Here is a 45,432-nt window from a genome sequence, read left to right on the forward strand (position 1 = left end):
ATGACTAAACTTATCATTTTTAACACCGAATCGCCTAAAAAATAGTCGCTGTCAGTGCCATGGTCGAATGTTCAACACGCCCTAGTCCAGTATAAAGCGTTAGTCATTTCTTGCTCTAAATTCGGTATGGCATGATTTACAGCTTGCACCCACTTCACCAAAGGCAGGCTGAACGTCTTCGACACTAGTGGCAGTCTGCGCAGCGGCATTTAGCTCTGCGGTGACTCTTTGAAAGTTATCTGCTTCGGCACTGAAACCATCAGCATTTGACCATACGGCTTCAGTCGCGTTGCCCATGGCTTCTTGGTTTTCAAAGTGACTCCAAGGGTTTGCCGCATCTTCTGCCAAGAATGATGCCTGCTCTTTGAAAACTGCCGCATCAAAGGTATCAGGGGCTTTGACCATATCACCCATGACGCCCATCGCATCGCCCCAGCTTTTCATGCTGTCTTGGCGCGCTTTGATATCAGGGTCGTCGGCTGGACCACTACAAGCGCTCATGCCGAGCGCTGCTGCCAGCAGGGCAGCACCAAAAACAGATTTCAAAGATTTTGTGGTACAAAGCTGTGCCATATGACTTACTCCTTTAAACGTGGCTAATAGTAGGCATCGCTATCACGCTTGCCTTACCTCAAATATTATTATAAAAATATTTCTTAAGATTCTTTTGCGCACAGTGGCTGCTAAAGAGTCTCTACTATTGTAGCGTTTATCGGCAGAATGGGAGCAATATAATGTTATGTCCTCGTAATCATTCAGGTAATTAAAAAGAGCTTATAGTGTCAGTAACACGATTATTGTTCATTTTATTCAAATGTCTTATCAGTAATGTCATATCAATGCAGTGAAATTCAGTATCAGTCATGATATGAATGCGAAAAGGCCAGCGATAATCGCTGACCTACACTCTCAAACCTAACATTCTTGAGCTTTAAAAAGCTTAGAGAGCCAACCAATCACGCGGCTTGAGATAATAATCAGTTAACTCAAATTCAGGCGTGCCCTCAGCCGGCTCAAACCGATAATGCCAGCTGGCAAGAGGTGGCATACTGACTAAGATCGACTCAATACGGCCGTTACTTTGTAGACCAAATAATGTGCCACGATCGTAGACCAGATTGTACTCTACATAACGGCCACGGCGATAGAGCTGGAACTCACGCTGTGCTTCGGTATAAGGCATATCTTTACGCTGCTCAAAAATCGGCAGAATACCATCAAGGTAACCATTGCCAACGGCTTTCATAAAGTCAAAACATGTCTCAAAATCCCAACCGCGACTCTCCGTACTGACATCATCATAAAACAAACCGCCGATGCCCCGCTGCTCATCGCGATGGCGCAGATGAAAATACTCATCGCACCACTGTTTAAAGTCAGCATAAATATGGTCACCGAAAGGCGCGCACAAATCGTGGCAAACCTGATGCCAGTGTACACAATCGGCGAGCACTGGGTAGAAAGGCGTCAAATCAAAGCCGCCGCCAAACCACCAAATAGGCGCTTCGCCTTCTGCCTCTGCTACGAACAAACGTACGTTGGCGTGGCTGGTCGGCACGTTAGGGTTTTTGGGGTGTACCACTAAGGACACGCCCATGGCTTGCGCTTTGCGACCAGCGATATTGGGGTGGCGTGCAGTGGCAGAAGCAGGCAAATTGTGGACATGGATATGACTGAACATCACGCCTGCTTTTTCGATGACCGTGCCATCTGTCAATACGCACGAACGACCGCCGCCGCCCTCTTTGCGCTCCCAATCGTCAGGGACGAAAGTTGCATTGCCGCCGCCATCGCGTTCTTGTGCTTCTAAGGCGTTGCAGATACGAGCCTGCAGGTCCACCAAGAACGCCCGCACACGTAGGATGTCTTGATTGGTTGGCGTAGTCTCTGACGCTACGGTTGATAGGTCTGCTTGGTTATCTATATTTGAAATACTCATAAGACATCTATTTATTTAGGTGTATGGCTGTATTAAAATCTTTATCGAGCATGTGCCCCATACGATCGCGTTTGGTCGCTAGGTACTCAGCATTCATATCGTTGACCCCTACCAATAAAGGCACCCGTTCAACAACGTCAATACCATGCTCAGTCAAATAAGCGACTTTGTCTGGATTATTGGTAATAAGTCGTACCGCGTCAACACCGATATGGGCGAGCATGGGGCCGCACATATCATATATCCGTGCATCAGCAGGTAAACCTAGCATAAGATTTGCGTCCAGCGTATCGTGTCCCTGATCTTGGAGCGCATAAGCGCGAATCTTGTTGGTCAGACCGATACCGCGACCTTCTTGACGCAAATACAAAATCGCACCGCATCCTGCCTCTTGGATGGCTTGCATGGCAGTATTGAGCTGTGGTCCGCAGTCACACTTCAATGAGCTAAACGCATCGCCTGTTAGGCACTCAGAATGAATCCGAACCAGCGGAATGGGTCTTTGCGACGACGTGTCATCTGAGCTAGGTGCTGTCGTTTGATCGACCACAGGCAGACCAACGGTCAGCATCACATGCTCTTGACCTTCATCGTTTTCAAAGATATGAATATCAAACTCGCCATGACGAGTGGGTAGTTTGGCACTAGTGATAAGTTGATATGACATTACTGTCCTGCATAAGCCTATAATCGTGGCGGTGAAAGGGAGGCTATCTCTGTGTTGAAAAAGCGGCGACATCCTAGCCTCAATAAAAAGGCTAAGATGATAGCAGTTTCATAAAGAGCGTGTGCTTAGCGTGTGCTTATTGTATTTATTATAAAAACACACAAAGTTCACAGACGACGCACGATGATTAAAGCGACGATTAAAAAAAAATGCTATTATGCCATACTATTTTGATGGATACAGTGACAAGTCTTTATCCTTACATTACTATGTCGTCACTAACATTCCATATCGATATAAAATAATAGGGCATAATACCAGGCTTTGGTATCTTTGCATCCTGCATGGAAGCATGGTCTACTATGATGAACGTGCTTAGGATAAATAGTAAAACGATAGAAATGCAACAGTTGCATGAATAATTATATGGTCGATTACATCAATAATGATGTAGATATTATTGACGTCTCTTAGTGATAGCCAAAGCTATATCAAAGGCACGTCTTGTCAGTAGATTGGTAGGTATCGTACGGTTTATGCAGCAGTCACCTCATTCCCCAAAGTCTCAGTCCTTATCTGCATCAGCACCTGGCTCTGCTGCTCAGCTATCAAGCTTACAGCAGACCTATACCGTGATTCCACGCGTGCGTCCGCATACGCCACTGCTTGATGCAATCAATACCCCCTCTGATATGAACGCGCTATCAACCGCGCAGCTGATTACATTGGCTGATGAGCTTCGCCTTTTTTTGCTGTATTCAGCAGGACAAAGCGGTGGGCATTTTGGTGCCAATTTGGGCGTGATTGAGCTGACGATTGTATTGCATTATCTATTTGATGCTCCGCAGGATCAGATAGTGTGGGACGTAGGCCACCAAGCTTACGCGCACAAAGTCCTGACAGGTCGCCGTGAGCAGCTGGCCTCGATCAGATCGAAAGATGGTTTGACCGCATTCCCAGAGCGTGCAGAATCTGTCTATGATACTTTTGGTGTGGGACACTCATCGACCTCGATCTCAGCGGGCCTAGGCATGAGCTTAGCGTTACGCTATCAAGGCTACGCGCAGACCGTTGCCTGTATCATTGGTGACGGGGCGATGACTGGCGGTATGGCTTTTGAGGCGATGAACGACGCGGTACAGCAAGATGCTGATCTGCTTGTCATTTTAAATGACAATGATATGTCCATCTCTTGCGCTATCGGTGGCTTTTCGCGTCACTTGGCAATGCTTTGGGAATCGGGCTATCAGGTCGACATCTCTGAGTCAGGCAAGCCGGTACTTTGTCAGCGTCCTGATATGCAAGGCTTTGATCGCCGCAAACGTCACAAAGCAATGCGTGATGTACCGCAGCTAGAGGACAATTTATTTAAGGCGATTGGCTTTACTTATTTTGGGCCGTTTGACGGTCATGATGTCCCTGAGCTCTTGCGTGTCTTGTCATTAGCAAAGCAGCTCAAAGGCCCTGTTTTGGTCCATATTTATACGACAAAGGGCAAAGGTTTTGCGCCAGCAGAGCTAGACCCAGTTGGTTATCATGCGATTAGCAAGCTACCAGCAGAACGTGAGAATGACTCTCAAAGCAAATCCACAGAACAACCCAAACAAAATATACCGCCTGCGCTGAAGTACTCGCAAGTATTTGGTCAGTTCTTATGCGACAAAGCTGCCACAGATGATAAGTTACTGGCTATCACACCTGCGATGGAAGAAGGCTCGGGCATGATCGACTTTGCTCGTCATTTTCCAGAGCGGTTTTTTGATGTGGCTATTGCCGAGCAGCATGCCGTCACTTTGGCTGCGGGTATGGCAACTCAAGGCGTCAAACCTATCGTTGCGATTTATTCGACATTTTTGCAGCGAGGTTATGATCAACTGATTCATGATGTGGCATTACAAAACCTCGATGTGATGTTTGCGATTGACCGTGCAGGCCTCGTTGGTGAAGATGGTGCCACACATGCAGGCGTGTTTGATTTTAGCTTCTTACGCTGCATTCCCAACATGGTGATTGCTGCGCCAAAAGATGAAAACGAATGCTACCATCTGCTCAATACTTGCTATGAGTATCAAGGTTGTACGGCGGTGCGTTATCCGCGTGGTACCGGTACAGGCGCCGCTATCGAGCAGCCAGCACAGACTTATAAAATCGGTGAAGCCGTTATTGAGTCAGTATTGGGCAGCAATGATGCGCCTTATAAGCTAGCGATATTGGCTTTTGGTACAATGGTAGCGACAGCGCAGGACGCCGCAGAGCATATAATCAACGATATAACGCTAGCGTGTCAGGTGCATGTGGTCAATATGCGCTGGGTCAAGCCTCTAGATACAGAGATGCTGGATACGTTGCTTGCACAGGGCATGACTCATATTGCAACTTTAGAAGAGCATATGGTTATGGGCGGCGCTGGTAGTGCGGTCAATGAGTATTTGCTCAATGAATCAGCCGCTTTTAAGCGTTATCGTCCGATCATTAGTAACATCGGTATTCCTGATCGCTTTATCGCGCACGGAACGCAAGCTGAGCAGTGGGCGGATTGTGGTTTGGATGTGACAGGGGTGATCAAGCAACTCAAGCAACTGTTGTCATCGGTTTGATTTTTAGATTGACAAGATTGGTTAAAAATTATTGTTTTAAAAGCTATTACTGTAAACAGATATGAGCTCCCTAATTTGAGCAAACGCCTACTAGCCGTAGGTGCCAACTTTTTTACAACTTGCGCAGTGTATGTGATCACCAAAATACTGGCTTGGTCAGCGTAACGGTTTTTTCGTTTTTATCGAACAATTTTAGTATAATGCGGTTGCCTGTTATCAATTATCATGGATAACAGGCAGGTGTTTAATCGCATAGATGTGGTGTGATGCGGCGGCTGTTTGGCATGTTGTGGGCACAGAGTTGGTCTTATTTTTTATTCATTCATCAAGCAAATAGGTTATTTATGGAACCCATGGTCGTCATCGCAGCGCGTACTGCCGAAAAAGTCGGTAAAGAGATTTTATATGCGCATCAAAACCGTCACAAAATCGAGTTAGATATCGAGTCTAAAGGACTGGATGGTCTGGTGACGCGCATTGATCGCTTTAGTGAAGAGCTCACGATTGAGACGCTAAAAGCCAGCTATCCGAATCATTCATTTTTGGGCGAAGAGTTTGGTATGCAAGAAGGTCAGGGCGAAGACGCTGACTGGTGCTGGATTATCGATCCATTGGACGGTACCAAAAACTTTGTGCACGGCGTACCGCAGTTTTGTGTGTCTATTGCAGTGCAGCATAAAGGCGTGACGCAGCATGGTGTGATCTATGATCCAATCCGTGATGAGATGTTCTCTGCTAGCCGCGGTAAAGGCGCTCGTTTGAACCAACGTCGTATCAATGTCAGCGAACGCAAAACCATCGATGGTGGTTTCTTTACTACAGGACATCCGCTTGAGCGTAAGCGCAACGGTGAAGTGATCTCTTATGCCAAGCAGCATTTTGAGAGCTTGCAAAAGATATCGGAAGCCGGTGGTCAAGTACGCCGTCTAGGATCAGCAGCGCTTGATTTATGTTATGTCGCTGCTGGCCGCTTTGATGGGTATTTTGAGATGTCTATCAAGCCTTGGGATATTGCAGCAGGTGAGCTTATCGTCACTGAAGCACGCGGCGTGGTGGTCGATCATACTGGCGCGCACAACTCCATGACATCAGGCTCAATTTTCGCTTGTAATGTTAAGTTGTTAAAGCCACTGATGCAGACTGTTGTGCCAATTTGGGGCGATGTGATTTAAGCACAAAATAAACAGGCATTCACGCCGAGCGATTCAAACATAAAAAAGCTGGTTTCATTACGGAGCCAGCTTTTTTGCTTTTTTAGCGCGTTTGTCTTCGACCGTAATACCTTGAAACGCCAAGTCTTTGCTCACTGTCTCTAACAGTTGTAGCTCTTCTTCTATCAGCACCAGCATGTCTTGGACACGCGGTAGGGCTTTGCTACACGCCGTAATGCCAAACTCAATTCTATCTAAATAACTCGCCAACGTGATATTCATGGCTTGACCGTTGAATACAATAGAAGCCGGATACAGCGATTGTAAGCGCGCGCCATTCCAGTATAGTGGCTTCTCAGAACCAGGAACGTGAGAGATGATGAGGTTGAAGGCTTGTTTTTTGGGAAAGATACCAGTCGCCAAGCTGATACCTTGCCATGCATAAGCGATGACACTGTAATTGATAACTTGCGCTTGGTTCATACGGCGAAAGCGGCGCTTGCCGTTATTCATACTACGATGGATCAGCTCCATTCTGCGCAGTGGGTTGTCCAAATGCGTGCCTAGATTGGCCAATACAAACGACAACTGATTGCCAGAGATACTATCATCAGTGCGTAGCGACATCGGGACAAACGCAATCAGCGGCTTGCTTGGTAGCGCATCCATTGAGATCAAGTAACGACGAATGGCACCAGCGCAGACCGCCAGTACCACATCGTTTTTGCTGATTTTGAGTCTGTCCGCAATGTGCTTAAATCGTTGTATGTCATAAGACTGCGCGGCGATACGACGCGATGCGGAGATGCGCCTGTTCAAAATGCTCATCGGCGCATCAAAGGTACCGACATAGCCTTCATCACCATAGTTCTTCAAATTGTCTATCAATTCTGTAAAGACAGGTTTGATGGTAGAGAGTTGCTCTTTCATGATGCGTCTAATCGAGCGCTCGGCAGGCAAAAACGCATTGACTTGATTGCGATGGCGCGCCATCAGTGACCAAACAGGTAGCGTGACAGGTTCAGTCGGCGATTGTGATAAGGATTTTTTTACCAAACGCATGGCCGCGATACCATCAACAAGAGAGTGATGAATCTTAAAATACCAAGCAAACCGCTCAGGGCCGCCTTCCACTTCAGGCTGAATGCCTTCAATGACATGACATTCCCAGAGAGGCATCGCACGATCCAGCAGTCGACCGTGTTCTCTTGACACGTACATCAACAGCTCACGGATACGCCCAGGACTCGGTAGCGCCACATGATGTAAATGATGCTCTACATCGAAGTTTTTGTCCTTTTTCCAAAATGCCAAGTACTCTAACACTTGATTGAATGGAAAGCTTGGCGGGACATCAGAGTTTTGCATTTGCTTGACCAACTGATAGACAAAGTCGCTATCAGCGCCCTCTGGCAGCTCAAACAAAAACAGTCCACCCACATGCATTGGCTGTTTACGCGACTCAAGAAGTAAGAACAACTGGTCGACTGCTGTGAGAAGTCGCATAATAAATCCTTTTATGACGGAGATGAATAAAAATGATAGCTGACAGGTGGCTGATTAAATCAGATTTCCGTCTTATTATTTTATAATCGGTTTTTTGTTAGGGCTGACCCGAGCAAGCGCTTACTGGAAAAAATAGCCTGTTTGCGGTGAGCTGGCAGTTGCCATTTTTCGCATCGGCATACGGCCGGCCAAAAATGCGGCGCGGCCTGCCCATACGGCATGCTTCATGGCATGGGCCATCATCACAGGGTTTTGCGCATTAGCGATCGCTGAGTTCATCAGAACGCCATCACAGCCAAGCTCCATGGCAATCGCAGCATCAGATGCTGTACCGACACCCGCGTCAACCAACACAGGTACTTTGGCGTTTTCAATGATGAGACTGAGGGTGTGGCGATTGAGCAAACCAAGCCCAGAACCAATCAAGCTCCCAAGTGGCATGATGGCGACACAGCCCATGCTTTCTAGCTCTTGGGCGACGATAGGATCATCTGAGCTATAGACCATGACTTCAAAGCCATCATCAACCAGTACTTGCGCCGCTTTTAAGGTCTCAGTGATATTAGGATAGAGCGTTTTTTCATCACCCAATACCTCAAGCTTAACCAAATTGTGCCCGTCCAATAACTCGCGAGCAAGTTTACATGTACGAATGGCAGTTTCGGCATCAAAGCAGCCAGCCGTATTCGGCAAAATCGTATATTTGTCAGGAGAGATGACATCGAGCAAGTTTGGCTCATCACTGTTTTGACCAATATTGGTACGGCGAATAGCAACGGTCACAATCTCTGCTGCCGACGCGGCGATCGCTTCGCCTGTCTCCGTCATGTCTTTATATTTGCCAGTACCAACCAGCAGACGAGAGGAAAAAGTACGACTACCAACAGTAAAGGTATCTTGTAAAAGTGGTGTCGGGTGAGTAGCAGTGCGAATGTTCTCTGACATAACTAAAAATCCTAATGACAAGCGAGGTAGATATAGTCGGTTCAAGATACTGTGGATACGATGATGGCGAGTGATAGTATCACTGATAGCAGACCAAAGCAGTCTGTCACCGTATCTAATTCAGATAGCATTGACTATAGAAACAATATAATACGCGGTATAAACACTATTAAAAAAAGTGACGCAGACAATCATAGCGCACCATCAGCAGAATAAAAAACTGCATGATAAGGTTAGCTATAAGTACCGTAAAAATAGGCGAGCTGCGATACAAAAGTTACTCGCCATATAAAATAATACGTGTCTAAAACAAAATGCTATTATAACAAACTCATGCGCGCTTACTTACACTCTTTTTAGCGAAGGTGAGTTGCGCGTAGGGCGCTCACTGTGCTCTGACATGGGTGTATTTTTTGACATTATTTTTCTTTATTAGGTCGTCTTTATGATGCAGTTGCCGTACAGTTTTGCAAAACGCCATCAGATTTTGGCCATACTTGCGATTGACCCCGAGTTACCGCCGACTTTGGTGCTCACTAAAGCTACGCCATTGTCTGCAATCAATGAAGCTGTGCGGTTTTTGCAGCAGCAAGGCAGCCGCAGCGTACCCAATTATGACAGCGTCAGCTCTGAGGATTTTGAAAAACGTATGAACGCCGCTTATGCTGGCAATACAGGAGAGTCGCAACATATCGCTGCTGGTCTTGAAGATCATCCTGATCTTGATAGCTTAGCTGATAGCGTCCCTGAAACTGAAGATTTGATGGATCAACAAGATGATGCGCCCATTATCCGTCTGATCAATGCATTATTGTCAGAAGCGATTCGTTTGAATGCGTCGGACATTCATATTGAAACCTTTGAAAAACGTTTGGTCGTCCGCTTCCGCGTTGATGGCGAGCTTAAAGAAATCATCACGCCAAAGCGTCAACTCGCGCCATTACTGGTATCACGTATCAAAGTCATGGCCAAACTGGATATCGCAGAAAAGCGTGTACCGCAAGATGGGCGTATTAGTTTGCGCCTAGCGGGACGTGAGGTCGATGTGCGTGTATCAACACTACCGTCGAGCTTTGGTGAGCGTGTGGTGATGCGTTTACTAGACAAGCAAGCTGGTCGGTTGAACATGACGTATTTGGGACTATCCGACAACGACTATACCGAGCTTAAACGTTTGATTCATCGTCCGCATGGCATTATTTTGGTGACGGGGCCGACAGGCTCGGGTAAAACCACGACGCTATACTCTGCATTGACGGATTTGAATGACCAAACGCGTAACATCTTGACCGCTGAAGATCCGATTGAGTTTCAGCTCGATGGTATCGGACAGACACAGGTCAATAATAAAGTCGATATGACTTTTGCCAAAAGTTTGCGCGCAATGTTGCGTCAAGATCCGGACGTGGTGATGGTCGGTGAGATTCGCGATTTGGAAACGGCAGAAATTGCTGTACAAGCGTCTTTGACAGGGCATTTGGTCCTATCAACGCTGCATACCAATACCGCTATCGGCGCGGTGACTCGTTTGCAAGACATGGGCGTTGAGCCATTTTTATTATCGTCGTCATTGATCGGTGTGGTGGCACAGCGCTTGGTACGCACGCTTTGTCCCCACTGTCATGGCTGGCAAGCTGCTGACCCAGAGCAAGCCAAGCTGTTTACCGAGATTGGTATTGAGCCAATTTTAGAAGGTAAGGCTACAAATATCGCAAACCAGCCTATTCGTCTTCCCAAGCCCGTGGGCTGTGATAAGTGCAATCAGTCAGGGTTCAAAGGACGTACGGCGATATATGAAGTCGTGCCCGTCGATGATACGCTGCGCCGCCTGATTCATAGTAATACCGCTGAGTATGAGTTAGAAGCGTATGCTCGCCAGCAGACACCATCGATTCGTGCGGATGGTCTACGTAAAGTTATAGAAGGGCGCACGACTTTAGAAGAGGTGCTGCGAGTGACCAAAGAAAGCGCATTGACTGACGATACGATATTGGTATAAATGCTTGGATACAAGTGGTGCGCCAAAATAGTGGCAGATCAGTAAACCATCAAGATAAGACAAAGGGTGTGGCGTCCTGATGGTTTGCTAACAGTGTGTCATCAATTTCTTAAATCGTTGTTATTTGGCAGCGACACACTCAATCTCGACACTGGCGCCTGCGGCCAACTCCGATACGCCAAACGCAGAGCGTACAGGGTAAGGTCTAGACAGTTCCATCTTATAGACTTTCCATGACCCATGGTGGGGCAAATAAATAGGTGATAAGTTTGGACATCCCTGTCTCCTTATGGGGGTAACTACAGATATGCTAATCATGTGACAGCTATATAGTAGATAGCGCCTATCAAGCTTATGTCAGTGCCATAGCGTGATCCATTATTTGCTATCAATTGTCTCATGATCTATAGACAGGGCGTCCTCGTTTTTGCTCTTTGCTTGAGCATCGCTGTCATACTCTGCTGCTTTTTCATTTGCTTTGCCTTGGCGGCGCGCCTCTAGTTCAGATTTTGGAATCCAAGCCCATGTCATCTCAACCACGATTGGGTCACGGTCACTATCAGACTCGCGATCATCAATGACACAAGGAATGACCATTTCACCTTTTGGCGTATTCAAGATCTGCAAGCGCTGCTCATCAGACAGACTGGCTATAGCGGCAATTTGACCTTTTTTGATCGGCCGATAAAAGTTAACCGAGTAAGACTTAATCAGTAGGACACGGTCAGAAGGTAGGTTTAAGCCCAAGATAAAGCCCGTTGCCGTCTCAGCCAGTAACGTGATGGCAACAGCATGAATAGAGCCAATGTGGTTCTGTACATTTTTAGTATTATTGAGACTGACGATCACTTGATTGGGTTCGACCATTTCATAATATACGCCCGTTGTTCCTACGTACGGCACCACTTTTCCAAAAGCTTTTGATAAAATGCTCGAGCGTGCACTCGCAGGCAGATACTTGGTGACGGAGAGTAATTTGGTAAACTGATTGCTAATGGGTTTTAGCGTGCTACTGGGTTTTTCGATGGACGCTTTTGTGCTGTCAGATACGATGGCTGATTTTATATTGGTCCGCTTGTTGGGGCGTTTTTTCAATAATCCTGACATACAAAATTCCTTACTGTAGATAGATCGAATGATGGGTTGTGATAGTGGTAAAAATAGAGGTTAGCAAAATCACTATCCATCTTATGGTACCTCAACTCAGGGGTTCCTACTATTATTAGCATGAACTGCTGCGCTTATAAATCTGCTGAGTCAATAGTATCTTACGCGCTGCCCTATAATAGCGTGATAGATATGCGACTTGTCTTATAAATTTTACGATGCTGGATAATACTATGCCTGACATGTCCACCCACGAGCCGACCAATATTATTTATACTGGCGTTGCGGGGACAGGAAAAACCTATCGATTGCTCCAAATCGCGAAGCAATATACTGATTGTCTGCATGAGACAGATAATGAAGCGCTACTTGGGCAGCTGTTGCAAAGCCTAAGCTGGCGTGATGTTGTATGCTTGATATTCTTAGATCTTCAGTCAAAAAAGCAAGATTTGGTAAAAGTACCTGAATTGGTTAATCATATATTCTTTGCTACAAAAGCACTGCAAAACGATCGAGAGAAAAACCTAAGCAATACCGCTTGGTCTGTATTGCAAATGCACAGTCCTACGACGTCAGACACAGTGAGTTATAAAAACCGTGCCAGCCAAGCGTATTTTGATAAAGATAGCAGCGGCGCATGGTATTTATTGCCTGAGAGTAGGGGGCTATTAACAGAGCTATCACAGCAATTGGCGGAGTTTAAGCAAGCGCAGCGCGACCACCAAACCAATCAAAATCAAAGTATGGGTCAGCAGCGTTTTAGTATGGTGAGCTTCCATCAAGCCTATGGCTATGAGGAGTTTGTGGAGGGTATTCGCCCTATGATAGGCCGCTCGACTCACACCCACAACAGTCACTCTAATCAGACCCAGATGAGCTATGGTATTCAAGATGGTGCGTTTTTAACGCTGTGTCAGCGCGCGGCGCGTGATCCTCAGCGTCGTTATGCAATGTTGATTGATGAGATCAACCGTGCCAACGTATCACGAGTATTTGGTGAGCTGCTCAGTTTGATTGAGCCAGACAAGCGAGCTGGCAAGCCAAATGCGATGACGGTCAATTTGGCATACTCTGGTCGTGCGTTTAGTGTGCCTGAGAACGTGGACATTTATGCCACTATGAATACCCAAGATCACTCGCTTGCACCCCTTGATATGGCGCTGCGTCGACGTTTTCGTTTTATTGATTGTCCGCCGCAGCCTGAATTATTGCCCACGATTGGCGAGGACAGCAACACGTCCGATCTTTTGCCAACAAACATAATAGATTTGGGTCAATTACTGACAGGCCTAAACACGCGTATCACACAGACGCTAGGGGCTGAGGCACAGTTGGGTCATGCGTTTTTATTTTCAATTGATGATTTGGCTCAATTACAAACGGCGTTGGTTGAACAAATAATTCCGCAACTGGCGCAATCTGCTGGCGGTCAAGTGGCTATATTGCAATATATTTTTAGAGATGAGCAGCAGCCGTTAAGGACGCAGTTTATTCATGATAGCCAAACGGTGATGAGTCATGATTTGCATCGTTCGCTCAACCATTCAAATGACACGTTGCCCCAGCATCAGTTGTTCGCCGGACAGGGTGCGCTCTTTGGTCAAGCGATGGATGTGGGCGGTTATAGAATTAATGCCGACCTTGTTGCTAAGACTGGTGAGTTTGGCAAGCCCGCTATCTATCAGCGTTTGTATGAGTAAGGTGGCTGTTTAGTGAGAACTCATAATCAATATTATGCGCAAGGAAACTATATTAATGCAGATAATATTAATGCAGATAATATTAATGCAGATAATATTAATGCAGACAGTTTTTATGCTCGTATGCCTAACAGTAAGGCTCTCGTAGCAAATGTTATCACGGTATTTGAGCATCAACGCCTCACACTACGAGATTTTTGCCATATATCGGATTTTCATTGGTTAATGGCGCAAGAGTTTGCTGTGTTTACCATCAAGCGTCAGCAAGGACAATGGCAGCTCAAGGTCGGGCATCATATAGGCATCATCTTACTGCCAAGTGGTATGACACTTGAGCTATTACCAAAACTGAATCAATCCACTCAATATAATAATATTGCTCAGACTCGTCACTGGGTACAAAGCATGTTATCTGATTTAACTCGTCTTGATGCGCGTCAAAGTCGTAAACTGCCTAATATGAAAAATTTGGGTCAGTTTAGTGGTCAGTCGATGGCGTTACCCATAGAGGCGCCGCCTTTGTCCGATTGGTTGGTGACGCAATTTTTAGAACGCTTGGTTCACTATCAGCCCGTCCAGCACTATCAGGCGCATACTCAAAACCAGTCAGCCATACAAGGGCGATTGCTCATTAAAGAGCAGCTTCGCTACAATAGTATGCAGCCGCATAAATTTTTCTGTGAGCGTAGTGTGCTCAGTCAAGACATGTTGGCCAATCGGTTGATTAAAAGTGCGTTACTCTACTTGATGCCGCTATTGTCTCAGTCGATGTGCTCAACTCTTTTGCAGCCATGGCGGCCGTTATCTGGGCTAAGTCGACAGGAAAGGCTGCGACTCTCCTCCATTTATACCCAAGCAAAGCGGCAACTAGATGTTCAGCCACTTCAAAAACAAAAACTGCGCGCCGCTCAGCAATTAGTAGATTTGGCTTATTGGCTATTACAGCAATCGGAGGCGGCGACAGGTTACGGTATTGATCCTGCCAAACTAAACCGATCTCAGCTACGCTTATGTGTATTGATTGATATGAATCAGGCGTTTGAACAATGGGCAAGTCAGCGCATCGCATCGATGTTTCAACAACTCAGTCACAATTGTCGGCCCCTGTATCAAACCCAAAGTGTCTGGCTAAATGATGCTCAGGGACAGGCATGCGTATCTATACGGCCTGATCTACTCATCTATCAAGCAGCTGCTGATAATAGTAACCACGCGATGCACAATACTATGATGCATAAAACAGAGCAAAAAGGCCGTTATAGTCATGTCATCGACATTAAGTGGAAATACCTGTCTCATGCAGCGGCTATTAGCGCAAGCGATGCTTATCAGTTGACCAGCTATGCACAAGCTTATCAAGCGGGGCAAGGTTGGATGGTATATCCGGTACTAGGAGACGCGCGACAACCAGTAGCACTTAGGCCGCAAATTTATCAAGGTGGCGATTGCGATCATAACAGAGGGTGTGATCATCACGATGAAGGCCAAGCGGCGTTGTGGCTGATACCGTTCGATGTACTGAGCGGGACGATCAATCATGACTGTCTCATACATCTGATGTCAGTATCATAATTTTATTACGGTGAAATGTCATGCTGGATAATGGGCTTTTTCAGCGACGTTTTTATCCGATTGCCTCTTTTTAAAAGAATTTTGCATTTATTTTAAATTAATCGAAAATAGGTGTTGACACAATCGCCTTTACCCCTTAATATGTGCACCTCGATAGCGAGGAACATTAACAAGTTAGCGGCATTGCCAACAACGAGTTACTCAACAAACTATCGTGATAATAGAGAATTTCGGAGTGTGGCGCAGTTTGGTAGCGCATCTGGTTTGGGACCAGAGGGTCGTAGGTTCGAATCCTATCACTCCGACCATCTATTTTAAGAGCCTTACAGGCTTTTTTTTATGTATAATGATTTAGTTTCTGATATAGTAAATACTGTATGGAGAGTCTAAATTAAGTATATAAAAGTCCTCTAAGAGCGCCTGTAGCTCAGCTGGATAGAGCATCTCCCTTCTAAGGAGGTGGTCGCAGGTTCGAATCCTGCCAGGCGCGCCATTTAGCCTGCAAATCTTGCCTTCTTCTTGGCAGTAGTTATGGCGGTTGTAGCTCAGTTGGTAGAGCCCCGGGTTGTGATCTCGGTTGTCGTGGGTTCGAGTCCCATCAGTCGCCCCATTCTATACTATCTACGTATAAATTCTATCCTTATAATACACACTATATTAAGTCATCGCATCCGCCATTGTTGGCGTTTTTTTTTTGCCTGTTTGATTTCTATTTTTCTGCACTATCCTATACTATTAATCTGCTAAAATCCCAAGCCTCGTATCGTGACGAGCTTATTATTGCCCCAACCTTGTGATAGGTTTGTTTAAACCTGCGTTGACTGCGTGTGCTCGGCTATTCGTTAGTAGGGCTTATAAGTGAATAGACAAGATATTTTAAATCGTGCATTATGCTTACACTTTTATTTATTTGTTTTATTGATCAAATAGCGAGCTCTTAGAGCAAGTATAGATATAAAAAACGAGTCGAAACACCTTGCTAAGTATACATTGAAGAATTTAAAAGCATTTCGGGTATATAGCTGTCTTTTAAGATTTGTTATTGACTCTGTATTATTAAGGAACTGATTGATGGACGCATTGAGCGTATTGCTACAGAATGTGTACTTATTTGAGACTAAGTATTATCGTTTGAATGGTGCTGGCAATTGGTCTTATTCTATGAGTAGAAAAGACACCATTTTATTTTATTTGGTGATGTCGGGCGGTTTTTGTATTGATGTTGGCAATGATCTGCGTGAGGCTCGTGCAGGTGACATGATTATGATCCCAAACGCGCACAAGCATGTGAGCTATGCGCTTAATCACAATGGTGAGCACGCCCAGTCGCTCGATGAGTTGTTGGTCAGTTGTGAGGATTGTATCCTCAATATCGATGGGGACGGCGATCCTAATTCGTCTTTGATACTCATTGAATGTAAGTATGATAAAGAGATGATCAATCCTTTATTGTCTGTGCTACCACCCATATTGCCTGAGCTTAATGACGCCGCTGATGGTCGCTTTGAGGTGATCGATGTGGAGATTAAGCTGTTAACCTTGGAGTCTGAGCATGAGCGTATGGGTAAGACGGCAGTTATCAATCATTGGGCGAGTATCATGATGATTGAGTGTTTGCGTGTCTATATCGAGAGCCTACCTGAAGCGACTGAGAATTGGCTCAAGGCCATGAAAGATCCGTTTTTGACCAAGGCGCTAGCAGCAATGCATGAGGCACCCAGTCAAAGCTGGACCATCCATCAGCTTGCAGAAGTGGCAGGTATGTCACGCTCAAGCTTCGCTCAGCGTTTCAAAGACACGGTGGGGATGCCGCCGCTTACTTATTTGATTGATTATCGCTTGCGTTTGGCTGCCCGTTATTTGCGTTTGCAACAAAACAGCATCAGCCGTATCAGTGAGATGGTAGGCTATGCGTCAGACTCGACGTTTAGTCAGGCATTCAAGCGGGTGTATGGTGTTTCACCAAAAGCCTATCGTCAGGAGTATCAACAGCAAAAGCTTGCGTAGACCATACCCCTTATATCCATGATTCTCTATCCGAGCGTTAAGGCGATTTATATGTCCTTAGCGCTTTTTTGTTTTTTATTGATCGATGATGCATAGAGACAAAAAACTTGCCAGTCAGCTGGCGCTATTTTCGTTAGGCAAGGCTGACAATGGGCTTGTGTTCAGGTACTATGGGAGAGTGTGTCGTCGAGGTGTGAGCGTTCGTATTTGACGCATAATATGTGACTGTATATCCGTTGCATAAAAGGATCGAGACGATGTTTATTTTTGCTGCTGATGGTATGTTATGACTGAACCGACCGCAAAGCCAAGTACAGAAGCCAATAGCCACCAAGGTACTACTGCAACTGCTAAAAAAGAAAACAATATCGACAAAAAAAACGCAAGAGATGATTTGCCTACTGGCAAAACTGCGCCAAACGATCACTTGGACGAGATACATGACAAAGCGGCACTATTGACGTTGTTTACTCTGTCAGATACCAAAGAAAAACCCCAAGAGCCAAGCGCTACCGAGCAGTCTGATACTCACACCTCAATGCCGCCCACTGCCTCAAACGAATCTAGCGTAGCTACGCAGCGTATCGCGCTTTATCGTGCCCAGCATGAACGCACTCGATTGCTCTATATGGCATCTGCCAATACTCGTCCTACGTACTTGGTACAAACCCTCAAATCACAATTTGCAGAATATCAACAGTACCTGCTCGCTCAGCAGCTTGATAAGCGTGGCCTCATGGATACGGACTTACTTGAGCGACTCTGGCAGCAGTTGCATGTGGTCGATGATATCATTGCAGATATTGTGCGTCATATGCCAGCTCAGCAGCCAGCAGGTTGGCAGCTTACGACGCAAGATGGTCGCAATCCGCTATGCTTTGCCACCGTTGGAAAGCTCAAACATGGCAAACCAGTACGTGATCAAGGCAGCCTCAATAACTACGTGCTCGGACATTTTGGGGTGAGCAGTTTCACCTATGATCGAGGTTATTATATTGGTCATGTGGTTGGCTACTTGTTCAGTTGTTATTTTTGCGCGCATCTGTCCATCAGCTATGGCGTAACAGCGCTCGGTCAGCAAGTGGTCTCGGATTATGAGTATGCCAGTCTTGAGACCCCTCATATGGTCAGGCTGCTACAGGGCCTAGATGGATATTGCAAAAAACGCGTCTATCAGCTCGCGGTTATTTGTGCGCGTTTGAGCGTTTTTGCAAGTGACAAGCGTATCGAGAGAATGCTGATCGCTGAGGTGAATGATTTTGATAAAAAATTACAGCAGCAACATTTAGATGTTTTACTATTACAAGGCTTGATGCCTGATAGCAATGATTCAACGCCGCTTTTGTAAATATAGAGATTTTGTTAGGCCATACATTTAAACACCTACCTATGACTTTTTAGGACATCTGCTGCTATGCCCGCTTATCATTTCAAAGCGCTTGACGATCAAGGTAGTGTCCAAAAAGGCTTGCTAGAGGGGGACTCTGCACGGCAAGTGCGTCAGCAGCTACGTGACAAGCAGTGGACGCCCGTCGAAGTAAGCGCCGTCAATGACAGACAAAGTCAAAGCAAAAGCCGCTACAAAAAACCATCTGCCTATGAGCTGGCCTTACTCACGCGCCAACTATCTGTACTGCTAGCGTCCGGCATTCCGCTTGAAGAAACCTTGGCTGCGGTCGCCAAACAATCCCCCAAGACCCATATCAAATCGTTAATGCTGGCGGTGCGTTCGCATGTTTTGGAGGGATTGAGCTTAGCGCGTGCCTTGCAACAAGCGGCAAGTTTCCCGCCTCTATATATTGCCACGATTGCCGCTGGGGAGAAATCGGGTCATCTAGACCTCATTCTGAATCAGCTAGCGGACTACACCGAAAACCGTTTTGCTCTCCAAAAGAAAATCCAAGGGGCGATGGTGTATCCAATTGTACTGATGATCATGGCGATTGGGGTCATCATGGGACTGATGAGCTTTGTGGTGCCCAAAATTGTCAAAGTTTTTGAGCAGTCTGAACAAGCTTTACCACTGATTACGCAAGTCGTTCTGACATTATCAAATATTATCACGCAGTGGTGGTGGCTCATGCTTCTCGTATTGGGCGGAGCCGCGCTTTTGCTTTATCGCTTCGCCCAAACGCAGGCTGGCAAGCTTGCCATAGACAGTGCGGTACTCAGACTGCCAATACTTGCCAGATTGTCTAAGGGATTGAATGCCGCGCGTTTTGCCAGTACGCTTGCAATACTGGTGCGCTCAGGCGTGCCCTTGATTGAGGCTTTGCATATTGGTGCGGCGGTAACGACCAATCTGCATATCCAGCAAACGATCATGAGCGCTGCTGATAGAGTCACAGAAGGCTCAAGCTTGTCTAGCCAACTCGAAAAATCTATCTACTTTCCACCCATGATGGTACAGATGATTAAAAGTGGGGAGAACTCAGGCGAGCTTGAAAATATGCTCAGCCGTGCCGCCACTATGCAAGAAGCGGAAGCCACCAATTTTATCAGCACTTTATTGTCACTACTTGAGCCTTTGATGCTGGTCTTGATGGGCGTCGTGGTGATGATTATCGTGATGGCAGTGATGCTACCAATCGTTAATATGAATGACTTAGCAGGCTAGTCAATAGTTAACTGACTAGCTGACAAACAGCCGATATGTTCTTCTAAAACTATCAGCTATCTGCATTTTTATCTTCTCTTAATCCCCTATCTTGCTAAACCCTACGTTAGCTTTCTTAAAATTTGCTTACTGTTGTATATTGTTGACTGAACTGCCGTTTTTGCTATGGCAAACTAAGCGACCATGCTATAGTGTAGATGAGTCGATGTCACAACTATAGCACTCAATAATAACGGTCAACTGACTGCGATGACAATCTGAGCGCAGCGCTGGATAAAAATAAAATCATGGTTTATAGTGATAATGCTTTAGTATTTCAGCGATAAGCTTCAAAACTTATGAATGCTGCTAGAACGTTACTTTTACTATTTACACAACCGTGATGACCAAAGCGATGACTATGACTGATAACCTTGAAGTAAATATTAGCCCAAAAAGTGCCAGTGCTAAAAGTGACCACAAAAACCTTTCTTCAACCACATACTGTAACTCGGTAACAAAGCACGCCCAATCAGGATTTACCTTGATTGAGATTATGGTGGTTATCGTGATATTGGCGATTTTGGCTGGCTTGGTCGTTCCAAAAGTGGTGGGACAAAGTGACAAAGCCCGCGTCAAAACCACGGAGACGGCGCTGGCAACGGTCTCGAATGCTTTAGATATGTACAAGGTCGATAACTCGCGTTATCCAACGACAGCACAAGGACTAGAAGCACTGACCACACCGCCAAGTGACGCCAAAAACTATCCTGAAGGCGGCTATATTAAAGGTGGATATCCTACTGATGGTTGGGAGAATGAATTGCAATATGTGTCGCCAGGTAGTGAAGGGCGACCTTATGACTTGTTTTCTTTAGGTGCAGATGGACAGCAAGGCGGCGAGGGACAAGATGCAGATTTATATGCTCAGCTATAAAATTTAGCATTGTCGGTATCTGGCAAGCCTACGCCACCAAAATACTGTCAAACATACTTGTTACCACGCAATTAATGACCTCTGTATATCAACCAATAACGCTTTATTGGTTGATATTTTTTATCGATACGTAAATAAATACCATCTGATATGAACCTTGTATTGAGGGTTAATAGTTTTATCAGCAGGTGTATATTCGTACTGCCAGTCACTGGAAGCTAACGTCAAAGGTAATAACTTATGTCAATAAAAATACTAACACTACAATCAGACGCTATTAGTAAACGTACGGCTAAGTTCTACGCGCTTGCGCTTACTGTTGCAACCACCTCATTGATGACAGCTTTATTCATGACATCAGTCAGCGCACAGGCGGCAGGCTTGAACGACTTATTTAATAGTAGTAGCGCATCCCAATCAAAATTTTTACCAGTAGATGAAGCTTTCCAAGTGACTAGCAGCACCAAAGCCACATCTAAGGGCACGCGTTTATCTCTCACTTTTGATATCACGCCTGAACATTATATTTATAAAAATAAGCTTGCGCTCAGTTTCCCAAAGGGGGTGAAAGCGTCGTCGTTTACATTCAATCAGGCACCAGTGTCAATCAATGATCCGACCTTTGGTCAGGTACCAGTATTTACACAAAGCCGTGTCGTTGCTACGACGATGCTGACGACCAGTAGCGGTAAAGGGGCGAAAAATGCGCCGATTATCATTGGCTGGCAAGGGTGCGCCAAGGCGGGACTGTGCTACCCACCTGAGAAAATTAAAACAAAGGTAGATATTGCGGCGACACGCCGATAAATATTGAGAAGCTTGATTCAAATATTGGTAACCATAGGTAGCTATTCATGCCCATAAAGACATCACAACCATCCGCATCACTGAGTGCGAGTAATCGCCCAAACCAGTCTGCTATTTTAGCCTTTACTATTGCCAGTAGTGTGCTATTTAGTGGGTTGTTGGCGATGTCAACTGCGGCGCAAGCGGCAGGGTTGGGTGATTTGTTTGGTGACAGTCAAAACGATGCGCAATCGAAGTTTTTGCCAGTGGAGCAAGCGTTTCAAGTCAGTAGTAGTAGCGCCGCTACCGCATCAGGTACGCGCCTATCTGTCAATTTTGATATCACGCCTGAGCATTATGTTTATAAAAATCAGATCAAACTGACGCTGCCTGATGGCGTGACAGCGGCGCCTTTTACTTTTAGTCAAACGCCATACGCGATTGATGATCCAACATTTGGTAAAGTGCAAGTGTTCGATCAAGCCAATATGGTCGCGATAACCACATTAACCAGTAACAACGGCAAAAGCATCGATGATGCAGCGATTGTCATTGGCTGGCAAGGCTGTGCCAAAGCGGGATTGTGCTATCCGCCTGAAAAAATCAAAACCACTGTCAATATCGCGCCTGCCTCTATACAGATAGGGGCACGTGAGACTGATGCGGCAGCGTTAGATGCCTCTCTTGATGACGCCGCAACGGATACTCGTGCTGCCACCACAAATAGCGAAATGACATCTGTAGCGGCTGATAATAATGATGCAGAGGTGGCATCCGAACAGGCGTTAACGGATGATGAGGTTATTGATTATGATCTAATTGATGATAGTACTTTGGAGTACGACTCTTTAGATGGTAGCACTGCAACGACCACGATTTCTGGAGCAAATGCTAACGTATCAAATGACGCGACCAATAGCGAGAATGTAAATTCTAACAACCTTATCGATGGTGATCCCTTTGGTTTGGCGTCTCATCCTTGGCTCGCATTGGTCTTACTGTTTTTAGCAGGTCTGGGTTTGGCCTTGACGCCGTGTGTCCTACCGATGCTACCCATCGTTGCCAATATTGTCGCCCGCGAGCAAAACCCAACGGTCAAACGCGGCGTCATTTTAACCACCAGTTACGCGATAGGGGTGGCAACTGCCTATGGTATTTTGGGAGCGATTATTGCCGTTTTTGGTGAGTCACTGGGTATCATTGGTTGGTTACAAAACCCTATTATTTTGATTAGCTTTGCGATTGTTTTCGTCTTGTTAGCGCTATATATGTTAGATGCTTTTACGGTGCGTCTACCACAAGCGCTAAGTAGAAAAATGCAGGGTCTTAGCCAAGCAGGTGACAGTAAGCTTGGTAGTACAGGTGGTAGTTTGATTGCTGGATTTTTATCTGCATTAGTCGTATCTCCTTGCGTCTCTGCGCCATTATTCGGTGCGCTACTGGCAGTCTCTACCATTGGTAGTCCGCTCTTGGGTTTCGCCGCCTTATTTATGCTGGGCTTTGGCCTATCAGCACCGCTTATTTTGATCGGTGCTACTCAAGGCAAGATTATGCCAAAGGCAGGGGAGTGGATGAACTGGGTCAAACAAGGTTTTGCCCTGCTTTTATTTGCCGTAGCACTTTTATTGATTGAGCGTGTGTTTATATCGCCAGCGATGCTGATGGTATGGGCGTTATGGTTTATGGTGGTAGCGACATGGGCATGGAGCTGGATTGGCAAAAGACGTATGCTGACTCAGGCATTGAGCCTGATCGCTGGTATTTGGGCGGCTTGTTTGATAGTGGGTGCGGCATTAGGGAATGATGATAGCCTGCATCCATTAGCCTCGTTAAGTGCCGCGCCGATGATGGTACCATCCACGGCTGGTCAGCCATTGGGTAACGATAATATGGCGACAGATCAGACCATTACTACATTGGCAGAGCTAGACGCCATTGTCGCTGACAACTCTAAAGTGATTGTCGATTTAACAGCAGACTGGTGCGTTGAGTGCCGTATTATGGATAAAAATTTATTCCATAATCGCCCTGCACAAATGCAAGATTGGCAGTTAGTAAGGCTTGATATTACCGAGACCACTGACGACTCCAAAGCCGTTTTGTCACGCTACAAGCTGTTTGGCCCGCCAGCATTACTTTATTATCAAGGTGGTCAATTGGTTAATCAGCAAGTGGGCGAAATCGGTCGCGTGGAGTTCGAACAAACCTTAACGACGCTAAATAACTGATGGCTCACAACCCGTACTTAATAACCTGAGTAAGACTTTTGCTAAGGCTTAATAATGAAAAAAAAGCCAGCGTACGCCAATAATGGTACGCTGGCTTTTTAGTGCCACTAAATTATATGAGTTATACTGCTTTAAGATACTGTTTTTATAGGTTTTTTATGTGTTTGAGTATATTTAATCTAGCAATAACGCTAGTATAGTGTCTATATTTTCATTACAATAAAGCAACAATACTGAAGGGGCTAGGCGAATTGTCAGCACAGCCCTCGATGTCCATTAATGAATGGTTTTTATATTAGCGCTGATGCTAATGGTATATTCATTATCTAAAATACTCTACTGACCTTATTATTGGTCAGATAAAGGACACCTATGTTTGCCCATATCATTACTCAACGTCAATTACCGCAAGCCTGTGCCACAAGCCAGCCATCTGATGGCTTATCACCCAACTGTCGTCAAAGTAGCCATCGCCATCTATGTGTTGCAATCGCGGCGGCTTTGAGCTTGACGGCCTTACAAGCTCACGCTGCGATGGACGAGCAAACCTATCGGGAGCTGCCAGTTCCAGACGCGGCGTTTGAGTATGAGGATTATGAGGTGCCGCACAGCGAGGCCGATACTGAGCAACCAGCGAGCGCAGAGGCAGGTAAGCAAAACCGTAAAGTGGTCAGTAAAGAGTTTATCGCCAAACAAGCAAAACTGTTTGCTGAATGTACCGAGGTACAGCTGGCGACCGCGCGTTTGGCTTGTTTTGATAAAGTGGCAGAGCAAGGCAAAACGCCGAGCTATACCACCACCAAACAGCCTGTGGACTTAGCCAAAACCTTTCAAAGCACACTGTCAGGCAACCCGCAAGTGGTATTTGTAGAAGAAAGCTCTACCATCACAACCGATAGCAGCAGTGCAGTGGCTGCCGAGCTGCCCCAACAAGCGGCGTCCTCGCCTGAGACGCAGAGTCTAGATACAGTGGGGTTGACCCAGCGAGAAGCCAAAGTGCTCGAAAGTGTCGGTGTCAAGCAAACAGACATCGAAAAGTACACCCCGCTGAGCCTATCTTATGATTTGGATAAAAACAGTGAGCGCGGTACTTGGACCGTCAGACCTTATCGTCCAACCTACGTACTGCCGCTGTTTTATACCTTTGACCCTAATCTTAGCCCAACTCCTAGTAATCCAGATGAGCCCGGTGAAACATTCACCTCTAATGACGTCCGTGAGACGGAGCTGAAGTTTCAGCTGTCGTTAAAGACCAAAGTGGCAGAGGACTTGTTTGATAGTAGTGCTGATTTATGGTTTGGCTATACCCAAGAGTCGCACTGGCAGGTATATAACGAAGATAACTCTCGGCCGTTTCGCGCCACCGACTATCAGCCTGAGATATTTTTGACCCAGCCTGTGACTGCTGATTTACCCTTTGGCGGCCGTCTACGTATGTTAGGTGCAGGTGCCATTCACCACTCGAATGGCCAAGATGATCCGTTATCGCGTTCGTGGAACCGCGCGTATCTGATGGCAGGGGCTGAGTGGGGTAAGTTGTCGGTCGTACCGCGGCTCTGGGCGCGCGTCAATAACGAAAGCAGCAGCAGCGAAGACAACCCTGATATCGAAGACTACATGGGCTATGGTGATATCAAGTTTCTATACGATCTGCCAGATCAGCAAAGCCTAAGCGGCACGTTGCGCTATAACCCCAGCACCAACAAAGGCGCGGCGCAGATCGACTACATTTATCCACTGACCGAAAACGTCAATGGCTATGTACAGCTGTTCCAAGGCTATGGCGAGTCTATTATCGACTATAACCACGAAAACACCTCCATCGGCTTTGGTATCGTCTTAAATGATTGGAAGGGGTTTTAAGGCCTTATCGGGGTCGACGGTCTTTGACTGCTAAGGAGTACAAGCAATGCGCCGCTTAGCACCTTATACCACTGGACTGTGGCTGGCAGAGTATGTAGATATACGCTGCCAGCTATGCCGCGTATATCGCAGCACCGCACCATCCCAGCTGCTGTCTTCTCATCTATCCCCAGCCGCTCCTTTTATTGCTGACTCAATGCTTACCGATATTTACCGTGGTAAGGTTGCTCGGTATATCCATCGTCACTTGAGTCGCGGTCTGCTCTGTGCTCATTGTCATAATAGTATCGCATGGCTACCACAGCCTTTTGATGTTGACATTGCTGCTGGTGTGTCCTTATCTATCCAAGTATCTACCTATTATGAATATCCAATCCGTCAAGCGATTCAGGCATTCAAGCATCATGAAGATATGACAAAATTGCCATTATTGTTACATGCGTTACGCCAGCTACCACGCCCACATGGTTGCCATCATAGTAATAGTGTGATTGTCGCTATGCCAACCACCCCTCAACGTCTGGTAAAACGTGGCTTTGATCCGGTCAGTATCTTAGCCGCGCAGCTGTCTAAGCATTGGCAGATACCGCTATGGCAAGGTGTCCGGCGTATCGATCACACCGTCAGCCAGCAAGGCCTAACACGTGCTGAGCGGCTAAGCAACTTAGATAACGCGTTTAGGTTAGCTGATAGACCTCCAGTAAAGCGTTTACTGCTGTTCGATGATGTCGCAACCACAGGCGCGAGCCTACAAGCGCTGGGCCGCGCTTTGTATAAGCCAGCTACCAATACCGCCTCTGCGTCCTCATTGCCGACCAACCGCTACCACCTATCTGCCTATGCACTCGCTCATGGGAGTCAGTATCGTTAGTCATTTATAAAGTATTGACGGCACTTCTATAATGACTAATATGTTGCTAAGATGCTGCCTAACCGCTATATTATTAAATCAATATATATAAATTTGTTAGCTGATATTAATCGAAATCTAGAATTGACTTTTAAGTGTCTGATTTAAAATGTGTTTTTCTATAGCTAGCATGTGGTTTTATGGAATAAAAATTGCATGTCTTATAGTAAACAATAAAAGAAAGTGACCTTTCCCTACTGGTTGGTAGTTAAATGTTTTAGCAGGTAAGAGTTACGAGGTCTTTTAGATTGACTATTGGCAAATGGATCGTTATGAGACAGACGGTAGACGTTATAAATAGGAATGTGATGTGAGAGTCTCTAAGAATAGCTTGTCGCCTACAATACAAATGAGAAGCTCAGGTTTTACCCTAATTGAGCTGATGGTGACGATTGCTGTGCTTGCTATTATTGTCAGTATCGCTGCACCAAATATTAGCACACAGCTTGCTAATCAGCGCGTAAAGGCAACGGCGAATACGTTGGCTAATGCGTTAAAAGAGGCGAAGGTTGAGAGTATACTTCGTCGTCAGAATGTAACAGTCGTATACACGAGTACTAGCACACCTCAAACGATCAAATTACAAGTTGGTGGTGACGATATATCTACCTATAATCTTAACGCTAGAAGTACTGTTACCCAAACGATTACCCCATCTACAGTAAGCAGTATAGTTTTTCAACCCAATAAGAAAATAGCTAATAATGCCACAGTAATATATACCATCTGTGATAGTGGCTCTACTAATGAAACACCTAAACAAGTAAGCCTTACGAGCATTGCTAATATTAATACGACGAATGCTGGGAGCTGCTAATGAAGACCGTAGACACACAGGCAGGCGTAGGACTAATAGAAGTAATGGTGGCACTGCTATTACTAGCTGTCGCCGTGTTAGGTTTTAGTGCAATGCAGATGTCAGCTATAAAAGCGACAGACGAAAGCCTCATGCGTACGCGAGCGTTAACTATCATTCGGGGTGGTGCTGAGACGATAAGAGCCAATCCTACTGGTATCACTGCTTTTAAGGCGGCAATAAACGGATCTTCAGATTCAATAAGTATTGATAGCAAAACAATAACCAAAAACAGCTGTGTTAATAATACCAATACAGTACCTGCAGCAGCAGATATTTGTACTATTAATCAACTAGCAACTCGTGATGGATTGTTAATGAAATCATATGCTAGTGCTAATGATATTAGTATTGGTATGGTTCCAAATGGCTGTCCTGGGACATTAGGTAATCAAGAGCTGCAGTGTTTTGTAGCCAGCTGGGGTGATACGACGGTTGAACTCAGTGACTCTGCCTCGAACGCCTGTGCAAACGCTGATGGTAGTTATAAGAATGGTGCAGAGTGCTTTATCGTGGAGGCGTACTGATGTCATACAATCATGAAGTTAGCTATGGTACTGAGAAGCAGGCAGGCTTTACTTTAATAGAGCTTATGATTTCATTGGTACTTGGTTTAATTGTGTCAGCAGCTGTTATTCAAGTATATCTAATTAATGCAAAGACCAGCAGTATTCAAGCCAGCGGTAGTGAGCTGCAAGATGCAAGTATTTTTGGCTTACAGCAACTGGAGAAAAGTATTCGCTTAGCCAACTTAGGTAATTCAACGACTAGGATTGATGGAGCCACACCCAATGGCGGTATTGTCTTAACAGGTGCTAATATCGTCGTTCCAAATCCGAGTGAACCGAATCCTTATCCGAATACAGGATATTTGACCAGACGAGCAGGGGAAAGTGCTGTTGGTCCAAATGGATGGACGGGAATATCTAATACCAATACTGGTAGCGATCAGCTGACAATTCAATATACCAATATAACGGGTGCACCAATGTCAGACTGTGAAGGTGCGACTGCTGCTATCAATGACATCGTTATTGAACGTTATTTTTTACGCCAAGCAGTAGGCGATAACAGCGCTGGAGCTATCAAAAACTTAGTGTTGGCATGTGATGCAGGTCGGGTTAATCCAGCTGGTGGAATAGACGATACAATGCCAGCAACTGACTCACGTCAATTTGGTCAAGCGGGGCAAGAGTCTATTATTAATGTCGATCAATTTAAGGTGCTATTGGGAGTACAGTATACCACTGGCGCTAATGCAGGACAGATGGTGTATTTACCAAGTAACGCCTATCTTAATATAACATCTGGTAACCCTGTTATCACGGCAGTGAAAATTGGTCTAATCGTACATGGTAGTACACCTATTATCGGTAGCGCAGAACAAACACAATTTGCTTTGTTGGGACAGCCGCCAACAGAAAATAAATTAAAAACAGATACTGGTAGTACAAAAAAAGTTCGCACTACCTATGAAGCTACAACATTGTTGCGAAATGCTCGTGTCGTCAATGTAAGTACTGACCTATAGCATATTGGTAAGGAGACTAGAGGTGATACGTTACCGTGATCTGTCAAGATCGACACAAAAAGATATTCATATGACCTATCGGAGTACCGAGCAAGGTGCAACACTGATAGTGGTACTACTATTCTTAGTACTTATTATTTTGGCTGGTGCAATAGCCGTTAGGCAAAGTACGACAGACCTTAAAATCGCAACTAGTGATCAAATTAATACAGTCTTACTGCAGTCGGCAGATAGTGCTAATCAAAAGCTAGAAATGATGGTAAATGGTAGTGCAGACTCTACAGGATATAAAGATGTGACCAGTGCAACAGGCGCCCTTGGTCATTTTTTACTATTTGAAAATAATAAGACAAATGAGTTTATTTATTGTTTTAATCCTCGCACGCAAAGTTACCTGACAAATAGTGCAACCGTTAGAGCGTCTACTGGTGGATATGTAGATGGATTAAATAATGGAATATGTGATTATGAAAAAGCGGAAGATTATACTAGTGCCCGACAGGCCGTGATGACTCAAATGAGTATTACCATCACCCCACCTGAGCCTAACGCAGAGCGGTTTGGTCATGTGGTTTTGGGTAAAGAAAGTGAAGATCGAACCAGCAAAAAATATAAGTTCGATATTCGACCAACTGCTTCGCTTCCAGCTTATAGTGAGCCGGAGCTAGGGGGTAATAATTGTTATGCGCAAACCAGTATCAAAGCTAATGTAGCAACTGGCGAAAAGTCATTAAATGAATGCTTATTAGCGGCGTCAACCCCTAGCAAGATGTTGTATGAGCAAGCAGATGTAGAAAATGTTTCTTCCTCTACGAAGTGTTATCCATTTGGCCGCGGCTCTCAAGACCCGCAGTGTATACTCTCGTCTTCAGCGACGCCTTAACTTGCTCATTCATCGTGCTGATATAATATAAGGATAGATGTCATGAACCGACTCGGCAATGCCCCAGCCCGAAAAAAAGCATTTCCAGTGCCCCTAAAGTATTTAGTTGTTGCTATGGCATCGATGATGACGCTTCCTGCACAAGCAGATGTTGCAGGTAAAAAAATTGGTGACTTAGAAATCTACAAAGCCGCTGAAGCAGGTAAAACCACGATCACCATGATGCTCGATACTTCAGGTAGTATGGCTGCGAATGTCACGAAAGAAGCCTGTGACTTGCCTCGCGGCGTTTACTACAACCAAGTTAGTGTCGATACTCAACAATCTAATACCACGCCCAGTTACACTAAAAGATACTGTGAGCTAAATAGTAGTAAACGGTACTTTTATCGCCAAGATAGAGACTATTGGGATAGATGGTATCGCTGTGGGCCTAGTAATGGGTCTGGCTCTAACAGTTATGGCTTTAGAGATTGCGGCGATAGAATATACTTCACACCAGATATTAGTGGTCTTAGCTATGTAACCTCTAGTTCTAACAACAGATATTTTTATACCTCTACTAAATACTATGACCGATTAACTCGTCTAAAAGATGCTATTTTTACGTTACTGGATAATAGTCTGTTAGATCCTAAAAGAGTCTCTATAGGAATAGGGCAGTACTCTACCCAAAGTGATGACGACAACGACTATAAAGGTGCTGATGGAAGAACGGGTAAGATACTGGTACCAGCAGCTTTGGTCGATGATACGCAGCGTTACTTAATCAAGACAGAGATTGCCGACTTAATTGGTTATAACGGTACGCCAACGGCCAATGCCTACGCAGAAGTAGGTGCCTATATGCTAGGTACTAACCCCTCACGTTCTTCGTATAGCGGTTATGATGATTCTGTTAAGTCATCTAAAAACAGTCGTGGTTATATCAGTCCTTTGTCATCACCCTCATCTTGTGACGGGCGTGGCATCTACTTTTTAACCGATGGTAACCCAAACAGCTCTCCTAACCCTAACTACATCATGCAATTGGCTCTAGGTGCCAGTTCATTTAACATACCCTCCAAGACACTTCCCAGTGGTAGTGAGCGCAATAATAGCATGCCACAAGTAGGTGTGTTTGCCAAAGCTTTACGTGACCCGACGCTCAATCCGCTAGGTACAGATCGTGAGATTTATACCGCTGTCGTTGGCTTCGGCTCGGTGTTTGATGTAGATGAATCAAATATCGTCAACTTACCTTATACCAACCCTAAAACAGGTGTGACTAAAAATCGAGATTTCTATAATTGTGAAAATATCTTTGATATCGATGCAAGGAATGCCTGTAATTGGGGCGAAAAATCTCATCCGTCTTTACCAGGAGTGGGAGGGTTCGGTGAAGGTGGGTTTTATTCAGCGCAGTCCACAGATGATATCGTCAACAGTATTGTCTCTTTTGTGACGGATTTAGACAATACCTTACCTTCGATACCGTCAGGGACTATTGTCGTCCCCGACGATCCTTATCGTGCCGATAGTCAGCTTGCGGTTGCTTACTATCCAACATTACAACCCAAAGTTGGTGATAATTCAGTCATTTGGGAAGGCAATATGAAAAAGTATCTGCTCAATGAGGGTACTTTGTATGGCAAAAACAACGCCAAGCTATTTAAGAGCATCGCTGGTGATTTAGAGCCAACCACTCAAGATATGTGGTCTGATAAAAACTACGCTGGTGCCAACGATAAGGTAGAAAGTGGTGGGTTTTTTGCGCAATTAAAGACACCAGCGACAGGGGTTGCCTCTGTTAGAACACTGTATGTAGAGGATTGGGATAACGCTACCAACAAAAAACCTGTATTGAGAAAAGTAGGCGTAAATGCTTCGGGCAAAGTCGTGGTAGATGGTGCCGTACTGACCAACAATACATTTAAAGATACAGCTACCTATAACGAAGTGACATTAAGAAAGATATTGAATTTCTTAGGGTTTACCTCTCTTCCAAGCACTGCCACAGCGGTAAAAGACATGACGCTTAGTAGTGCCAATGCGCCTGAAGCAATCAGGGTGCTGGGTGCAACGGTGCACTCCACGCCAGCCGCAGTTTCGTATTCGGCCAACTTAGATACCACCACAGGTAGAGTGACTGGTACACGTGATGATTATGTGTTATTTGGTTCATCCGAAGGTGGTTTGCACTTAGTGGACGCCGATAATTATGGAGTGGGTGATGGCGGTGCAGAAAAATTCGTGATCATTCCAAAAAAGATGCTCATGGATAGTAGCAAGTCTGACGCGCTGATCAAAGGTGCAACGAAACCTGAAATAGGTGCGCCCAACTTTGGTGTAGATGCCCCGTGGCTAGTCACGGCCGACTACAGGTATGATCTGAGCAACGGGCAAGTAAATGTCGAAACAGGAAGCGGCAAAGGTGTATTTGCATACGGTGGTCTGCGTATGGGAGGGGAGGCCTTTTATGGTGTAAACCTTACCAATACTAATGCTCCTAGCATGATGTTTACGATCACGCCTGCAACTTCGGGCTTTAGCCGTATGGGGCAAATATGGTCAAAACCTACTAAAGCCAAAATAAAAACGAGTAAGACTGATGAAGGAACCGAAGTCTTAGTGTTTGGTGGTGGTTATGACATGTGCTATGAAAATGAGGGCTTTCAGGTTGGTATCACAGATACAGAGTTAGGTGCTTGCTCAAACAAATCATCGGTTAAAGGTAATGCGGTCTATATTATCAATGCCAAAACAGGCGCTTTGATATGGTCGGCGTCTGCTGAAGGCTCGCCGACTAAGACGGTCGATAGTATGACCAATAGTATTGTCGCTGGTGTCACTACCTTAGACCGTGATAATGACGGCTTTATGGATCATATCTACTTTGCCGATCTGGGTGGTCAGCTGTTCCGTGCTGACTTTACCAATGCAGGTTTTGTGAAGCCAGTGGCATCCGGCACCGCTTCACCAGAAACTTCTTTTAGCAACACCAGAGTCACACGCGTACTCAAACCTGCCTATTCAGACAGCAACAAAAAATACAATCACCGTTTTTATGAGCGGCCAGTTGTCAGTTTTTATCGTAACGATTTAACCAACTCACTATTTGCACTCGTAAATGTCATCTCAGGGGACCGCAGCTCACCGCTCTCTAAAATACGAGACAATGATAAGGCCGATCGCCTCTACGGCATCATAGACAGTGACGTTACTAAGCCAGATAACGTTTTTTATGCCAGTAACTTTACGTCTGCGGCAGGCGGTGAAACCATTAAAGATTTAGCAGATAGCAGTTTAGCAGCGTTGCCTACTTCTATTGGAAGACTGACAAACCAAGGATATACGTTAAAGCAAAAAAATGATGTTATTGATACGTTAAAAGACGGCACCAAAAAAGGCTGGTACTATCCGCTGACCCGTTTCGACGGCTATGGCAATGTCAGATATACCAAAGGCGTTGGCAAATCTGCAGTGGTAGACAGTTATTTGTATACAACGGTCTACAACCCAGATATGAGCTATAATGCCGTGGACTCTTGTTCTGCCAAAGTGACAGGCGGCTCAGAGAGACAGCTCTACTGCTTACCTTATGGTATCTGTACCGATGAAGCCTCCAAGAACGGGACTGCAGGTTATGTACAGGCAGGTAAGGGTATTCAAGAGCTTACGCTTGGACCACGCAGCTCAACCCTCTCAAATCAGCGACTGCTGATCGGCACGCGAACATTGGCTGAACGCGCCAATGACCGAGTCAATTTTGGTTCTGATAACGGTAAAGGTCTATTTAATGCGCTCACAAACCCCAAAGGGTTAAACCAAGGGAACTTAAGCGTGAATGATAGCATCATAGGCAACGGCACCGCGCCTGAGTTGATATTTAACGAGCGTTATACGCTGCAGCCAAAAGTATGGTATGAAGTAGACTGATAAGGTGGTCGCATGGGCATGAAAGCCTCAAAACAACACTCAGGCTTTACGCTGATTGAGCTAATGATAGTTATCATGATCGTGGCGGTATTGGCAGCGATTGCGGTTCCTTCTTATCGTCAGTATGTAGTCCGAAACGCTGAAGCACAAGCGCAAGCAAGGATGCAAGAACTTGATATTGAGCTTAATCGTTGGCGTGCTAGTGCGTTAACTTACAAAGGCTTTACACCCAAAAAGGTAGCCAGTAATGGCGATATTAGTTATGCATACGATGAGGCTGATAATAAAACCATCTACGTCCCAAAAGGTAGCGATAGCAGCAATTACCATTATAAAATTACCTTAGTGGACGCTGCCACAGGAAATACATTAGCGCCTGCCAGCTCGGGATATTCTACTGCGGGTAGCTCGTGGCGCATGTTCGCTGAGCCTAGTAGTAACTATAGCACTGCCCATAAAATACTGCTCAGTAGTTCTGGTCTACGGTGTAAGACCAAGAATAACGATAGCAGTATTACAGTGGCTTCTGCTAATTGTGGCACTTATTCGGAGGACTGGTAATGCCGAGTCTAGACAGTAATAAAGGCTTTACCCTCGTTGAGCTGATGATCGTCGTCGCCATCATCGGTGTGCTCGCGGCTATCGCTTATCCCAGCTATCAGCGCTATGTCATCAAGACCAAGCGGGTCGATATGATGACAGAGATGCAAAATATCGCCTCAGAGATTGAGAGTCGCAAGCTGGCACAGGGTAGCTACCGTGCTATCAGTGCGCAGATCAAAGCAGACTTTGCGACCGCCTATCCTCAGCAAGGGACAGCGCTATACGATGTCAGTATCGAGCCAACTACCCTGACGCCTCCCGACAACACCTTGACCAATAAATGGGTAATCACGGCAACGCCGAAGTCTGGTACGCAAATGGCAAGTGATGGCGTCTTGAGCCTTAATTATCAAAACATTAAATGCCGTACTATCGGTACTGAAAAAAAATGCGGCACTGGCAGCGAGTGGAATGACTAAAAAATAGTCTGGAAACTGACAATTATTGTCAGTTATCGTGAGCCAGAGTAGCTGCCATTGACATAAACTGACACTTTTAGGTATGCTTAGCGTAACAATTAGTATCAGTAGATAACAGTATGGTAAGTATCTGCACGAAAATACCGATAAATAGTGATAAGAATTGAGTACTTAGCATATAGACCTACTATGACTAATGATATTGGCACGCTATATGCATCTACTAGGGCACGAAAGATCAATACACTATATCCAATACCTAACATAACAAAAGATAGCGAGCGAATATCCGTTATCTTTATCCCCTCTAAAGGAGTTCTTATGAACGCTCAAAAAGGTTTTACCCTAATCGAACTAATGATCGTTGTTGCTATCATCGGTATCCTAGCTGCAATCGCTATTCCTCAGTATCAGAACTATGTCGGTCGTTCAAACGTAGCGGCAGCAGTATCGACATTGTCTGCCAATAAAACTGGTTTAGAGGATTACGTTATGGAATATGGTGAGTTTCCAGATGGAACAACCACAGCACAGGCTGAGTCTGGAGATCCCGACGACGACGACTATGAACAATACAGACGCGGAGAAACTGCAGCTGATTTAGGTATAGTAAACCCCACTTTTGGCACCATAAAACTTAAAGAAGATACAGCAAAACCTGGTGCAGGTACTGCTCAGTTGAAGTTTACGAGTGGTAACCCAGGTATCAATGATAGAGTTGTACAGTTAAAACGTGATGAAAATGGTACATGGTCATGTGTAACTAACGTTGATGAAAAGTTTAGTGGTAAAGGTTGTTCTTTCACTACTACGATAACAGCAATATAATAAGTAAGCGTAGGCTAGGCTCTTAACTTAGCTCATATTATGCAAGGTAAAATGCTGAACGAAATGTCCAGTGTATGCAAAGCCTGATTTAACCAAAAAAGCCAAACGCACTGTTTGGCTTTTTTATGTTTAATAACTGGGTAACCACCCCAAGCCTAACTGGCATACTCTCTGCACCATAGCAATTATCACATTAATTGATAATAATGCTATGAAGTATCAACATAATACTGCCGCAAATCGTCACCTGACACCATCAGGCAGCGCACAATCTGGCTATACCTTGATAGAGCTAATGATCGCCGTCGCTATCATCGGTATCTTGGCAGCGATGGCAATCCCCAGTTATAACCAACATATCGCTAAGACACAGCAGCAAGCGTAGGCTGGGCTTTTAGCCCAGCTCAAATCACGCAAGGTTAATATGCTGGGCAAAATGCCCAGCCTACAAAGAGTCTTGTTTAATATCTAAAAACCAAACATCTCGTTTGGTTTTTTTGTGTTTAAAATTATTCAAAATTTTTTGCATCAAATATTTGTAAAGTTACCATGCTGGGCTAAAGCCACAGCCTACACAGATTAAACGATTCCCAAAGCCTATAAAGTTAAGCCAAGATATTAGCTTACACGTCATATCGAATGTTGATATTTTTATCATTTTCATCCGTTCCCCAATCAGAGGGATACACGCCTTTTTTAATCAATTTATGCAACGTAGAGTACTGCCAATTTTGAGGATTGGTGACGTAGCCATGCTTAACAGGATTATGATGAATATAATCCATATGTTGCCGATAGTCAGCGTCATCACGGATACGATGTTCCCAAAATCGTCGTTGCCAAATACCACGCTCTCTTTTTGCTTGTCGTGAAGGAGTAATGGCTTCGGTTTTAGTGATTTGCCTAGAGAATTGGCTTTTGATACTCGCCACTATGACAGCGTAATTATCAGAATTTGGTGGCAAAGTAATCATGATATGGACGTGGTCAGGAAGGACGACCATAGCGTCTAATTTGAATTGGTGGTGTTGAATGGTTTTAACGTAGGCATCACGAAACTTATCAATATGAGTCAATAAGAGTGACGACTTTCTATCCAGTAGATTAAAGGTCAAAAAATAACAACCGCCTTGGGTTTTGTCACGAATGTAGTTTCTCATAAGGCAATCAGTGTATAGACGAGGTGATGGGCGTAGGTAGGCTGGGCTTTTTAGCCCAGCTCAAATCATGCAAAGTTACCATGCTAGGCTAAAGCCACAGCCTACGCGATACGAATTGGAGTTAGGTTATAAATAAAAAGGCTGAGCCAAAAGCCCAGCCTACATAGTATCCAAAGTATCAGTTGCTGCCTACTTCTCCAAATACTGAATCTTACCTTCCACTCCATCCCACTTTTCAGCTTCTGGCAATTGACCTTTCATCTCAGTGATGTTTGGCCATTTTTGCGCCAGCTCTTCATTTAGCTGAATAAAGACTTCTTGCCCTTTTGGTACTTCGTCTTCCGAAAATATCGCATTGGCAGGGCATTCAGGCTCGCATAGCGCGCAGTCGATGCACTCATCAGGGTCGATAGCGAGGAAGTTTGGGCCTTCATAAAAGCAGTCCACAGGACAGACTTCCACACAGTCGGTGTATTTGCAAAGAATGCAGTTATCTGTAACGACAAAGGTCATAGTGATGTCTACCTGTTATTGATTTGGCTGATATGGTGCCTGTATCGTCAGCGCCTACCGCGGCGAGTATGATGGCGATCGCGATACTCAATCGTCGCGGCAGTCTGCTTAATGATGCACCATAAGGGCTAGAGTAACTAAAAAACTAGATTGACTAAAAACAAGCCACATTTTAGCGCCTTTATGCTGATTTGACAATTCCCTTTAGTGACTAATGATATCCTTAAGATGATAGAGCAGGTCATGCGCTTGTTTGGGTGTTAGGTTGTCAGGGTTGATGGCTGCCAACTCGTCTTGTAAGCTAAATAGCTGATTTTGCTGTGGAATATCTGCTACTGCTTGCTCATGGCTTAGAGGGCTGGTCTCTATGGTGGTCAGTGGTCTTTGATCGTCAAGCTGGCAATTATCCGTTCGCGACTTAGCTAAGTCGCTTTTGTCATCAACGGCTTGAGCGTCATCAACGCTTTGAGTATTTGCCGCCATCGTTGGATGATCGCGCAAGTAGCGTTTGGCGTCACCAATCACCGATGGCGGAATGCCGGCCATCTTGGCGACATGTAGGCCAAAGCTAGAGCTGGCCGCGCCGTCACGGATTTGGTGCAGCAGTAGTAGTTGCCCATCGATTTCACTGGCGGCGACATGGACGTTACGAATACCTTTATTTTGCGCAGCCAATTGTGTCAGCTCAAAGTAGTGGGTGGCAAACAGGGTCAGGCAGCCGATCTCAAGCAGCCTATTGACACAAGCGTGAGCGATGGCCAGCCCGTCGGTGGTGGCGGTACCGCGGCCGACTTCATCCATGAGCACCAGTGATTTATCGGTCGCTTGGTTTAAGATATTGGCCGTCTCGATCATCTCGACCATAAAGGTCGACTTGCCGCCTGCCAGATCATCGGCCGAGCCAATACGGGTAAAGATGCGGTCGATATCACCGATGCGCGCGCTGGCCGCTGGTACAAAGCTGCCACAGTGCGCGAGCAAGACAATAAGAGCGGTCTGGCGCATATAGGTGGATTTGCCGCCCATATTGGGGCCTGTGATCATCAGCAGGCGTTCAGGATGTCCTTCTTTAGTATTGGCACTGCCCAGCGCGCAGTCGTTGGCGACAAAGGCATGAGCGCGCGCAGGTTTGCTGGGGTGTTGGCTGAGGTTTTGGCTAAAAGTCTGTGTTGCGCCTTGCGCGGCTGGGCTGCTGGTATTGTCGGTGGTTAATGCCGCCTCGACCACCACATGGCGGCCTTGCTGGATGTCGATACTGCTCTGGTCGATACGGGTCTGGCTGCTGTTTTTTAACAAGTTGCCATCGTTTGAATCGTTAGTCATAACTGGACGTTGCCAATTATAAAGGGTCGCAAGCTGCGCCCAGTTGCTGAGCACATCTATTTGGGCGATGGCGGCGCTTAGCTGCTGCAATGCGGCCAAATGATTACTGAGTATCGTCAACAGCTCATGATACAGCTGTTTTTCTCGAGCCAGTGCTAAGCTTTGTGCGCTTAGGTATTCGGTCTCGACTTCCTTTAGCTCATCGGTGATAAAACGCTCACTACTCTTGAGCGTCTGCCGCCTGATAAAGTGCGCGGGTGCGTTTTTGGCTTGCATTTTGGGCAGCTCAAAATAAAAACCGCTGACTTTATTAAACCCGACTTTTAGACTGGGTAGCTGGTTGTCCTGACGGGCGCGCGCGACCATCTCATCTAGTGTCAATTGGATATTGTCATGTAGATGTGTAAGACGATCAAACTCGGCGTCATAGCCTGCTGCCAGCATACCGCCATCGCGGACATGAGCAGGCGGCTCTGGGATAATGGCACGCTCGATCAGCTCGGCGACGGATTGTACCGCAGGTAGCTGGGCGGGCAGTTGCTGCATGAGCATGGCTAGCAGTCCTGCCTGCTCGTGATGGATACCTGCTTGCTCTAATAAGGTGCTCAGCTGCGCGCTGCTGTTGATACCGTCCACCAGTTTGCGCAAGTCTCGCGGCTTGGCACTCATCAGGCCGATGCGGCTGGTGATGCGCTCGATATCACCGATGGCGCTTAGCGTGTCGCGTATATAGCTGACCAATGAGGGACGCTGTAGCTGCGGACTACTGTGCTTGCTGCTGTCAGCTGGGTTGTCTGCTTGCAAAAGTTTGTCTATGGCGTCTAGGCGCATATTGATACGCGCATGCTGGCGCAAGGGGCGTTTCATTTGTTGCACCAGCAGGCGACGTCCCATCGGCGTTTGGCAGTGACCCACGACCGAGACCAGCGATGTACCGCTGCTACTGACTGGAGCAAACAGCTCAAGGTTTTGTTGGCTACCGGCATCGATGATCAAGTAATCATCGCTAAACTCGACGATAAGCTGATTGACCTGCGGCACATGACGCTGCTGGGTTTGCTGCGCATAGTGAATCAAGGCGGCACAGCTAGACTGGCTAAGCGGCGCGTCATGGATACCAAGCCCATCGAGACGCTGCACTCCAAACTGCTGACAAAGGGTGTCTGCGGCATGGGCGCGGTGAAAGTCATTGGCAGCGACTTCTATAATCGGGCAGTCTAGGTGTTGTCGCAGCCATAGCGGCCAGTCGGTATCAGCACTGCCAGTAGCGTCGCTTAGTGCTTCGCTGATGATACATTCGCTAGGGGCGAAGCGGGCGAGCACCGTCAGCATCTGCGTTTGTAGGTCATCGTAGTCATCATGATTGGCGCTCAGACTCTGAGTGGTCAGGGTGCCAGCGGCCAAGTCGAGCTGACTGACGGCGGCCTGTAGTGGCTGCTTGCTGTTTGCTCGCGGCTGGGCGATATCGATTGCCACCACGGTCGGCGTGTGGTTGGGCGCGATCAGCGCGTCATCCGTGATGGTGCCTGCGGTCAGCGTTTTGACTACCTCACGGCGCATGATACCAGTGGCCTTGCTACTCTTTTTTTGTTTATCGCCCATCGCCGATGGAGCGGATGAGGGGCTGGCTGCATCGGTTGATGCGTCGTCCACTTGCTCACAGACGACCACTGTCTGACCTGTCGCGATGAGCCGTGCCATGTAGCTGTCGGCGGCATGAAACGGCACACCCGCCATCGCTATCGTGTTGCCTGCTTTATCCGTACCACGGCGTGTCAATGTGATATCTAATATTTGCGCGGCGCGCTTGGCATCGTCAAAGAACAACTCATAGAAGTCACCCATCCGGTACAAGAGCAATGCTTGTGGATAGTTGGCTTTCATGGTTAGATATTGCACCATCATTGGCGTATGGTCTGCTAGGTTATAGACGGTATCGCCGATGCTTAAGCAGTCAGAGTTCTCTTGTTTTGATAAGGGTTTTTCTGATGAGCTAGGATTTAACGACTGATTTTGTCCAGATGGCTTTACGGTCATGCAGAGTCTCTTATAGTGCTTTAATGAGTGGTAATGAGTATTTTGTGATAGAGATGCTAAAGGGTCATTTTTCTTATATATGAGTTTGATAGATAGCTTTGGCTTTATTAATAAGCCAGTTACTTATAGATAAATGGCCTAACGACAAATTTTGAGCCAAGATGCAGTAGTAGCAAGCGTATAAAAATCAAAATGTGAAAAATAATAAAGTCGCTGAAAAAGCTAAGAAATTTAACAAGGTATTCGCTATTTTAACACGTCCTACTAGGTTTTTACTGTGGCAAATATCTACTTGCTGCCCTTGTATCCATCAGCGTCATAACCATATATAATGACGGCACACTTAATTGGGCGATACTAAATTAGGTAGTACTTAGTCGAATAATGACAAGGCCACGAGCTAAGCTTTGGCTAATGCGCACTAATTATCGAATATTCCATAGGTCAAAAAATTATGTTATCAAAGATTATAGGCAGTGTAGTTGGCACCAAAAATGACCGCGAATTAAAACGCATGCGTAAAGTGGTCAGCAAGATCAACGCACGAGAGGCTGAAATACAAGCCCTGTCTGATGAGCAACTACAACAAAAAACGGAAGAGTTCAAAGCCCGCCACCAAAAAGGCGAAAGCTTAGATGCGCTATTGCCAGAGGCGTTTGCCGTCTGCCGCGAAGCCTCATTGCGTGTCAATGGTATGCGCCACTATGACGTGCAGCTGATCGGTGGTATCACCTTGCACGAAGGCAAAATCGCTGAGATGAAAACGGGTGAAGGTAAAACCCTCATGGGAACCTTGGCCATGTACCTAAATGCGATCAGCGGTAAAGGGGTTCATCTGGTCACGGTCAACGATTATTTGGCCGCGCGTGATGCTGAGCTAAACCGTCCGTTGTTCGGGTTTTTAGGTATGACTGTTGGTGTGATTTACTCACAGCAGCCGCCACAAGAAAAAATCGAAGCTTATCAAGCTGACATTACCTATGGTACCAATAACGAATACGGTTTTGATTATCTGCGCGATAACATGGTCTTTAGTCTTGCTGAGAAAAAACAGCGCCCGCTAAACTTTTGTATTATCGATGAAATTGACTCAATCTTGATTGATGAAGCTCGTACGCCGCTTATTATCTCGGGTCAAGCTGAAGATTCATCACGCATGTACGCGTTGATTAATACGATTATTCCACGGCTTAAGCGCTCAAAAGACGAAGAAGCAAACAAGAATAACGAAGAAGAAGACTTCTGGATTGATGAAAAAAATCGCCAGATTGAGATCAGCGAAAAAGGCTATGAAAAAATCGAGCGCTTCTTAATCGAAGTGGGCGAGCTGGGTGAAAACGAAAGCTTATATAGCCCAAGTCGTTTGCCACTTTTGGCTCACGTTCAAGCGGCCATTCGTGCGCATCATGTGTTTGTCAAAAACGTTCACTATATCGTGGATGAAGGCGAAGTGGTCATCGTTGATGAAAATACAGGCCGTACCATGCCTGGTCGTCGCTGGTCAGAAGGCTTGCATCAAGCAGTAGAAGCGAAAGAAAACGTTGAGATCCAAGCAGAGAACCAAACGCTTGCCACCACGACCTTCCAGAACTACTTCCGTCTCTATGACAAGCTCTCTGGTATGACGGGTACCGCTGATACTGAAGCGGCAGAATTCAAATCTACTTACGATCTAGATGTCATCGTTATTCCAACGCATGAGCCGATTGCTCGTATCGATATGGATGATCAGATTTTCTTAACCAAGTTAGGTAAATACAAAGGCATCATTCGCGAAATTAAAGAGATTCAAGCCAAAGGTGCACCTGTGCTGGTCGGTACGGCGACCATTGAAGCCAGTGAAGAATTGTCTTATCTGCTCGATCAAGAAGGTGTGAAGCATAACGTCCTAAATGCCAAGCAGCATGAGCGGGAAGCTGAGATTATCGCGCAGGCTGGTAGCCCAAAGTCAGTCACAATCGCCACCAACATGGCAGGCCGTGGTACGGATATTATCCTTGGTGGTAACTGGCAGTCGTTTATCGAAGATATCGATGCGGTTAGTCCAGAAGAGATGCAGCGTCTAAAATCTCAATGGCAAGTTAAACATGACCAAGTCGTAGCAGCGGGTGGTTTACATATCATCGGCTCTGAGCGTCATGAGTCACGCCGTATCGATAACCAGCTACGTGGCCGTGCTGGTCGTCAGGGTGACCCTGGTATGTCACGCTTTTTCTTGTCGCTCGAAGATGATTTGATGCGTATCTTCGCAGGCGATCGTGTCGTCAATATGATGCGTGCGATGGGTCTCAAAGAAGATGAAGCCATCGAACATAAAATGGTCTCTAAATCGATCGAAAACGCGCAAGGCAAAGTTGAGAGTCGCGATTTTGATGCTCGTAAGAACCTGTTGAAATACGATGATGTTGCCAATGAGCAGCGTAAAGTGATTTATGGTCAGCGTGATGATTTGCTTGCTGAGATGGACTTATTAGAAGCCATCGAAGCCATGCACAATGAAGTCTACAACGCCATGATCAACCAGTTCATCCCGCCTGGCTCTATCGATGACCAGTGGAATATCGATGGCCTAGAAGATGAGCTTGAGGATGAGTTTAAAATAACGATGCCGATCAATGATTGGCTAGACGAAGATCGCCGTCTGGACGAAGAGGGCCTACGTGCCAAGATTATCCAAACTGCCATAGAGCGTTATCATAGTCGCCGTGAGCAAATGGGTGAACAGGACGCCGCGCAGCTTGAGCGTCACTTTATGTTACAGAGCCTAGACAAGCACTGGAAAGAGCATCTGACACAGATGGATCAGCTGCGTAAAGGTATCCACCTGCGCGGTTACGCACAGAAAAACCCTGAGCAAGAGTACAAGCGTGAATCATTTGAGTTGTTCCAAATGATGCTTGGGGCGATTAAGTCTGAAACGGTACAAGATTTATCACGTGTTCATATCCCAACCAAAGAAGAGCTAGAAGCGTTAGAAGCCCAGCAGCGTGAGAATGCGGCTCATATGCAAATGCAGTTTGAGCATGATGACGTGGATAACTTAGATAGCAGTGCAAGCCCAGCCGCTCAGCCGCAACCGCAAAACCGTAATGGCAGTGGTGCAGCTGCGGCTGCTGTCGGTGCCGCTACGGCAGGCAATACAGGCGGTGCCAATGAGCCAAATCCATATGCTGGTATGAATATCAGTCGTAATGCCCCTTGTCCTTGTGGCTCAGGGCTCAAGTACAAACAGTGTCATGGTAAAATTTAATCATTAGTACGGACAGATTAATCGATATGTACTAAAACATTAATCGTGATATATCAAAAAACTGTCAAAAAAGCCCTCACTTAACCTAGGTGAGGGTTTTTTACGTTGGTTAAATCAATGACCTATCATCAGGGATTGCCATATCAAAACCAGCAAACACTTTGTATTGATTATTTACAAATTCGGCATAGGCGCGAATTTATGGACACGCTATAGTGTTTAGCATATCTATTTGGGAGAGAGTCATGAGTTTAGAGCTATTAAAACAATTTCGTACCTCTGTCGCCTTGACAGGATTACTCGCTGGCGCCTTAACCATCAGCGCCTGTCAGCAACAATCAGAACCAGAATCAAGTATGGAAGACAGTATCAATGCTGAAGAGTCAGTGCCGATGTCAGCGGAACCCGCTGAGCCAAGCGATGTTGTCGTTAATACTGAAGATGCCACACTCAATGAAGTCGAGGGCGATACGGTCGCGTCAGTAAACAGCGGTGTGACGCAAATATCCTATTTGTGCTCACCTGAACTAAAAGTCGAAGCCACTTATAAAGAAGATGCCAATCAAGTGGTCGTTGCCACTGATATGGGAACAGTAACAATGAATCAGACCAATGAAGGCAGTAATCCAGAAGTGTTCGAAGTTGCCACAGGGTTAGATGGCGGTCAAGGGTTTACTCAGTGGCGTGTAGCCCACGAAGCACGGGAAACTGGCGTCATGCGTACGGCTGGAGAAGATGAGTCAACCGTGAATACGTTTGAATGTAATAAAGTATAAAAGTTTGACTGCTGTAAATGTTATAATCAAAAAGCAACGCGAGATTAGCGTTGCTTTTTTATGTCAGTAATTTATATGCCTTGCTATCAACGCCAAAGGGTTTATTTTGGTCGAGTAGCATTGGCCTCATGTGCCAAAAACCCTTCTTCAGTCACATCGAGCTCTTCATGTTTCAACTCTACTTGAATACTATCGGTATGGATATGTGTGCTCTTATTGACTTCAATTTCTTGGATGGCGTAGGTATCTTTGGTAATAGTTGCTACTTGGCGTGATAAAACGATCTCAATCGGCTCGTTACCAACCTCTATTTGTTTACCATTGACGGTCACAACGGCTTTACTATCTAGTGAGGGTTCAACATGACGCAATATATCTCTGTCATCATAGTTACCTGACAGTAATTCTTGACTCTCTGCATCATGATACTCAGTGCGAATGGTAATGTATTCTTCTATAAGCTCAATAGGCACTTCAATGGTCTTGGTGCGGGCATGCTTGGTGACAGTGACTTTACCTACATCCAAGCGTTCCTTATTGATGACAGGACGCTCTTCTAATAGCTCTAAATGTCCAACATTGACTCTATTTGATGTCTTATCAGTGAACGTATCTTGTGTATTGTCTAATTCGTCTTGGTATAAGCTGTTTGTGTGGTCAGTTGTCATTATTATTTCCTTATCGTTATCAAGTCATGGGTTATGCAAGAGGAGGTATCAATGAGTGATATTAGACTTATTACTATTATTACGCATTATTATAATAAATCATGGTGTAATGGACAAAATTCATGCTAAAAAGTAGGTGGTAGTCGCTAATGGACAT

33 protein-coding genes, 3 tRNA genes and 1 pseudogene are annotated in these 45,432 nt (G+C 45.7%); 27 read left to right on the forward strand and 10 right to left on the reverse strand.

Features of this window, described 5'->3' with window-relative positions:
- Nucleotides 1-99: 99 nt before the first annotated feature.
- The 3 genes from L0G63_RS05340 to ribA all read right to left on the reverse strand — a co-directional run bounded on the left by L0G63_RS05340 (nucleotide 100) and on the right by ribA (nucleotide 2,606).
- The gene (locus tag L0G63_RS05340; RefSeq protein ID WP_301449709.1) at nucleotides 100-573 is read right to left on the reverse strand and encodes a cytochrome c; all 474 of its coding nucleotides are present in this window, start codon (nucleotides 571-573) and stop codon (nucleotides 100-102) included.
- Between the two features lie 367 nt (nucleotides 574-940).
- The gene (gene hemF / locus L0G63_RS05345) at nucleotides 941-1,939 is read right to left on the reverse strand and encodes an oxygen-dependent coproporphyrinogen oxidase (RefSeq protein WP_301449710.1); all 999 of its coding nucleotides are present in this window, start codon (nucleotides 1,937-1,939) and stop codon (nucleotides 941-943) included.
- Nucleotides 1,940-1,946: 7 nt separating this feature from the next.
- Nucleotides 1,947-2,606 carry a GTP cyclohydrolase II gene (gene ribA, locus L0G63_RS05350; protein WP_301449711.1) on the reverse strand — a complete coding sequence of 220 codons (660 nt, stop codon included), beginning with the start codon at nucleotides 2,604-2,606 and terminating at the stop codon, nucleotides 1,947-1,949.
- A gap of 536 nt (nucleotides 2,607-3,142) precedes the next feature.
- Here ribA and dxs point away from each other — a divergent pair.
- Together dxs and L0G63_RS05360 are read left to right on the forward strand one after the other, a co-directional pair.
- Nucleotides 3,143-5,203 carry a 1-deoxy-D-xylulose-5-phosphate synthase gene (dxs, locus tag L0G63_RS05355; protein WP_301449712.1) on the forward strand — a complete coding sequence of 687 codons (2,061 nt, stop codon included), beginning with the start codon at nucleotides 3,143-3,145 and terminating at the stop codon, nucleotides 5,201-5,203.
- Between the two features lie 344 nt (nucleotides 5,204-5,547).
- On the forward strand, nucleotides 5,548-6,375 hold the full coding sequence (locus tag L0G63_RS05360; RefSeq protein WP_301449713.1) for an inositol monophosphatase family protein: 828 nt from the start codon (nucleotides 5,548-5,550) through the stop codon (nucleotides 6,373-6,375).
- A 57-nt stretch (nucleotides 6,376-6,432) separates the two neighbouring features.
- On the opposite strand, the gene L0G63_RS05365 is transcribed toward L0G63_RS05360, so the two are convergent.
- Together L0G63_RS05365 and L0G63_RS05370 are read right to left on the reverse strand one after the other, a co-directional pair.
- A complete protein-coding gene (locus L0G63_RS05365; protein ID WP_301449714.1) occupies nucleotides 6,433-7,860 on the reverse strand; it encodes a wax ester/triacylglycerol synthase family O-acyltransferase in 1,428 nt (475 codons plus the stop codon).
- A 120-nt stretch (nucleotides 7,861-7,980) separates the two neighbouring features.
- A complete protein-coding gene (locus L0G63_RS05370; RefSeq protein ID WP_301449715.1) occupies nucleotides 7,981-8,805 on the reverse strand; it encodes a thiazole synthase in 825 nt (274 codons plus the stop codon).
- Between the two features lie 445 nt (nucleotides 8,806-9,250).
- On the opposite strand from L0G63_RS05370, the gene gspE reads away from it, so the two are divergent.
- Nucleotides 9,251-10,804 (forward strand): type II secretion system ATPase GspE, encoded by a 1,554-nt coding sequence (gspE, locus tag L0G63_RS05375; RefSeq protein WP_301449716.1) that lies wholly within the window; start codon nucleotides 9,251-9,253, stop codon nucleotides 10,802-10,804.
- Between the two features lie 378 nt (nucleotides 10,805-11,182).
- On the opposite strand, the gene L0G63_RS05385 is transcribed toward gspE, so the two are convergent.
- Nucleotides 11,183-11,911 carry a DUF4442 domain-containing protein gene (locus L0G63_RS05385; RefSeq protein ID WP_301449718.1) on the reverse strand — a complete coding sequence of 243 codons (729 nt, stop codon included), beginning with the start codon at nucleotides 11,909-11,911 and terminating at the stop codon, nucleotides 11,183-11,185.
- 233 nt (nucleotides 11,912-12,144) lie between these two features.
- Here L0G63_RS05385 and L0G63_RS05390 point away from each other — a divergent pair, with 233 nt between their 5' ends.
- The 22 genes and pseudogenes from L0G63_RS05390 to L0G63_RS05495 all read left to right on the forward strand — a co-directional run.
- Nucleotides 12,145-13,611 (forward strand): McrB family protein, encoded by a 1,467-nt coding sequence (locus tag L0G63_RS05390; RefSeq protein WP_301449719.1) that lies wholly within the window; start codon nucleotides 12,145-12,147, stop codon nucleotides 13,609-13,611.
- Between the two features lie 12 nt (nucleotides 13,612-13,623).
- Complete coding sequence (locus L0G63_RS05395; protein ID WP_301449720.1) at nucleotides 13,624-15,183, forward strand: McrC family protein; 1,560 nt, start codon at nucleotides 13,624-13,626, stop codon at nucleotides 15,181-15,183.
- Between the two features lie 231 nt (nucleotides 15,184-15,414).
- Nucleotides 15,415-15,491: transfer RNA gene (locus L0G63_RS05400), tRNA-Pro, on the forward strand.
- A gap of 108 nt (nucleotides 15,492-15,599) precedes the next feature.
- A tRNA-Arg gene (locus tag L0G63_RS05405) sits at nucleotides 15,600-15,676 on the forward strand.
- 41 nt (nucleotides 15,677-15,717) lie between these two features.
- Nucleotides 15,718-15,793 (forward strand) — tRNA-His (locus L0G63_RS05410).
- Nucleotides 15,794-16,254: 461 nt separating this feature from the next.
- Nucleotides 16,255-17,190 (forward strand): AraC family transcriptional regulator, encoded by a 936-nt coding sequence (locus L0G63_RS05415; protein ID WP_301449721.1) that lies wholly within the window; start codon nucleotides 16,255-16,257, stop codon nucleotides 17,188-17,190.
- 286 nt (nucleotides 17,191-17,476) lie between these two features.
- Nucleotides 17,477-18,538 (forward strand): hypothetical protein, encoded by a 1,062-nt coding sequence (locus L0G63_RS05420; protein WP_301449722.1) that lies wholly within the window; start codon nucleotides 17,477-17,479, stop codon nucleotides 18,536-18,538.
- A gap of 66 nt (nucleotides 18,539-18,604) precedes the next feature.
- The gene (gspF, locus tag L0G63_RS05425; RefSeq protein WP_301449723.1) at nucleotides 18,605-19,807 is read left to right on the forward strand and encodes a type II secretion system inner membrane protein GspF; all 1,203 of its coding nucleotides are present in this window, start codon (nucleotides 18,605-18,607) and stop codon (nucleotides 19,805-19,807) included.
- A gap of 400 nt (nucleotides 19,808-20,207) precedes the next feature.
- Nucleotides 20,208-20,723: a type II secretion system major pseudopilin GspG gene (gspG, locus tag L0G63_RS05430; RefSeq protein WP_301449724.1), complete on the forward strand. Its 516-nt coding sequence runs from the start codon at nucleotides 20,208-20,210 to the stop codon at nucleotides 20,721-20,723.
- Between the two features lie 240 nt (nucleotides 20,724-20,963).
- Nucleotides 20,964-21,530, forward strand: coding sequence for a protein-disulfide reductase DsbD N-terminal domain-containing protein (locus L0G63_RS05435; protein ID WP_301449725.1), 567 nt, complete (start codon nucleotides 20,964-20,966; stop codon nucleotides 21,528-21,530).
- Nucleotides 21,531-21,577: 47 nt separating this feature from the next.
- Nucleotides 21,578-23,737 (forward strand): protein-disulfide reductase DsbD, encoded by a 2,160-nt coding sequence (dsbD, locus tag L0G63_RS05440; protein WP_301449726.1) that lies wholly within the window; start codon nucleotides 21,578-21,580, stop codon nucleotides 23,735-23,737.
- A gap of 372 nt (nucleotides 23,738-24,109) precedes the next feature.
- A complete protein-coding gene (locus tag L0G63_RS05445) occupies nucleotides 24,110-25,600 on the forward strand; it encodes a phospholipase A (RefSeq protein ID WP_301449727.1) in 1,491 nt (496 codons plus the stop codon).
- Nucleotides 25,601-25,646: 46 nt separating this feature from the next.
- Complete coding sequence (locus L0G63_RS05450; protein ID WP_301449728.1) at nucleotides 25,647-26,471, forward strand: ComF family protein; 825 nt, start codon at nucleotides 25,647-25,649, stop codon at nucleotides 26,469-26,471.
- A 349-nt stretch (nucleotides 26,472-26,820) separates the two neighbouring features.
- Nucleotides 26,821-27,327 carry a GspH/FimT family pseudopilin gene (locus tag L0G63_RS05455; RefSeq protein WP_301449729.1) on the forward strand — a complete coding sequence of 169 codons (507 nt, stop codon included), beginning with the start codon at nucleotides 26,821-26,823 and terminating at the stop codon, nucleotides 27,325-27,327.
- The gene (pilV, locus tag L0G63_RS05460; protein ID WP_301449730.1) at nucleotides 27,327-27,893 is read left to right on the forward strand and encodes a type IV pilus modification protein PilV; all 567 of its coding nucleotides are present in this window, start codon (nucleotides 27,327-27,329) and stop codon (nucleotides 27,891-27,893) included. Before L0G63_RS05455 ends, pilV begins: the two co-directional genes overlap by 1 nt.
- Nucleotides 27,893-28,897, forward strand: coding sequence for a prepilin-type N-terminal cleavage/methylation domain-containing protein (locus L0G63_RS05465; RefSeq protein WP_301449731.1), 1,005 nt, complete (start codon nucleotides 27,893-27,895; stop codon nucleotides 28,895-28,897). Before pilV ends, L0G63_RS05465 begins: the two co-directional genes overlap by 1 nt.
- Nucleotides 28,898-28,919: 22 nt before the next feature.
- The gene (locus L0G63_RS05470) at nucleotides 28,920-29,780 is read left to right on the forward strand and encodes a PilX N-terminal domain-containing pilus assembly protein (RefSeq protein WP_301449732.1); all 861 of its coding nucleotides are present in this window, start codon (nucleotides 28,920-28,922) and stop codon (nucleotides 29,778-29,780) included.
- 42 nt (nucleotides 29,781-29,822) lie between these two features.
- Complete coding sequence (locus L0G63_RS05475) at nucleotides 29,823-33,698, forward strand: pilus assembly protein PilY (protein ID WP_301449733.1); 3,876 nt, start codon at nucleotides 29,823-29,825, stop codon at nucleotides 33,696-33,698.
- An 18-nt stretch (nucleotides 33,699-33,716) separates the two neighbouring features.
- Nucleotides 33,717-34,259 (forward strand): type IV pilin protein, encoded by a 543-nt coding sequence (locus L0G63_RS05480; protein WP_301449734.1) that lies wholly within the window; start codon nucleotides 33,717-33,719, stop codon nucleotides 34,257-34,259.
- Nucleotides 34,259-34,720, forward strand: coding sequence for a type IV pilin protein (locus tag L0G63_RS05485; protein ID WP_301449735.1), 462 nt, complete (start codon nucleotides 34,259-34,261; stop codon nucleotides 34,718-34,720). Before L0G63_RS05480 ends, L0G63_RS05485 begins: the two co-directional genes overlap by 1 nt.
- 321 nt (nucleotides 34,721-35,041) lie before the next feature.
- On the forward strand, nucleotides 35,042-35,548 hold the full coding sequence (locus L0G63_RS05490; RefSeq protein WP_301449736.1) for a pilin: 507 nt from the start codon (nucleotides 35,042-35,044) through the stop codon (nucleotides 35,546-35,548).
- A 211-nt stretch (nucleotides 35,549-35,759) separates the two neighbouring features.
- A pseudogene (locus tag L0G63_RS05495) lies at nucleotides 35,760-35,921 on the forward strand (prepilin-type N-terminal cleavage/methylation domain-containing protein); the annotation flags it as partial.
- A 250-nt stretch (nucleotides 35,922-36,171) separates the two neighbouring features.
- Here the strand turns inward: L0G63_RS05495 and L0G63_RS05500 are convergent.
- The 3 genes from L0G63_RS05500 to mutS form a co-directional block, all read right to left on the reverse strand.
- Nucleotides 36,172-36,708, reverse strand: coding sequence for a transposase (locus L0G63_RS05500; protein ID WP_301449737.1), 537 nt, complete (start codon nucleotides 36,706-36,708; stop codon nucleotides 36,172-36,174).
- 189 nt (nucleotides 36,709-36,897) lie between these two features.
- Entirely contained in the window at nucleotides 36,898-37,221 is a 324-nt protein-coding gene (gene fdxA, locus L0G63_RS05505; protein ID WP_045452504.1) for a ferredoxin FdxA, read from the reverse strand.
- Nucleotides 37,222-37,425: 204 nt separating this feature from the next.
- Entirely contained in the window at nucleotides 37,426-40,581 is a 3,156-nt protein-coding gene (gene mutS / locus L0G63_RS05510) for a DNA mismatch repair protein MutS (protein WP_301449738.1), read from the reverse strand.
- Nucleotides 40,582-41,035: 454 nt separating this feature from the next.
- Here mutS and secA point away from each other — a divergent pair, with 454 nt between their 5' ends.
- Together secA and L0G63_RS05520 are read left to right on the forward strand one after the other, a co-directional pair.
- Complete coding sequence (gene secA / locus L0G63_RS05515; protein ID WP_301449739.1) at nucleotides 41,036-43,831, forward strand: preprotein translocase subunit SecA; 2,796 nt, start codon at nucleotides 41,036-41,038, stop codon at nucleotides 43,829-43,831.
- Nucleotides 43,832-44,076: 245 nt separating this feature from the next.
- The gene (locus L0G63_RS05520) at nucleotides 44,077-44,607 is read left to right on the forward strand and encodes a hypothetical protein (RefSeq protein WP_301449740.1); all 531 of its coding nucleotides are present in this window, start codon (nucleotides 44,077-44,079) and stop codon (nucleotides 44,605-44,607) included.
- A 101-nt stretch (nucleotides 44,608-44,708) separates the two neighbouring features.
- Here the strand turns inward: L0G63_RS05520 and L0G63_RS05525 are convergent, their stop codons facing one another.
- Nucleotides 44,709-45,275: a YsnF/AvaK domain-containing protein gene (locus L0G63_RS05525; protein ID WP_301449741.1), complete on the reverse strand. Its 567-nt coding sequence runs from the start codon at nucleotides 45,273-45,275 to the stop codon at nucleotides 44,709-44,711.
- Nucleotides 45,276-45,432: the final 157 nt, after the last annotated feature.

It is taken from the genome of Psychrobacter sp. (assembly GCF_030454045.1).
In the GTDB taxonomy this organism is placed as follows: domain Bacteria; phylum Pseudomonadota; class Gammaproteobacteria; order Pseudomonadales; family Moraxellaceae; genus Psychrobacter.

Coding starts and splice junctions, on each gene's coding strand:
- L0G63_RS05340 (WP_301449709.1), bottom strand. CDS start 573: ATGGCACAGCTTTGTACCACAAAATCTTTGAAATCTGTTTTTGGTGCT.
- hemF (WP_301449710.1), bottom strand. CDS start 1,939: ATGAGTATTTCAAATATAGATAACCAAGCAGACCTATCAACCGTAGCG.
- ribA (WP_301449711.1), bottom strand. CDS start 2,606: ATGTCATATCAACTTATCACTAGTGCCAAACTACCCACTCGTCATGGC.
- dxs (WP_301449712.1), top strand. CDS start 3,143: ATGCAGCAGTCACCTCATTCCCCAAAGTCTCAGTCCTTATCTGCATCA.
- L0G63_RS05360 (WP_301449713.1), top strand. CDS start 5,548: ATGGAACCCATGGTCGTCATCGCAGCGCGTACTGCCGAAAAAGTCGGT.
- L0G63_RS05365 (WP_301449714.1), bottom strand. CDS start 7,860: ATGCGACTTCTCACAGCAGTCGACCAGTTGTTCTTACTTCTTGAGTCG.
- L0G63_RS05370 (WP_301449715.1), bottom strand. CDS start 8,805: ATGTCAGAGAACATTCGCACTGCTACTCACCCGACACCACTTTTACAA.
- gspE (WP_301449716.1), top strand. CDS start 9,251: ATGATGCAGTTGCCGTACAGTTTTGCAAAACGCCATCAGATTTTGGCC.
- L0G63_RS05385 (WP_301449718.1), bottom strand. CDS start 11,911: ATGTCAGGATTATTGAAAAAACGCCCCAACAAGCGGACCAATATAAAA.
- L0G63_RS05390 (WP_301449719.1), top strand. CDS start 12,145: ATGCCTGACATGTCCACCCACGAGCCGACCAATATTATTTATACTGGC.
- L0G63_RS05415 (WP_301449721.1), top strand. CDS start 16,255: ATGGACGCATTGAGCGTATTGCTACAGAATGTGTACTTATTTGAGACT.
- L0G63_RS05420 (WP_301449722.1), top strand. CDS start 17,477: ATGACTGAACCGACCGCAAAGCCAAGTACAGAAGCCAATAGCCACCAA.
- gspF (WP_301449723.1), top strand. CDS start 18,605: ATGCCCGCTTATCATTTCAAAGCGCTTGACGATCAAGGTAGTGTCCAA.
- gspG (WP_301449724.1), top strand. CDS start 20,208: ATGACTGATAACCTTGAAGTAAATATTAGCCCAAAAAGTGCCAGTGCT.
- L0G63_RS05435 (WP_301449725.1), top strand. CDS start 20,964: ATGTCAATAAAAATACTAACACTACAATCAGACGCTATTAGTAAACGT.
- dsbD (WP_301449726.1), top strand. CDS start 21,578: ATGCCCATAAAGACATCACAACCATCCGCATCACTGAGTGCGAGTAAT.
- L0G63_RS05445 (WP_301449727.1), top strand. CDS start 24,110: ATGTTTGCCCATATCATTACTCAACGTCAATTACCGCAAGCCTGTGCC.
- L0G63_RS05450 (WP_301449728.1), top strand. CDS start 25,647: ATGCGCCGCTTAGCACCTTATACCACTGGACTGTGGCTGGCAGAGTAT.
- pilV (WP_301449730.1), top strand. CDS start 27,327: ATGAAGACCGTAGACACACAGGCAGGCGTAGGACTAATAGAAGTAATG.
- L0G63_RS05465 (WP_301449731.1), top strand. CDS start 27,893: ATGTCATACAATCATGAAGTTAGCTATGGTACTGAGAAGCAGGCAGGC.
- L0G63_RS05475 (WP_301449733.1), top strand. CDS start 29,823: ATGAACCGACTCGGCAATGCCCCAGCCCGAAAAAAAGCATTTCCAGTG.
- L0G63_RS05480 (WP_301449734.1), top strand. CDS start 33,717: ATGAAAGCCTCAAAACAACACTCAGGCTTTACGCTGATTGAGCTAATG.
- L0G63_RS05485 (WP_301449735.1), top strand. CDS start 34,259: ATGCCGAGTCTAGACAGTAATAAAGGCTTTACCCTCGTTGAGCTGATG.
- L0G63_RS05490 (WP_301449736.1), top strand. CDS start 35,042: ATGAACGCTCAAAAAGGTTTTACCCTAATCGAACTAATGATCGTTGTT.
- L0G63_RS05500 (WP_301449737.1), bottom strand. CDS start 36,708: ATGAGAAACTACATTCGTGACAAAACCCAAGGCGGTTGTTATTTTTTG.
- fdxA (WP_045452504.1), bottom strand. CDS start 37,221: ATGACCTTTGTCGTTACAGATAACTGCATTCTTTGCAAATACACCGAC.
- mutS (WP_301449738.1), bottom strand. CDS start 40,581: ATGACCGTAAAGCCATCTGGACAAAATCAGTCGTTAAATCCTAGCTCA.
- secA (WP_301449739.1), top strand. CDS start 41,036: ATGTTATCAAAGATTATAGGCAGTGTAGTTGGCACCAAAAATGACCGC.
- L0G63_RS05520 (WP_301449740.1), top strand. CDS start 44,077: ATGAGTTTAGAGCTATTAAAACAATTTCGTACCTCTGTCGCCTTGACA.
- L0G63_RS05525 (WP_301449741.1), bottom strand. CDS start 45,275: ATGACAACTGACCACACAAACAGCTTATACCAAGACGAATTAGACAAT.